This is a genomic window from Leisingera sp. ANG-M7, assembly GCF_000813965.1.
In the GTDB taxonomy this organism is placed as follows: domain Bacteria; phylum Pseudomonadota; class Alphaproteobacteria; order Rhodobacterales; family Rhodobacteraceae; genus Leisingera.
The window spans coordinates 280,426-334,761 of the sequence record NZ_JWLI01000005.1 but is presented as its reverse complement, the minus strand read 5'-3'; the positions used below and the strand labels follow the sequence as shown (position 1 = coordinate 334,761).

64 protein-coding genes (2 of these 64 cut by a window edge) are annotated in these 54,336 nt (G+C 63.2%); 29 read left to right on the top strand and 35 right to left on the bottom strand.

The features are described 5' to 3' along the window. From RA26_RS07135 to RA26_RS07060, 17 genes are all read right to left on the bottom strand, one after another. Window positions 1–424: the beginning of an urea carboxylase-associated family protein gene (locus tag RA26_RS07135; protein WP_039181858.1), read on the bottom strand. Its footprint begins 434 nt before the window's first position; 424 of the gene's 858 nt are visible here — the first part of the coding sequence; the start codon lies at window positions 422–424; its stop codon lies off the left edge, out of view. A 104-nt stretch (window positions 425–528) separates the two neighbouring features. After that, window positions 529–723 (bottom strand): hypothetical protein, encoded by a 195-nt coding sequence (locus RA26_RS22365; protein ID WP_082015777.1) that lies wholly within the window; start codon window positions 721–723, stop codon window positions 529–531. A 68-nt stretch (window positions 724–791) separates the two neighbouring features. Beyond that, window positions 792–953 (bottom strand): hypothetical protein, encoded by a 162-nt coding sequence (locus tag RA26_RS22935; RefSeq protein WP_193747596.1) that lies wholly within the window; start codon window positions 951–953, stop codon window positions 792–794. A gap of 129 nt (window positions 954–1,082) precedes the next feature. After that, window positions 1,083–1,793, bottom strand: a complete 711-nt coding sequence (locus tag RA26_RS07125; RefSeq protein WP_039181852.1) for a ZIP family metal transporter — start codon at window positions 1,791–1,793, stop codon at window positions 1,083–1,085. A gap of 45 nt (window positions 1,794–1,838) precedes the next feature. Next, window positions 1,839–2,108 (bottom strand): hypothetical protein, encoded by a 270-nt coding sequence (locus tag RA26_RS07120; RefSeq protein ID WP_039181849.1) that lies wholly within the window; start codon window positions 2,106–2,108, stop codon window positions 1,839–1,841. Between the two features lie 138 nt (window positions 2,109–2,246). Then, window positions 2,247–2,519 carry a hypothetical protein gene (locus tag RA26_RS07115; protein ID WP_039181846.1) on the bottom strand — a complete coding sequence of 91 codons (273 nt, stop codon included), beginning with the start codon at window positions 2,517–2,519 and terminating at the stop codon, window positions 2,247–2,249. Between the two features lie 80 nt (window positions 2,520–2,599). Continuing rightward, window positions 2,600–3,379, bottom strand: coding sequence for a succinate dehydrogenase iron-sulfur subunit (locus tag RA26_RS07110; protein ID WP_039181843.1), 780 nt, complete (start codon window positions 3,377–3,379; stop codon window positions 2,600–2,602). Between the two features lie 11 nt (window positions 3,380–3,390). After that, window positions 3,391–5,196 (bottom strand): succinate dehydrogenase flavoprotein subunit, encoded by a 1,806-nt coding sequence (gene sdhA, locus RA26_RS07105; protein WP_039181840.1) that lies wholly within the window; start codon window positions 5,194–5,196, stop codon window positions 3,391–3,393. Between the two features lie 19 nt (window positions 5,197–5,215). Next, complete coding sequence (sdhD, locus tag RA26_RS07100) at window positions 5,216–5,587, bottom strand: succinate dehydrogenase, hydrophobic membrane anchor protein (RefSeq protein WP_039181838.1); 372 nt, start codon at window positions 5,585–5,587, stop codon at window positions 5,216–5,218. Window positions 5,588–5,605: 18 nt separating this feature from the next. Next, window positions 5,606–5,989 carry a succinate dehydrogenase, cytochrome b556 subunit gene (sdhC, locus tag RA26_RS07095; RefSeq protein WP_039181835.1) on the bottom strand — a complete coding sequence of 128 codons (384 nt, stop codon included), beginning with the start codon at window positions 5,987–5,989 and terminating at the stop codon, window positions 5,606–5,608. A gap of 194 nt (window positions 5,990–6,183) precedes the next feature. Then, complete coding sequence (locus RA26_RS07090) at window positions 6,184–6,885, bottom strand: DUF1194 domain-containing protein (RefSeq protein WP_039181831.1); 702 nt, start codon at window positions 6,883–6,885, stop codon at window positions 6,184–6,186. 112 nt (window positions 6,886–6,997) lie between these two features. Next, window positions 6,998–7,228, bottom strand: coding sequence for a TM2 domain-containing protein (locus RA26_RS07085; RefSeq protein ID WP_039182104.1), 231 nt, complete (start codon window positions 7,226–7,228; stop codon window positions 6,998–7,000). Between the two features lie 22 nt (window positions 7,229–7,250). Beyond that, on the bottom strand, window positions 7,251–7,532 hold the full coding sequence (locus RA26_RS07080; RefSeq protein WP_039174846.1) for an NINE protein: 282 nt from the start codon (window positions 7,530–7,532) through the stop codon (window positions 7,251–7,253). Between the two features lie 142 nt (window positions 7,533–7,674). Then, complete coding sequence (locus RA26_RS07075) at window positions 7,675–8,706, bottom strand: MaoC family dehydratase (RefSeq protein ID WP_039181828.1); 1,032 nt, start codon at window positions 8,704–8,706, stop codon at window positions 7,675–7,677. Then, complete coding sequence (locus RA26_RS07070; protein ID WP_027244590.1) at window positions 8,706–8,909, bottom strand: DUF1737 domain-containing protein; 204 nt, start codon at window positions 8,907–8,909, stop codon at window positions 8,706–8,708. The genes RA26_RS07075 and RA26_RS07070 overlap by 1 nt, the downstream gene beginning before the upstream one ends. 23 nt (window positions 8,910–8,932) lie before the next feature. Then, complete coding sequence (locus RA26_RS07065) at window positions 8,933–9,481, bottom strand: NnrU family protein (RefSeq protein WP_039181823.1); 549 nt, start codon at window positions 9,479–9,481, stop codon at window positions 8,933–8,935. Window positions 9,482–9,515: 34 nt separating this feature from the next. After that, window positions 9,516–10,370, bottom strand: a complete 855-nt coding sequence (locus RA26_RS07060) for an HpcH/HpaI aldolase/citrate lyase family protein (RefSeq protein ID WP_039181822.1) — start codon at window positions 10,368–10,370, stop codon at window positions 9,516–9,518. 349 nt (window positions 10,371–10,719) lie between these two features. Between RA26_RS07060 and RA26_RS07055 the strand changes: the two genes are divergently transcribed. Further along, complete coding sequence (locus RA26_RS07055) at window positions 10,720–11,034, top strand: hypothetical protein (protein ID WP_039181820.1); 315 nt, start codon at window positions 10,720–10,722, stop codon at window positions 11,032–11,034. A 78-nt stretch (window positions 11,035–11,112) separates the two neighbouring features. Here RA26_RS07055 and RA26_RS07050 read toward each other — a convergent pair whose 3' ends face one another. Next, window positions 11,113–11,868: a sulfite exporter TauE/SafE family protein gene (locus RA26_RS07050; protein ID WP_039181817.1), complete on the bottom strand. Its 756-nt coding sequence runs from the start codon at window positions 11,866–11,868 to the stop codon at window positions 11,113–11,115. Between the two features lie 159 nt (window positions 11,869–12,027). On the opposite strand from RA26_RS07050, the gene mdh reads away from it, so the two are divergent. From mdh to RA26_RS06985, 13 genes are all read left to right on the top strand, one after another. After that, window positions 12,028–12,990 carry a malate dehydrogenase gene (gene mdh, locus RA26_RS07045; protein WP_039181814.1) on the top strand — a complete coding sequence of 321 codons (963 nt, stop codon included), beginning with the start codon at window positions 12,028–12,030 and terminating at the stop codon, window positions 12,988–12,990. 302 nt (window positions 12,991–13,292) lie between these two features. Continuing rightward, window positions 13,293–14,486 (top strand): ADP-forming succinate--CoA ligase subunit beta, encoded by a 1,194-nt coding sequence (gene sucC, locus RA26_RS07040; protein ID WP_039181812.1) that lies wholly within the window; start codon window positions 13,293–13,295, stop codon window positions 14,484–14,486. A gap of 12 nt (window positions 14,487–14,498) precedes the next feature. After that, window positions 14,499–15,326: a glycosyltransferase family 25 protein gene (locus RA26_RS07035; protein WP_082015776.1), complete on the top strand. Its 828-nt coding sequence runs from the start codon at window positions 14,499–14,501 to the stop codon at window positions 15,324–15,326. 12 nt (window positions 15,327–15,338) lie between these two features. Continuing rightward, window positions 15,339–16,223: a succinate--CoA ligase subunit alpha gene (sucD, locus tag RA26_RS07030; protein WP_039181809.1), complete on the top strand. Its 885-nt coding sequence runs from the start codon at window positions 15,339–15,341 to the stop codon at window positions 16,221–16,223. A 107-nt stretch (window positions 16,224–16,330) separates the two neighbouring features. Next, complete coding sequence (locus RA26_RS07025; protein WP_193747595.1) at window positions 16,331–16,789, top strand: DUF805 domain-containing protein; 459 nt, start codon at window positions 16,331–16,333, stop codon at window positions 16,787–16,789. Then, the gene (locus tag RA26_RS07020) at window positions 16,789–17,064 is read left to right on the top strand and encodes a hypothetical protein (protein ID WP_039181803.1); all 276 of its coding nucleotides are present in this window, start codon (window positions 16,789–16,791) and stop codon (window positions 17,062–17,064) included. Before RA26_RS07025 ends, RA26_RS07020 begins: the two co-directional genes overlap by 1 nt. Window positions 17,065–17,105: 41 nt before the next feature. Further along, complete coding sequence (locus RA26_RS07015) at window positions 17,106–20,057, top strand: 2-oxoglutarate dehydrogenase E1 component (RefSeq protein WP_039181800.1); 2,952 nt, start codon at window positions 17,106–17,108, stop codon at window positions 20,055–20,057. A 12-nt stretch (window positions 20,058–20,069) separates the two neighbouring features. Further along, complete coding sequence (gene odhB / locus RA26_RS07010) at window positions 20,070–21,584, top strand: 2-oxoglutarate dehydrogenase complex dihydrolipoyllysine-residue succinyltransferase (protein ID WP_039181797.1); 1,515 nt, start codon at window positions 20,070–20,072, stop codon at window positions 21,582–21,584. A gap of 5 nt (window positions 21,585–21,589) precedes the next feature. Further along, entirely contained in the window at window positions 21,590–22,426 is an 837-nt protein-coding gene (locus tag RA26_RS07005) for a sulfotransferase family 2 domain-containing protein (protein ID WP_039181794.1), read from the top strand. A 222-nt stretch (window positions 22,427–22,648) separates the two neighbouring features. Next, window positions 22,649–23,041 carry an MAPEG family protein gene (locus RA26_RS07000; protein WP_039181791.1) on the top strand — a complete coding sequence of 131 codons (393 nt, stop codon included), beginning with the start codon at window positions 22,649–22,651 and terminating at the stop codon, window positions 23,039–23,041. A gap of 226 nt (window positions 23,042–23,267) precedes the next feature. Continuing rightward, window positions 23,268–23,537, top strand: coding sequence for a hypothetical protein (locus tag RA26_RS06995; RefSeq protein ID WP_039181787.1), 270 nt, complete (start codon window positions 23,268–23,270; stop codon window positions 23,535–23,537). Between the two features lie 70 nt (window positions 23,538–23,607). Next, window positions 23,608–24,999: a dihydrolipoyl dehydrogenase gene (gene lpdA / locus RA26_RS06990; protein WP_039181784.1), complete on the top strand. Its 1,392-nt coding sequence runs from the start codon at window positions 23,608–23,610 to the stop codon at window positions 24,997–24,999. A gap of 114 nt (window positions 25,000–25,113) precedes the next feature. Then, a complete protein-coding gene (locus RA26_RS06985) occupies window positions 25,114–25,422 on the top strand; it encodes an EthD family reductase (protein WP_039181782.1) in 309 nt (102 codons plus the stop codon). Window positions 25,423–25,470: 48 nt separating this feature from the next. Here the strand turns inward: RA26_RS06985 and RA26_RS22060 are convergent, their stop codons facing one another. From RA26_RS22060 to RA26_RS06965, 4 genes are all read right to left on the bottom strand, one after another. Then, complete coding sequence (locus tag RA26_RS22060) at window positions 25,471–26,478, bottom strand: sterol desaturase family protein (RefSeq protein ID WP_052272333.1); 1,008 nt, start codon at window positions 26,476–26,478, stop codon at window positions 25,471–25,473. 137 nt (window positions 26,479–26,615) lie between these two features. Continuing rightward, window positions 26,616–27,365 carry a lysophospholipid acyltransferase family protein gene (locus RA26_RS06975; protein WP_039181779.1) on the bottom strand — a complete coding sequence of 250 codons (750 nt, stop codon included), beginning with the start codon at window positions 27,363–27,365 and terminating at the stop codon, window positions 26,616–26,618. Then, entirely contained in the window at window positions 27,362–28,261 is a 900-nt protein-coding gene (locus tag RA26_RS06970) for a cell division protein FtsX (protein ID WP_039181776.1), read from the bottom strand. Before RA26_RS06970 ends, RA26_RS06975 begins: the two co-directional genes overlap by 4 nt. After that, window positions 28,258–28,935 carry a cell division ATP-binding protein FtsE gene (locus tag RA26_RS06965; protein WP_039181773.1) on the bottom strand — a complete coding sequence of 226 codons (678 nt, stop codon included), beginning with the start codon at window positions 28,933–28,935 and terminating at the stop codon, window positions 28,258–28,260. The genes RA26_RS06970 and RA26_RS06965 overlap by 4 nt, the downstream gene beginning before the upstream one ends. A 207-nt stretch (window positions 28,936–29,142) precedes the next feature. On the opposite strand from RA26_RS06965, the gene RA26_RS06960 reads away from it, so the two are divergent. Beyond that, complete coding sequence (locus tag RA26_RS06960) at window positions 29,143–30,207, top strand: zinc-ribbon domain-containing protein (protein ID WP_039182095.1); 1,065 nt, start codon at window positions 29,143–29,145, stop codon at window positions 30,205–30,207. Window positions 30,208–30,268: 61 nt separating this feature from the next. Here RA26_RS06960 and RA26_RS06955 read toward each other — a convergent pair whose 3' ends face one another. The 5 genes from RA26_RS06955 to argH all read right to left on the bottom strand — a co-directional run bounded on the left by RA26_RS06955 (window position 30,269) and on the right by argH (window position 36,616). Then, complete coding sequence (locus RA26_RS06955; RefSeq protein ID WP_039181770.1) at window positions 30,269–32,884, bottom strand: TIGR02302 family protein; 2,616 nt, start codon at window positions 32,882–32,884, stop codon at window positions 30,269–30,271. Between the two features lie 48 nt (window positions 32,885–32,932). Beyond that, window positions 32,933–34,198: a diaminopimelate decarboxylase gene (lysA, locus tag RA26_RS06950; RefSeq protein WP_039181767.1), complete on the bottom strand. Its 1,266-nt coding sequence runs from the start codon at window positions 34,196–34,198 to the stop codon at window positions 32,933–32,935. A gap of 566 nt (window positions 34,199–34,764) precedes the next feature. Continuing rightward, a complete protein-coding gene (locus RA26_RS22360) occupies window positions 34,765–34,917 on the bottom strand; it encodes a hypothetical protein (RefSeq protein WP_241482599.1) in 153 nt (50 codons plus the stop codon). 92 nt (window positions 34,918–35,009) lie between these two features. Then, window positions 35,010–35,186, bottom strand: a complete 177-nt coding sequence (locus tag RA26_RS22925) for a hypothetical protein (RefSeq protein ID WP_193747593.1) — start codon at window positions 35,184–35,186, stop codon at window positions 35,010–35,012. Between the two features lie 35 nt (window positions 35,187–35,221). Beyond that, a complete protein-coding gene (gene argH, locus RA26_RS06945; protein WP_082015774.1) occupies window positions 35,222–36,616 on the bottom strand; it encodes an argininosuccinate lyase in 1,395 nt (464 codons plus the stop codon). On the opposite strand from argH, the gene RA26_RS06940 reads away from it, so the two are divergent. From RA26_RS06940 to phbB, 8 genes are all read left to right on the top strand, one after another. Then, on the top strand, window positions 36,615–37,208 hold the full coding sequence (locus RA26_RS06940; protein WP_039181764.1) for a TlpA disulfide reductase family protein: 594 nt from the start codon (window positions 36,615–36,617) through the stop codon (window positions 37,206–37,208). The genes argH and RA26_RS06940 overlap by 2 nt on opposite strands. A 166-nt stretch (window positions 37,209–37,374) precedes the next feature. After that, entirely contained in the window at window positions 37,375–37,665 is a 291-nt protein-coding gene (locus tag RA26_RS06935) for a hypothetical protein (protein WP_039181761.1), read from the top strand. 109 nt (window positions 37,666–37,774) lie between these two features. After that, window positions 37,775–38,116, top strand: a complete 342-nt coding sequence (locus tag RA26_RS06930) for a hypothetical protein (RefSeq protein WP_039181759.1) — start codon at window positions 37,775–37,777, stop codon at window positions 38,114–38,116. A gap of 76 nt (window positions 38,117–38,192) precedes the next feature. After that, window positions 38,193–38,591: a hypothetical protein gene (locus tag RA26_RS06925; protein WP_039181756.1), complete on the top strand. Its 399-nt coding sequence runs from the start codon at window positions 38,193–38,195 to the stop codon at window positions 38,589–38,591. Next, on the top strand, window positions 38,588–39,520 hold the full coding sequence (locus tag RA26_RS06920) for a sterol desaturase family protein (RefSeq protein WP_039181753.1): 933 nt from the start codon (window positions 38,588–38,590) through the stop codon (window positions 39,518–39,520). Before RA26_RS06925 ends, RA26_RS06920 begins: the two co-directional genes overlap by 4 nt. 126 nt (window positions 39,521–39,646) lie before the next feature. Beyond that, window positions 39,647–40,477 carry an EAL domain-containing protein gene (locus tag RA26_RS06915; protein WP_039181750.1) on the top strand — a complete coding sequence of 277 codons (831 nt, stop codon included), beginning with the start codon at window positions 39,647–39,649 and terminating at the stop codon, window positions 40,475–40,477. A gap of 360 nt (window positions 40,478–40,837) precedes the next feature. After that, window positions 40,838–42,013: an acetyl-CoA C-acetyltransferase gene (locus tag RA26_RS06910; protein WP_039181747.1), complete on the top strand. Its 1,176-nt coding sequence runs from the start codon at window positions 40,838–40,840 to the stop codon at window positions 42,011–42,013. A gap of 189 nt (window positions 42,014–42,202) precedes the next feature. Then, window positions 42,203–42,925 (top strand): acetoacetyl-CoA reductase, encoded by a 723-nt coding sequence (gene phbB, locus RA26_RS06905; RefSeq protein ID WP_039181744.1) that lies wholly within the window; start codon window positions 42,203–42,205, stop codon window positions 42,923–42,925. A gap of 93 nt (window positions 42,926–43,018) precedes the next feature. Here phbB and RA26_RS22920 read toward each other — a convergent pair whose 3' ends face one another. Further along, window positions 43,019–43,168, bottom strand: a complete 150-nt coding sequence (locus RA26_RS22920; protein WP_193747592.1) for a hypothetical protein — start codon at window positions 43,166–43,168, stop codon at window positions 43,019–43,021. Between the two features lie 113 nt (window positions 43,169–43,281). On the opposite strand from RA26_RS22920, the gene RA26_RS06900 reads away from it, so the two are divergent. After that, window positions 43,282–44,229: a transcriptional regulator GcvA gene (locus RA26_RS06900; protein WP_039181740.1), complete on the top strand. Its 948-nt coding sequence runs from the start codon at window positions 43,282–43,284 to the stop codon at window positions 44,227–44,229. Then, the gene (gene yddG, locus RA26_RS06895; RefSeq protein WP_039181737.1) at window positions 44,226–45,089 is read left to right on the top strand and encodes an aromatic amino acid exporter YddG; all 864 of its coding nucleotides are present in this window, start codon (window positions 44,226–44,228) and stop codon (window positions 45,087–45,089) included. Before RA26_RS06900 ends, yddG begins: the two co-directional genes overlap by 4 nt. A 90-nt stretch (window positions 45,090–45,179) precedes the next feature. On the opposite strand, the gene RA26_RS22355 is transcribed toward yddG, so the two are convergent. The 3 genes from RA26_RS22355 to RA26_RS06885 form a co-directional block, all read right to left on the bottom strand. Beyond that, window positions 45,180–45,353, bottom strand: coding sequence for a YdcH family protein (locus RA26_RS22355; protein ID WP_019297104.1), 174 nt, complete (start codon window positions 45,351–45,353; stop codon window positions 45,180–45,182). A gap of 234 nt (window positions 45,354–45,587) precedes the next feature. Then, window positions 45,588–46,355 carry a tRNA1(Val) (adenine(37)-N6)-methyltransferase gene (locus tag RA26_RS06890; RefSeq protein ID WP_039182089.1) on the bottom strand — a complete coding sequence of 256 codons (768 nt, stop codon included), beginning with the start codon at window positions 46,353–46,355 and terminating at the stop codon, window positions 45,588–45,590. A gap of 10 nt (window positions 46,356–46,365) precedes the next feature. Continuing rightward, window positions 46,366–46,581, bottom strand: a complete 216-nt coding sequence (locus tag RA26_RS06885) for a putative signal transducing protein (RefSeq protein WP_039181733.1) — start codon at window positions 46,579–46,581, stop codon at window positions 46,366–46,368. Between the two features lie 57 nt (window positions 46,582–46,638). Between RA26_RS06885 and RA26_RS06880 the strand changes: the two genes are divergently transcribed. Further along, complete coding sequence (locus RA26_RS06880) at window positions 46,639–47,637, top strand: polyprenyl synthetase family protein (RefSeq protein WP_039181730.1); 999 nt, start codon at window positions 46,639–46,641, stop codon at window positions 47,635–47,637. Between the two features lie 174 nt (window positions 47,638–47,811). Here the strand turns inward: RA26_RS06880 and RA26_RS06875 are convergent, their stop codons facing one another. The 4 genes from RA26_RS06875 to soxR all read right to left on the bottom strand — a co-directional run bounded on the left by RA26_RS06875 (window position 47,812) and on the right by soxR (window position 52,772). Continuing rightward, complete coding sequence (locus tag RA26_RS06875; protein ID WP_039181728.1) at window positions 47,812–48,633, bottom strand: 4-(cytidine 5'-diphospho)-2-C-methyl-D-erythritol kinase; 822 nt, start codon at window positions 48,631–48,633, stop codon at window positions 47,812–47,814. Beyond that, complete coding sequence (locus RA26_RS06870) at window positions 48,623–50,338, bottom strand: tetratricopeptide repeat protein (RefSeq protein ID WP_039181724.1); 1,716 nt, start codon at window positions 50,336–50,338, stop codon at window positions 48,623–48,625. Before RA26_RS06870 ends, RA26_RS06875 begins: the two co-directional genes overlap by 11 nt. A gap of 135 nt (window positions 50,339–50,473) precedes the next feature. Then, window positions 50,474–52,123: an electron transfer flavoprotein-ubiquinone oxidoreductase gene (locus RA26_RS06865; protein WP_039181721.1), complete on the bottom strand. Its 1,650-nt coding sequence runs from the start codon at window positions 52,121–52,123 to the stop codon at window positions 50,474–50,476. Between the two features lie 169 nt (window positions 52,124–52,292). Continuing rightward, window positions 52,293–52,772, bottom strand: a complete 480-nt coding sequence (gene soxR, locus RA26_RS06860) for a redox-sensitive transcriptional activator SoxR (RefSeq protein ID WP_039181718.1) — start codon at window positions 52,770–52,772, stop codon at window positions 52,293–52,295. A gap of 98 nt (window positions 52,773–52,870) precedes the next feature. Here soxR and RA26_RS06855 point away from each other — a divergent pair, with 98 nt between their 5' ends. The 3 genes from RA26_RS06855 to RA26_RS06845 form a co-directional block, all read left to right on the top strand. Beyond that, window positions 52,871–53,251, top strand: a complete 381-nt coding sequence (locus RA26_RS06855; protein ID WP_039181716.1) for a VOC family protein — start codon at window positions 52,871–52,873, stop codon at window positions 53,249–53,251. A gap of 245 nt (window positions 53,252–53,496) precedes the next feature. Continuing rightward, window positions 53,497–53,967, top strand: a complete 471-nt coding sequence (gene greA, locus RA26_RS06850) for a transcription elongation factor GreA (RefSeq protein ID WP_039173961.1) — start codon at window positions 53,497–53,499, stop codon at window positions 53,965–53,967. Between the two features lie 19 nt (window positions 53,968–53,986). After that, window positions 53,987–54,336 carry the 5' portion of a hypothetical protein gene (locus tag RA26_RS06845; protein ID WP_039181714.1) on the top strand. The gene runs 688 nt beyond the window's last position, so 350 of the gene's 1,038 nt are visible here — the first part of the coding sequence; it begins with the start codon at window positions 53,987–53,989; the stop codon falls past the right edge of the window.

Below are 54,336 nucleotides of genomic sequence, written 5' to 3'. Positions count from 1 at the left end.
GCACCGAGCCGCCATATTCATCCATGCCGTACCAGCCCAGTGTATCGGCGGTGATGGTCGCCATCGGGCGCAGATGCGGGAAGCTGGTCCACATCCGCTCTCCCGCGGTGATATGAGTGCCATGCAACGCGCGGGTCTTGCCGGAATAAAACCGCTCCGACAGATCATTCTTGTTCCAAAGGTTCAGGTCGCCCACCTGCGGCCCCTCGATTGAGGTGATGCGGAAAAAATGCCCGGCAGGCACTTCAAAGCAGGCCGCATCGCGGGGCGGTACCCGCACCTCGCCGGTCTTCACGGCGCCTTCCCGCGCCCGGTTGTAGAGCGCCAGATCCGGCATTGGCAGTGTCTCGTTCGGATAACATATCACCGGCTTGATAGCGCGGCGGGCTACTGCGTCTGCGGGGGCAGCGGGCGTGCTGGACATGGGGAAAACCTTCCTGTTCGTTTGCCCCATCAAGACCACTTCGCTCCCCCGGTGCAAGCCCATAGCACTGGCAGCCCGGTTAAGGACCAAACCAGCCGGCAGCCTCAGCCCTGACGCCGGGGATTGCGGCAAATGCGGGGGGCGGCTTCACCGGGTTCGACAGCCCCGCAAGAGATGCAGCGCCAATGCCCTTCGGACTTCATCTGCCGCCAGCGGCAGTTGCGCGTCAGATCCATCGCGCGGTGGCGCCACAGGAAGTAACAGAAGACTCCGGCAGCAAGGACGACAATAAGTACCATGCGGCCTGTCTAACCCTGTCCTGCCGGCCCTTCAAACGCAAAACCCGGCACTGCAGCGCCCCCTCGGATCAGGCCGCCTGGTAGTATTCGAACAGCTGATCCTGGCGCGGTTCCTGAGCCGCCGCAACAGGCGTTTCCGGGGTGTAATAGGCATAAGCCTGATCCAGCGCCTCCAGTGCGGCGCGGGCGGCCTTTGCTTGCTGCTCTTCCAGGGTTTCAACGGGTTTCATCGGGCGGTCTCCTTACTTGCGGCACCATCCTCCCTTGGTTTGCAAGCTACCCGATGGCGCCACCCGGCGCACCGGATGTTTTTGCAGGTTTGCCATGCAGTTACTGCAATCCGGCACGCAGGCTGCGGCTCAGCTGATCAGCAGATGACCGGCCAGCCCCAGCGCAAAACCCGCAACCGCCCCCAGCGCAGGTGCGCTGCTGCGGCTGCTGTGCGCCTTGGGGGCGATGTCCTGAAACAGCAGATAGAGGATGCCGCCCGCGGCAAAGATCATGATCCCGCCGAGCACAGCATGGGCTTCCGCCAGCCAGACCAGACCCGCCAGCGCGCAGGCAGGCCCAAGAGCGGCCAGCCCCAGAAACAGCAGCAGCACATGCCAGGCCCGGCTGTCACCGCTCCAGACCTCACGGAAGGCAGCAAACCCCTCTGGCACGTTTTGCAGGAAGATCATCAGCGCCAGCAGCTTGGCCGTGGCCGCATCTGCGACCAGCATCGCCCCCAGTGCCATGGCCTCTGGCAGGTAATCTAGCAGCATCGCCAGCAGCAAGGCACCGCTGCCGCCATGGCGCTGCAGCACCGTATCCACAAGATAGAAAACCAAACCGCCCGCGGCAAACAGGCCAACCGCCCAAGCGGCAGGCAGCGCCTCGGCCGCTTCGGGCACCAGAACAAGCGCCACGGCTGATGCCAGCGCGCCGCCGCCAAAGGCCGCGATTGCGTGCAGCACCCGATTGCGCAGCACCGGATTGCTGATGTGCTCGCACCAGGCCAGAAGCCCGCCCAGCGGCATCGAAAGCCCGGCAACACCGGCAAGCAGAATGGCATAGAAATGCGGTTGCATTCCGGCACCTTAGGGCGGCTGGCACCGCCGCTCAACCAATTAGCGTCAGGCGTTGATGCAGGCGGTCGCTTGTGCAGCCTGCGCCTCTGTCACGTTCGGCCCGGGCTGCACATTCCGTAGCACCGTGGCACCCGCACCATGGCCTAGAAACTCGGTGCTGACGCGGACTTCCCCGGTGATCCCAGCCTCCGCGATACAGCTCGGTATCCGTGCATCCGTCGCAGCCAATTGGCCGCCGATCCGGTCGTTATCCGCCGCTGTCATGCAACCCGAGAGAAGGGTCAGCGCACCCGCGGCGCATCCAAGAAGTCTCATGCCCGAAATCCATTGCCTGCCAAAAACATACCCCCGGTTTCGCAGGAAAACCGAGGGTTTTCAATTCTGCCACCGCGGAGAAGGCATAGCTTCGCCGACACTCCAGCGGTTAGCCTTGGGGGACATCCCAAGCGGCTATCAGGCCTTCATGCAAGCATTCGCTTTCGCCGCCTGCGCTCCGCTTACGCCTGGCCCCGGCTCAAACACCTGCACGACCGATCCCCCGTAGTACTCAGTGGTTGCCGAGTAGGGTCCGGTGATACCCGCAGCCTTTGCACATTGCGGCCGCTTGCTGTTCAACACTTTCCATTCAGAATTAACACTGCTGTTCTCGCCGGAGGACACGCAGGCCGTTAAGGTGCCTGTGACCAAAACCAAGGTAAAAGCCTTAAACGTCATAAATTCCTCCAATCGAAAAATTTTTCATTTAAAACAACACACCCCGCAAACCTTGCGGCTACGGGGTGTGCTCTGTTCATCCGATGTTCGGCTCAGACCCCGCGCTCGACCATCATCTTCTTGATATGCGCAATTGCCTTGGCCGGGTTCAGGCCTTTGGGGCAGGTCTTGGCGCAGTTCATGATGGTGTGGCAGCGGTAGAGCTTGAACGGATCCTCCAGCTGGTCCAGGCGCTCAGGCGTGGCCTCGTCCCGGCTGTCGATGATCCAGCGGTAAGCATGCAGCAGGGCTGCCGGGCCGAGGTAGCGGTCGCCGTTCCACCAGTAGCTCGGGCAGGAGGTCGAGCAGCTGGCGCACATCACGCACTCATAGAGGCCATCGAGCTTCTTGCGGTCCTCAATGGACTGCTTCCACTCTTTCGCCGGGCGGTTGGTCTTGGTCTCCAGCCACGGCATGATCGAGGCATGCTGGGCATAGAAATGCGTGAGATCCGGGATCAAGTCCTTAACCACCGGCATGTGCGGCAGCGGGTAGATCGCCACATCGCCCTTGATCTCGTCCATGCCGTAGATACAGGCCAGCGTGTTAATACCGTCGATGTTCATTGCGCAGGACCCGCAAATCCCCTCGCGGCAGGACCGGCGGAAGGTCAGGGTCGGGTCGATCTCATTCTTGATCTTGATCAGCGCGTCCAGGACCATCGGGCCGCAGCTGTCCATGTCGACGAAATAGGTATCGACCTGCGGGTTTTTCCCGTCATCCGGGTTCCAGCGGTAGATCTTGAACTTGCGCACATTGCTGGCGCCCTCCGGCTTGGGCCAGGTCTTGCCGGTGGTGATCTTAGAGTTCTTCGGGAGGCTGAATTGAACCATGGTCTGTCTCCTTAGAACGTCCGCGCCTTGGGCGCGATTTTGGCAAGGCTGATGCCGCCTTCGGCTTCGGTGGACAGCGGGTCAGTGATTACCGGGCGGTAGGTCAGATCAACCTTGTTGCCCTCCACGCGGGAGACGGTGTGGACACGCCAGTTCTCGTCGTCGCGGGTGGTGAAGTCCTCATGCGCGTGGGCGCCACGGCTTTCCTTGCGGGCTTCGGCGCCAACGATGGTCGCCAGCGCGTTTGGCATCAGGTTGGTCAGCTCCAGCGTCTCCATCAGGTCAGAGTTCCATACCAGCGAGCGGTCGGTCACCTTCAGGTCATCCAGCTTGGCCGCGATCTCGGTCATCTTCTCGACGCCTTCCGCCATGGTCTTGGAGGTGCGGAACACCGCCGCGTCTGCCTGCATGCACTTCTGCATTTCCAGGCGCAGATCCGCGGTCGGGATACCGCCATTGGCGTTACGCAGGGTGTCGAAGCGGTCGAAAGCCTTATCGACGGAGGCCTGATTCAGCACCGGGTTCGCCGCGTCTGCGTCCACTACCTTGCCCGCGCGGATGGCGGAGGCACGGCCAAAGACCACGAGGTCGATCAGCGAGTTGGATCCAAGCCGGTTGGCACCGTGCACCGAGGCGCAGCCCGCTTCGCCCACGGCCATCAGGCCCGGCACAACCGCGGTCGGGTCCTCGGACGTCGGGTTCAGCACCTCACCCCAATAGTTGGTGGGGATACCACCCATGTTGTAATGCACGGTAGGCAGAACAGGGATCGGCTCCTTGGTCACGTCGACGCCGGCAAAGATCTTGGCGCTTTCAGAGATGCCCGGCAGCCGTTCCGCCAGCGCCTCGGCCGGCAGGTGGCTCAGGTTCAGGTGGATATGGTCGCCCTCGGCGCCCACACCGCGGCCTTCGCGGATTTCCATGGTCATGGACCGGGAAACATAGTCGCGCGGCGCCAGATCCTTGTACTGGGGCGCATAGCGCTCCATGAAGCGTTCGCCCTCGGAGTTGGTCAGGTAACCGCCCTCGCCCCGCGCGCCTTCGGTAATCAGGCAGCCGGAGCCATAGATGCCGGTCGGGTGGAACTGCACGAACTCCATGTCCTGCAGCGCCAGGCCCGCACGCGCCACCATGCCGCCGCCGTCACCGGTGCAGGTATGCGCCGAAGTGGCAGAGAAGTAAGCGCGGCCGTACCCGCCGGTCGCCAGCACCACCATCTTGGCGTTGAAGACATGCATGGTGCCATCATCGAGCTTCCAGCAGACAACGCCCTGGCACTGCCCGTCTTCGGACATGATCAGGTCGATGGCGAAATACTCGATGTAGAACTCGGCGTTGTTCTTGAGGCTCTGGCCATAGAGCGTGTGCAGGATGGCGTGGCCGGTCCGGTCCGCCGCCGCACAGGTGCGCTGCACCGCGGGGCCTTCGCCAAATTCGGTGGTGTGGCCGCCGAAGGGGCGCTGGTAGATCTTGCCTTCCTCGGTGCGCGAGAACGGCACGCCGTAGTGCTCCAGCTCGTACACCGCCTTGGGGGCCTCGCGGGCTAGATATTCCATCGCGTCGGTGTCGCCCAGCCAGTCGGAACCCTTGACGGTGTCATACATATGCCACTGCCAGCTGTCAGGGCCCATGTTGCCCAGGGACGCGGCAATACCGCCCTGCGCCGCCACGGTGTGGGAGCGGGTCGGGAACACCTTCGTTACGCAAGCGGTGCGTAGCCCCTGCTCCGCCATGCCCAGCGTCGCGCGGAGACCGGCCCCGCCGGCGCCAACCACGACCACGTCATATTCATGTGTTTCGTATTCGTAAGCAGCCATTGAAAAAGACCTCGGGGAGTTACAGGGCCAGGCGGATCAGCGCGTAAACGCTGGTCGCGGCGACGGCATAGGACAGGCAATTGACCAGGATGATCGTCAGACGGCCTTTCAGCCCGTGGACGTAATCCTCGATCATGGTCTGGGCGCCGGATTTAAAGTGCATCATACCGACCCACATGGTCAGCGCCGCCACGATCGCCGGGAACGGGCGGGAGTAATAGGCGGTGATCTCTTCATAGGTGCCGCCCAGCGCAGAGCCGAAGGTGAAGACGAACAGCGGCACCAGGATCAGGAGAGCAATTGAGCTCACCTGCATCGACCAGTGATGTTCCGTTCCGGATTTTGCAGCGCCCATGCCAACGGCGCGCTTGCGGTCAGTCAGATATCGCATTGCGTGTGCCTCCCGGGCTTAGACGATGATAATGGTAAGGACAGTCAGAACGGCAGAGCCGATCACCACGAACCAGCCCAGCTTCTCGGCCTGCTCCAGGTCCAGCATCATGCCGTTGTCCCAGATCAGGTGCCGGATACCCGCCAGCGCGTGATACCACAGGCCCAGCGCCGACAGGGTCATCACCAGATCACCGAACCAGCTGGTCAGCAGCCCGTTGGCGATAGCGAAGTAGTCAGGTGAGGTTGCGGCAGCCAGGAACCACCAGGCGATCAGCAGCGCCGAGACGATCAGTGCGTTGCCGGTGATCCGTGTCAGGATCGAAGTCACGGAGGTCAGCTGCGGCCGGTAGACCTGCAAATGCGGCGAAAGCGGGCGGTTGCCCCGATTGACATCGGCCATGTTGGCTCCTTTTCAGGTTGGCTGACGACGTTTTAGCCGATTTTTACGGCGTGTCACCCGAAGGAACGGTTAAAAACGGCAGGTTTCTGGCCTGTTGGCGCTAAAACGCCACGGCTTGTGATCACAGCAAATAATTAGTGATCACAAATCTGCCGATTGAAAATTTTTTGCAGAATCAGGGCCCCTTCTGCAAATCACTGCAAAGACGCAACCGCCCTCTCTGTCCCTGCAGGCAGTGCCGCGGTCTGTCTTGCCACCTCTCTGACCAGCTTCTTACGGATGCGCGACGGGTAGTCGGCAAAGCTCGCGGCAGAGACCACAAAGGCCCCCTCTCCGCGGATGACATTTTCAAAGAAATAGGCCGTCAGGTCCGGCTCGCTCTGCTCGATGGCGATGGCATTCACAGTGACCCCTGCCGCGGTGAGCGCGCCATGCACTTCGCGCGGCTCGATCCCCTCGTTGGAGAATCCGTCACCTGAGACATCAATCACCCGTCGCTTGCAGTGCTCCACTGCCGGAAACTGCTCTAACGCCAGAAACAAAGCCTCCCCCACCGCGGTGGAGTAATTACGCCAGGGCCGCGGCGCCTGCTCAATTGCCTGCGCCAGCGCCTCGACATCGCCGAAGGTGCGGATCTCCGCCCAGGGCAGCGTCACTTCCTGACGCGACTCGCCCGACCATTGCAGCAGCAGCACCTGCGCACGCGCCTTGACCAGCGCCTCAGAGACGACGCCGTCGCGCAACCCCGCCGCCAGCCCGTCCATCTGAATCCGGTATTCCTCGGCATCAACTGAGCCGGAGACATCCACCGCCAGCACCAATGCCAGATCGCAGGCCGCTGCGCGCAGCGGCCAAAGGGAGAGCATGGAGAAAACCAGAAGCTGCAAAACCCGCATGCGTCCAGCTTAAGCTGATTGCAGCTTTCAGGGCTATCACTTTTGCGCGGGGAGTTTACCGGCACTCAGGCCGCAAAATCTGCTGCGGCTTGAGTGCCGCAGCAGACAAGTTTCAGCGGCGCAGCGGCAGACCGTCCCGGTCGCCCATGGAGCCGATAATCAGGCGGACAAAGTCAATAATTGTCCAGATCCCCAGGCCGCCAAGCGTGATCAGCATGAGGATGCCGGTGCCGATCTTGCCGAGATAGAAACGGTGCGCGCCCAGCGATCCCAGAAAGAAGCACAGCAGCACAGCGGGAACGAACCCCTTTTCGCTAACGTCGCCGGCAACTGCATGATCCATATTTGCCATGTTGTTCTTAACCCTATTTAAGTTTGACCAAACGGCCCGATCCGTCGCGGGCCTTTTCCGCAATCAACAGATAAAAAACGATTATTGAGTGCACGATATCAACGAGCAGCACCAGGTAACCCAGCAAGGGCTGGTTGCCGGCCAGAAGAACGACAAACAGAATGAACAACCCTAGGTCAATCATTCCATGCACGTAATTCCGCAAGTAGAAATGATGCACGCCAATCACACCGAACAGACCGCACAATATGACAGCTGTCCCGTAACTGGCCGATGACTTTTCTTCGTCAATCATAAATTTTCCACCCTGAGTAGCGCAGGCAGGTTTACCGGCGCGCCTCAGGATTGCAAGACGGGAATTTCTCCGGTCCGCGTTTCTGACAGGGAGAGCGTGGGGCGTAAGCAACGGTCCCGAAAAGACCGCCGCGCCAGCCCGGTCACTTCGGCATCAAAGCCCAGTAGTCCAGATCCAGCAGCACATCCGGCAGGTACTTGCCGTCCTCGCCCTTCAGCTGGAACGGGTCACCGCCCTTGGTCGCGACCAGCCGCAGCCGGATCGCGCCAACGCCGGGCGCCGCGGTGTCGGACTTGTCCAGCACTTCTGACCAGGCCCGCACAGTGAAACCAGAAAGGCAGGGGTTGGCATGCGCCCCGCCATTCAGGCCGGCGATCATCTGCGCGTTGGCCAGCCCGTTGAAGCTCAGCGTCCGCGCCAATGAGATCACATGTCCGCCATAGATCAGCCGGGTGCCATCAGGCCGCGCGGTATTGTCGAAATGCACCTTGGCGGTGTTCTGCCACAGGCGGGTCGCCATCATGTGCTCGGCTTCCTCGATGGTGACGCCATCCACATGGTCGATGGTCTCACCCACCTCATAGTCGCCCCAGCGGTGCGGCTCGCCCGCCAGGGTGAAATCGTAGTTGCTGAAATCCAGTCCCGAAGGGATCACCAGCTGACCCGCCGGGATCACATTGTTCAGCTCGGGGATCACGGTTTCCGGTGCAGGCGCATCCAGGTCGCGTTTGCGCACCATCACCCAGCGCACGTATTCCATCACGCATTCATCACGCTGGTTCAGCCCGCGGGTGCGCACATAGACCACGCCGGACTTGCCGTTGGAATTCTGCTTGAGGCCGATCACCTCGGACTCCGAGCGCAGCGTGTCGCCGGGATAAACCGGCAGCAGCCAGCGCCCCTCGGCATAGCCGAGGTTTGCCAGCGCATTGAGCGAGATGTCCGGCACCGTCTTGCCGAACACCACATGGAAGGCCGCCAGATCATCCAGCGGCGCCGAGGGCAGACCAGAGGCCCGGGCGAATTCATCCGAAGAATAGAGCGCATGGCGCGCCGGATAGAGCGCATGATAAAGCGCCCGCTCGCCGCCCGACACCGTGCGAGGCACCGCGTGGCGGATCACCTCGCCAACAGTGTAGTCTTCGAAAAACCGGCCCGGATTGGTCTTGGCCATCAGTGTTCTCCCAGTTTGGTCTCAGGGGTGTAGGTTCCGTCCACATCCTTCACCACCGCCTGGCCGCAGCGCATGATCCCCTTGACGGGATCAAAAGCCTGGGTCGGGCTGCCATGCAGCTCCCAGCCCTTGTTCAGCGCATCCGTTACTTTGTGGCAAAAGGCAGAGGTGTCGTCTTCGGACAAAAATCGGTACAGTTTCATGGTTTCCTACCCTGTGCTTGGGCCTAGCCGCCGAACGGCGACGGGCCGACCATGACGTGGACGTAGCCGATCACCCCCATCAGGACAATCGAAGCAGCAAGGAACATCCCGTCCTTGGCGATCGTCCCCTTCGGGCCAGGCTGCCAGTCAGGCTCCGCGCGGTTGATCACGATCTTCTCGGCGATGGACCAGGCCCACAGGCCGCCGAACAGCACAAACGACGCCGGATCCCAATTGACCAGCAGATGCGCCAGCGCCCACAGGCCAAACCCCGTCAGCATCGGGTGGCGCATCTTGTAGAACAGCGCCCCCTTATGCGGGCCGGGGCTCATGAAATAGATCGCAACCAGAACCAGCAGGTTGTTGATGTGTGTCAGGAACGGCGGAACCAGCGCCAGGTCGAAGCTCTCGGCGGAGCGGTAGCCCAGCACCATCAGCACCACACCGGCCACGAGCACCAGCGCCACCACGCCGCGCCCGCCATTGCCCATGGAGGCGCGCATATCCGGCGCCAGCCGTTTGAACAGATGGCCGCCCCACCACAGCAGAAGTCCCAGGATCAACAGTGCCATTTCAGCCCCTCTTTGATGTTAAGCTGATTAACACCTACGCGGAAACCGCAGCGATTGCATCCGCTTTTGCCAGGATCTCGCGCGCCGTTACGACATGCAGGTTCTCAACTATCTTGCCGTCAACCACCGCGACACCCTGCCCTGCGGCCTGCGCCTCATCAAATGCGGCAATCTGACGGCGGGAAGTATCGATCTCCCGCTCGGTCGGGGCAAAGGCCGCATTGGCCACTTCCACTTGCGCCGGGTGGATCAGGGTCTTGCCGTCAAAGCCCATGTCGCGGCCTTGCGCGCATTCCGCGGCCAGCCCCTCCACATCCTTGAAGGCGTTATAGACGCCATCCACAATCACCAGCCCCTCGGCCTTGGCCGCCAGCAGGCACAGGCCCAGCCCTGCCATCATCGGCATCCGGTCAGGGCGGTAGCGGGTCTGCAATTCCTTGGCCAGGTCATTGGTGCCCATCACCATGCCCTGCAGCTTGGGGTGCACGGCAATCGCAGCGGCATTCAGCATGCCCCGCGGGGTTTCCATCATCGCCCACAGCGGAATGTCACCGGTGATTTCCGCCAATGCATCCAGGTCCTCCGGCGCATTCACCTTGGGCAGCAGAATCGCATCCGGGGCCATCCGCGCTGCTGCTGCTGCGTCACCGCGGCCCCAGGGTGTATCCAGCCCGTTGATCCGCACGATCTTCATCCGCGAACCATAGCCGCCAACCTTCAGCGCCTGGGCCAAGGTCTCGCGCGCATTGGTTTTTTCATCGGCTGAGACCGCGTCCTCCAGATCAAAGATCACCGCGTCCACCGGCAAGGTCTTGGCCTTCTCCAGCGCACGCGCGTTGGAGCCGGGGATATACAAAACCGAACGGTAAGGGCGCGTGCGCGGATCCATGGAGCTTCTCCGAAAGTTATTTTGTTGCGTAAAGCGGTACAGATTCGATTGTATACTTTCAAGTACAATTCCGCCGCAGCGCAGCGTAACCTCTCGCGCCATCGCAGCAAGATATTGAAAAAATGTGTGAATTCCCGGCGCACGCCCGATTAACCACTTATCAGCACCTGATTGGCACACTGAAGGGTACCAAGGCACAGCACATTGCCGCCCAACCGGGCCGCATCTGATGCCCGCAGGCATGGGGCCTGCATTTCGAATTGCGTCACACACCGGCCCGCACAGGGACACCGGGGGCTGCCGTCAGGCACCCTGCTCTGTCCGGCCGTTCCGGAAAGGGTAAAACGAGATGAAACACTCATTCTTCGCACTGCCGCTGGCGCTGGCCGCGGTGACCATGGCCGCCGCCCCCGCCGCCGCCCAAAGCCGCAACTGCGCCCCGCGCGAGGCTGTGGTGAAACGGCTGGCGGAAAAATACGGCGAAAGCCGCCAGAGCATTGGCATGGGCCAGCAGGGCATGGTGATGGAAACCTTCGCCTCGGACGAAACCGGCAGCTGGACCATTACGGTAACCACACCCAACGGCATGACCTGCCTGGTGGCTTCCGGACAGTCTTATGAAGTGCTCGCAGAAGCACTGCCGAACACCGACAGCGACGCCTGAGCAGGTATTGAGGCAGGCTTCCAGGCTGCAGGTTAAGCGGCCGGGGACGCCGCGCGGGCTGGCTGATATGAGCAGTCTTCAGACCAGCCCGTCCCAGATCAGCTTGGCACCGGTCACCGTCAGCAGCACATAGGTGAGCGCAAAGAACCAGCGTTCCGGTATCGAATGGTGCAGCTTCACCCCCAGCCATGCCCCCAGCAGGGCAAAGGGCGCCAGCATCAGGTCCAGCACCAGGGTTTCACGTGTGAACATCCCCAGCCCGGCATAAGGCACCGCCTTGGCGATGTTGATGGCCCAGAAAATCAGCACCGTGCTGGCCTGGTACTCGGTCTTCCGCAACTTGAGGCTGAGAAGATAGACCGCGGCCGGCGGCCCGCCTGCATGGCTGACAAAACTGGTGAACCCCACCGCCAGCCCCGCCAGCGCCCCGGCGCCCGTGGACAGCGGCGCATCCGCCGCCTGCCGCAGCCCCAGCCGTGCCCGCAGCTGCCACAGCACAAAACCTACGGAGACCAGCCCGATCAGCACCCGCATCGCATCGGCATCCACCGCCGCATAGAGCCAGGCCCCCAATGCCACACCGGGCAATCCGCCGCCAATCAGCAGCAGCGACGCCCGCAGGTTCCAGCGCCCCCAGTATGGTTTCAGATTGGCCACGTCGATCAGCATCAGCAGGGGCAGCATCAGCGCCAGCGCGGTACCTGGCTCCAACACCAGCGCCAGAATCGACGCCGAGGCAAAAGCTGCGCCAGACCCGAAACCGCCCTTGGACACGCCCGCAAAAACGACCGCCGGGATGGCAAAAACGAAAAACATTGCATCAAACGCCGCCATCACCTGCCCTCCGAAATGCCCAGATTACAGACGGTTTAGCGGTATCAACACGGTATACACAAGCATACAGAGCCGATTGCCGCAGCGCAGTGCCCTTGCACGGCACGGGTTTACGCCGTAGGCATCAGGAAATTTCAACCGGACCGGAGACATTTTCCAATGGCACGACCCAAAATCGCCCTCATCGGCGCAGGTCAGATCGGCGGCACCCTCGCACATCTCGCAGCCCTCAAGGAACTGGGCGACGTCGTTCTCTTCGACATCGCCGAAGGCATCCCCGAAGGCAAGGCGCTGGACATCGCAGAATCCGGTCCCTCCGAGGGTTTCGACGCCTCGCTGAAGGGCACCCAGTCCTATGAGGACATTGCAGGCGCCGACGTCTGCATCGTGACCGCCGGCGTGCCGCGCAAGCCGGGCATGAGCCGCGACGACCTGCTAGGCATCAACCTCAAGGTGATGAAATCCGTCGGCGAAGGCATCCGCGACCACGCGCCAAACGCCTTCGTGATCTGCATCACAAACCCGCTGGACGCAATGGTTTGGGCGCTGCAGCAATTCTCGGGCCTGCCCGCGAACAAGGTCTGCGGCATGGCCGGCGTGCTGGACTCCGCCCGCTTCCGCCACTTCCTGGCAGAGGAATTCGGCGTCTCCATGAAAGACGTCACCGCCTTTGTGCTGGGCGGCCACGGCGACACCATGGTGCCGTCGGTGCGCTACTCAACCGTTGCCGGCATCCCGCTGCCCGACCTGGTCAAGATGGGCTGGACCACCCAGGAGCGCCTGGACGCCATCCTGCAGCGCACCCGTGACGGCGGCGCCGAAATCGTTGGCCTGCTGAAAACCGGCTCCGCTTTCTATGCGCCGGCCACGTCTGCCATCGAAATGGCCGAGGCCTTCCTGAAAGACCAGAAACGCGTGCTGCCCTGCGCCGCCTATTGCGATGGCGAGCTGGGCGTCAAGGACATGTATGTGGGCGTGCCCACCGTGATCGGCGCCGGCGGCATCGAGAAGGTGGTGAACATCCAGCTGAACGAAGAAGAACAGGCGATGTTCGACAACTCGGTCAACGCCGTGAAAGGCCTGGTCGAGGCCTGCAAAGGCATCGACGCATCGCTGGCCTAAGGCCCGCAGCCACCGGAATTCAGAGAGGCCCGCTTCCGGCGGGCCTTTTCTTTTGCGCCGGCGCTTCCGCTCCGGCCGCTGCCGCTTTTGATCTATGATGCGGCGCGCACCGCCCTTGGCTTCTGGCTCGAATCACCCGCTTCACGCCGTCGCCATTTTGTGATCACACCCCCAAAACCCGTGATCACAAAAACCGAAAATCTTCCGCATTTCCCTGCCCCCTGTCAAAAAAGCCTTTAACACTTGGCTTTAACACGGCCTATAAATCAGCAGACAATTGCAGCCAGACGGGACAGTTTCAAATGAACATCCACGAATATCAGGCCAAAGCCCTCCTTCGCAGCTACGGTGCTCCGGTGTCCGACGGACGCGTGGTGCTGCGGGCCGAAGAAGCCAAAACCGCCGCCGGTGAACTTGACGGCCCGCTGTGGGTGGTGAAGGCACAGATCCACGCAGGCGGCCGCGGCAAGGGCTCTTTCAAGGAGGCCGACGCCGGCGAGAAGGGCGGCGTGCGCCTGACCAAATCGGTGGAAGAAGCGGCCGAAGAAGCCAAGAAGATGCTGGGCCGCACCCTGGTCACCCATCAGACCGGCCCGGCCGGCAAGCAGGTGAACCGCATCTACATCGAAGCAGGCTCCGGCATCCAGACCGAGCTGTACCTGGCGCTGCTGGTCGACCGCCAGACCTCGCGCATCTCCTTTGTCTGCTCCACCGAGGGCGGCATGGACATCGAAGAAGTGGCCGCGGCCACCCCGGAAAAGATCCTGTCCTTCTCGGTAGACCCGGCCACCGGCTATCAGGCGTACCACGGCCGCCGCATCGCCTTCTCGCTGGGCCTGGAGGGCGCGCAGATCAAGCAGTGCGTCAAGCTGATGGGCCAGCTCTACAAAGCCTTCGTCGAGAAGGACATGGAAATGCTGGAGATCAACCCGCTGATCGTCGGCGACGACGGCAGCCTCAAGGTGCTGGACGCCAAGGTCGGGTTCGACGGCAACGCGGTCTACCGCCACGCCGACGTGGCTGAGCTGCGCGACACCACCGAGGAAGACCCGAAAGAGCTGGAAGCTTCCAAGTACGACCTGAACTACATCGCGCTGGACGGTGAGATCGGCTGCATGGTGAACGGCGCCGGCCTGGCGATGGCCACCATGGACATCATCAAGCTTTACGGTGCTGAGCCCGCCAACTTCCTCGACGTCGGCGGCGGCGCCACCAAGGAGAAGGTGACCGAGGCGTTCAAGATCATCACCTCCGACCCGAACGTCAAAGGCATCCTGGTCAACATCTTCGGCGGCATCATGCGCTGCGACGTGATCGCCGAGGGCGTGGTCGCCGCGGTCAAGGAAGTCGGCCTAAAGGTGCCGCTGGTTGTCCGCCTTGAGGGCACCAACGTCGAAAAAGGCAAGGAGATCATCAACACCTCCGGCCTCGACGTGATCGCCGCCGACAACCTCAAGGACGGCGCCGAGAAAATCGTGAAGGCGGTCAAGGGCTAAGGGCCAGATCCGGTGAAGGCGGCTGTCTACCTCATAGGCTTGCGGCAGGCCACGGGCCGGGCGGAGCTGATGCAGCGGGAGCTGGATCAGGCCGGGCTCGAGGCTGTGCGCATTGATGCGGTGGACAGTACCCAGGTCAGCCGCGAGGAGATGCTCAAACAGTGCAGCTCCGAGGGCAACTGGGGCTACTTCCAGACCAAGGACATGGCCTGCACCCTCAGCCATGCCAAGGCCTGGAGGACTTTCCTGGCCTCGGATGCCGATGTCGCGCTGATCTTGGAGGATGATGTCTTCCTGTCGCCCGACACCGGCGCCTGGCTGGCGGATCTGTCCTGGTGGCCTGCGGATGCCGACATTGTCAAGTTTGAGCGCTGGCGGGCCAACAGGCTGCAGGTGGCGCTTGGCAAGGAAAGCTTCACCCATCTGGGCCGCGAGGTGCGCCAGATGCTGTCCCGTCACGCCGGCGGCGCGGCATATGTGATCAGCCGGAAAGCTGCACAGCATCTGCTGGACAGCCGCCCGTTCTGCATCACGCTGGACAACCTGCTGTTCAACTTCGATGCCTCGCTACCTGCACGCGGCATCAAGGTCTATCAGGTTCAGCCCGCACTTGCCGAACAGGGCAATGAGGCACCGGGTGAAGTGGGCGTCGGCCCGCCGCGCTACCGGCCCAAGGGCTGGCCGCTGATCCGCCAGAAACTCCGGCGCGGGATATACGAATTCCGCGGCGGCTTCCGAATACTTCCCAGCGTGGTCCTGGGGCGGGCCACCCTCGAAAAAATCCGCTTCGACGGCCGTTCCCTGGCCACCCCGCAGACCCAACACACACATACCGCTTGAAGGAACCGAAACATGGCAGTCCTCATCGACGAAAACACCAAGGTCATCTGTCAGGGCTTTACCGGCTCGCAGGGCACTTTCCACTCTGAACAGGCTATTGCCTACGGCACCAAGATGGTCGGTGGCGTGACCCCCGGCAAAGGCGGCCAGACCCACCTGAATCTGCCGGTCTTCAACTCCGTGCATGAAGCCAAGCATGTGACCGAGGCCAACGCCTCCGTGATCTACGTGCCGCCGCCGTTTGCCGCGGACTCGATCCTCGAGGCGATCGACGCCGAGATGGAAGTGATCGTCGCGATCACCGAGGGCATCCCGGTTCTCGACATGATGAAGGTAAAGCGCGCGCTGGAGAACTCCTCCTCCATCCTGATCGGTCCCAACTGCCCCGGCGTGATCACCCCTGACGCCTGCAAGATCGGCATCATGCCCGGCCACATCCACCGCCGCGGCTCCGTCGGCGTGGTGTCCCGCTCCGGCACCCTGACTTATGAAGCGGTCAAGCAGACCACCGACGTGGGCCTGGGCCAGTCGACCTGCGTCGGCATCGGCGGCGACCCGATCAAGGGCACCGAGCATATCGACGTGCTGGAATGGTTCCTTGCCGACGACGAGACCGAAAGCATCATCATGATCGGCGAAATCGGCGGCTCCGCCGAGGAAGAGGCGGCGCAGTTCCTGGCCGATGAGGCCAAGAAGGGCCGCAAGAAGCCGGTTGCAGGTTTCATCGCAGGCCGCACCGCCCCTCCGGGCCGCCGCATGGGCCACGCGGGCGCCATTGTCGCCGGCGGCAAGGGCGGCGCCGAGGACAAGATCGAAGCGATGAAATCCGCAGGCATCGTGGTCGCCGAAAGCCCGGCCGGCCTGGGTGAAGCGGTGCTGAAAGCGATCGGCAAGTAAGTTAAAACACGATTTGCCGCGCTTGCTTTATTCTGAGCGGGTGCGGCAAAAGCGCAATATTAAATATGGTGCAAAAAATGGGCTTTTGGGCCTCAGTCAAAAATTGCATGAGTAACTACGCGCAGTTCGGCGGACGCGCGGCCCGAAGCGAATTCTGGTTTTTTGTTTTGTTTCTGGCACTCGTCCAGTTTGTCGGATTGAACCTGACTGCTGAACAACCCGAAGGCAGCTTCAAAATCCACTTTGGCGTCTATTTCTATCTTGGGCCTCAATACCCTTGGTTCTTCAATCTTTATACTGGATTGTTTGCCATACCGTTTTTTGCCGCGCTGTCACGGCGTCTGCACGATGTTGGTGTGGCAGCCAGTACAATATTTGTTGTGCCCTTTGCACTCTTTGCAATCGTGATGTTCGCATTGAAAGCCCTACCCAATCTGCAGCAGCTCCAGAATGGTATAGGTTTCGCAGCAGCAATGATCCCGCTCGTTTTGTTCCTGTTCTTTACCTCAAAGAAATCTCAGCCGGGTGAGAACAAATACGGTCCCAACCCGCACGAGGCGCACTAATGACCAAGAATAGTTGCTCTCTCCGTTTTCTCAGCCTGTTGCCAGTCTGTGCGACAGGACTAAGCCTCACCCTCCTCACCGCCACCTCCGCCGCGGCCATCACCCAGCCGATGCAGGGCGTGCTGAACTTCGAGCCCGGCACCAGCATTGAGGATGTTCAGGACCGTATCGAAAACGAAATCTGCAAGGGCGCCAGTTCCGTGACCATTACGTCCGGCCCGGAACAATCGCTCGACCCGACCAAGGAACAGGTCACGTTCCAGTGTGAACCCTGACCTGCCCCAACAACCGCATACCGACTCTTCGGGAGCTTAAGATGACCGACCAATCGCCCAACGACCTCTTCCACGCCTCCTCCTTCATGCAGGGGCACAATGCGGAGTATCTGGAGCAGCTTTATGCCCGTTACGCCAATGACCCCAACGCGGTGGATGCCGCCTGGGCCGAGTTTTTCCGCCAGATGGGCGACGCCGAACTGGACGTGAAGGCAGAGGCCAAGGGCCCCTCCTGGGCGCGCGGCGACTGGCCGCCGGCCCCCAATGACGATCTGACCGGCGCGCTGACCGGCGAATGGCCGGCCCCTGCGGAGGCCAAGGGCGCGGGCAAGAAAATCAAGGACAAGGCCGCCGCCAAGGGCGTCGAGGTCACCGATGATCAGATCCAGCGCGCGGTGCTGGACTCGATCCGCGCGCTGATGCTGATCCGCGCCTACCGGATCCGAGGCCATCTGGCGGCCGACCTTGATCCGCTGGGCATGCGCGCAAGCGCCAGCCACCCGGAACTGGATCCGAAATCTTACGGCTTCACCGATGCCGACATGGACCGGCCGATTTTCCTCGACAACGTGCTGGGCCTGCAGGTCGCAACCATGCGCCAGATCGTGGAGATCGTGAAACGCACCTATTGCGGCACCTTCGCGCTGCAGTACATGCACATCTCCAATCCCGAAGAGGCCAGCTGGCTGAAGGAACGGATTGAGGGCTACGACAAGGAAATCACCTTCACCCGCGAGGGGCGCAAGGCGATCCTCAACAAGATGGTCGAGGCCGAGGGCTTTGAGAAGTTCCTGCACGTCAAATACACCGGCACCAAGCGCTTTGGCCTGGACGGCGGCGAGAGCCTCATCCCGGCGATGGAGCAGATCATCAAGCGTGGCGGCGCCTTGGGTGTGCGGGACATCGTGATCGGCATGCCGCACCGCGGCCGCCTCAATATCCTCGCCAATGTGATGCAGAAGCCCTACCGGGCGATCTTCAACGAGTTTCAGGGCGGCAGCTTCAAGCCCGAGGATGTGGACGGCTCCGGCGACGTGAAATACCACCTCGGCGCGTCGTCCGACCGCGAGTTCGACGGCAACAACGTGCACCTCAGCCTTACCGCCAACCCCTCCCACCTGGAGGCGGTGAACCCGGTGGTTCTGGGCAAGGTCCGCGCCAAGCAGGACCAGCTGGGCGACACCGACCGCAGCCAGGTGCTGCCGATCCTGCTGCACGGCGATGCGGCCTTTGCGGGCCAGGGCGTGGTGGCGGAATGCTTTGCCCTGTCGGGCCTCAGGGGCCATAAGGCCGGCGGCACCATGCATATCGTGGTGAACAACCAGATCGGCTTCACCACTGCACCGCATTTCTCGCGCTCCTCCCCCTACCCCACCGACAATGCGCTGGTGGTTGAGGCGCCGATCTTCCACGTGAACGGCGACGACCCGGAGGCGGTGGTGCATGCGGCCAAGGTTGCCACCGAGTTCCGCCAGAAATTCCACAAGGATGTCGTGCTGGACATCTTCTGCTACCGCCGCTTCGGTCACAACGAAGGCGATGAGCCGATGTTCACCAACCCCTTGATGTACAAGAAAATCAAGGGCCACAAGACCACGCTCACCCTCTATACCGACCGGCTGGTCAAGGACGGCCTAATCCCCGAGGGCGAGATCGAGGACATGAAGGCGGCCTTCCAGGCGCATCTGAATGAAGAGTTCGAGACCGGCAAGAACTACAAGCCCAACAAGGCCGACTGGCTGGACGGGCGCTGGTCGCATCTGGACAAGAAGGACGCCGACTACCAGCGCGGCCGCACCGCGATCAAACCGGAGACGCTGGCCGAGATCGGCAACGCGCTCAGCCGGGTGCCCGAAGGGTTCCCGCTGCACCGCACCGTCGGCCGGGTTCTGGATGCGCGCGGCAAGATGTTCGAAACCGGTGAAGGCTTTGACTGGGCCACCGGCGAGGCGCTGGCCTTTGGCTCGCTGATGACCGAAGGCTATCCGGTCCGCCTTGCGGGCCAGGACGCCACCCGCGGCACCTTCTCCCAGCGCCATTCCGGCATCGTCAACCAGGAGACCGAGGAGCGCTACTACCCGCTCAACAACATCCGTGCGGGCCAGGCCCAGTACGAGGTGATCGACTCGGCCCTGTCCGAATATGCGGTGCTGGGTTTTGAATACGGCTACTCGCTGGCGGAACCCAACGCCCTGACCCTGTGGGAGGCCCAGTTCGGCGATTTCGCCAACGGCGCCCAGATCATGTTCGACCAGTTCATCTCGTCGGGCGAAAGCAAATGGCTCAGGATGTCAGGCCTCGTCTGCCTGCTGCCGCACGGGTTCGAGGGCCAGGGGCCGGAGCACTCCTCCGCCCGTCTGGAGCGCTTCCTGCAGATGTGCGGCCAGGACAACTGGATCGTTGCCAACTGCACAACGCCTGCGAACTACTTCCACATCCTGCGCCGCCAGCTGCACCGCACCTTCCGCAAGCCTCTGATCCTGGTGACCCCGAAGTCCCTGCTGCGCCACAAACTGGCGGTCAGCAAGGCAGAGGAATTCACCACTGGCTCCAGCTTCCACCGGGTGCTGTGGGATGACGCGCAGCACGGCAACTCCGATACCCAGCTGGTGGCGGACGACAAGATCAAGCGCGTGGTGATGTGCTCGGGCAAGGTCTACTACGACCTGCTGGAAGAACGCGACGCCCGCGGCATCACCGACGTCTACCTGATGCGGATCGAGCAGTTCTACCCGTTCCCTGCCATCTCGATGGTGAAGGAGCTGGAACGCTTCAAACAGGCGGAAATGGTCTGGTGCCAGGAAGAGCCCAAGAATCAGGGCGCCTGGACCTTCATCGAGCCCAACATCGAATGGGTGCTGACCCGCATCGGCGCCAAGCACACCCGGCCCGTCTATGCAGGCCGCGCCACCTCGGCTTCGCCCGCAACCGGCCTGGCCAGCGAACACAAAGCCCAACAAGCAGCCCTCGTGAACGAAGCGCTGAGCATCTGAGGATAAAGAGACATGACAACCGAAGTCCGCGTACCCACCCTGGGCGAATCCGTGACCGAGGCCACCGTGGCCACCTGGTTCAAGAAGCCCGGCGACAGCGTCAGTGCCGATGAAATGCTCTGCGAGCTGGAAACCGACAAGGTGACGGTCGAGGTGCCCTCGCCTGCAGCCGGCACCTTGGGCGAGATCGTCGCAGCCGAAGGCGACACCGTTGGCGTCGACGCGCTGCTGGCCACTCTGACCGAGGCCAATGGCGCCGCCGCAGCCCCTGCCGCCAAGGCGGCAGCACCGGCCCCCGCTGCTGCGCCCTCCGGCGGCGACGGCGCCCCGGTGCCGGTCATGGTCCCCGCACTTGGCGAGTCGGTCTCCGAGGCGACCGTTTCGTCCTGGTTCAAGAAGGTGGGCGACACCGTCGCGCAGGATGAAATGCTGTGCGAACTGGAAACCGACAAGGTCTCCGTCGAGGTGCCCGCACCCGCGGCCGGCGTGCTGACTGAGATCATGGCCGCTGAAGGCGCCACCGTTCAGGCCTCCTCGCAGCTGGGCGTGATTGCCTCCGGCGCCGCCGGGGCCGCCGCAGCGCCTGCCTCAGTCGCCGCCCCTGTTGCCGCTGCCACCGGCTCCAAGGATGTCGCCAACGCTCCCTCCGCGGAGAAAGCCATGGCCGAGGCCGGCATCAGCGCCGATCAGGTCACCGGCTCGGGCCGGGACGGCCGCATCATGAAGGAAGATGTCGCTGCCGCCGTGGCCGCCGCCAAGGCAGCCCCTGCCGCCGCGCCTGCGCAGGCACCGGCCCAGGTCCGCGGTCCCGTCACCGCCGACGACGCTGCGCGCGAAGAGCGGGTGAAAATGACCCGCCTGCGCCAGACCATCGCCAAGCGCCTGAAGGACAGCCAGAACACCGCTGCTATGCTGACCACCTACAACGAGGTCGACATGACCGAGGTGATGGCGCTGCGCAACGAGTACAAGGACCTGTTCCTGAAGAAACACGGTGTGAAACTGGGCTTCATGTCCTTCTTCACCAAGGCCTGCTGCCACGCGCTGAAGGAAGTGCCGGAAGTCAACGCCGAGATCGACGGCACCGACATCGTCTACAAGAACTACGTCCACATGGGCATCGCCGCAGGCACGCCCACGGGCCTGGTGGTGCCGGTGATCCGCGACGCCGACGCGATGTCCTTTGCCACCATCGAGAAGGCGATTGCCGAAAAGGGCGCCCGCGCCCGCGACGGCAAACTGTCGATGGCGGAAATGCAGGGCGGCACCTTCACCATCTCCAACGGCGGCGTCTACGGCTCGCTGATGTCCTCGCCGATCCTGAACCCGCCGCAGTCCGGCATCCTGGGCATGCACAAGATCCAGGACCGCCCGATGGCGATCAATGGCAAGGTGGAAATCCGCCCGATGATGTACCTGGCGCTGAGCTATGACCACCGCATCGTCGACGGCAAAGGCGCCGTGACCTTCCTGGTCCGCGTCAAGGAAGCACTGGAGGACCCGCGCCGTCTGCTGATGGATCTGTAACTTTTATGGCGGAGATCTTTTTCAACACAGCGCCGAGACCGAAGCAGCGTCAAGCCATCCTTGACGCTGCCCTTCAGGCATTCCCTGATGAGTTTTCAGATCTCCCTGCTGTGCGTGACTATTTCCTGAGGATCTTCGTCCCTCAAAGCCGCACATGGTCATACAAAGCAAACGGAAAAACTGGCACAAGTTCGACTAAACGGTTTCTCTTCGAACTTGAGTTCGGGATCCCGCTGACGGCAAGGTTTGCATCAGCCACCGACATCAATCCGGATGCCACGTCTCACCGCCTGACTGAAGCAGGTCTCTTTCAGCCGCTGATCGCGTTCCCTCGCGGGCACCGGCTGCTTCCGGATACGTTGCAGCTGACCACTGTTCGGAACCCTGAACGGCGGGCGCTGTCGGCTTTCTTGTATCTTTGCGTATCACATGACCGCAATCACCCCTGGTTTGTGGACGAACGCTTGCGGATGAATGCTATGGTTCGGTTCGACTGGAACAATGACATCAGAACGGCTGCAGGTTTCGAGAAGTTTCTCGACTATGTCGCTCAGACGATTGAACAGGCCGGCCCTGACAGCGTTGATCCGCATTGGAGACCGCTGGTTCCTTCCATCAAGCCAAATGTGTTCCAGGCCGACCTGATCGGGCGGACCGAAGATCTTGGAACTTTCTACAAGTCGGTGGCAGAGAGACTTGACCGCAAGCTCCCTGACAATTGGTCTGTTCCTCACGCCAACAAGAACAGTGGAGAGTTTGAAGGTGAGACCTTGCTGACGAGTTCCGTCAAATCCCGCATTGAACAAATCTACCGGGCAGATTTCGAAGCATTTGGATATTAGGCGTTCTTCGCTTGATCCGACGAATATGAACGAACAGGGGGCTTCGCTCCGCATGATCCATGAGCCGCATCCAGTTCAATCCGAATTGTTAAGAGGGCGTCCCTTGTCACTGAAACGCCAGCGTTGGAGCGCACTTTGCAATTGTCCGGCAATTTCCGGCTGTATCCCATGTCCTCAAAGCACTGCCATCGCGAACTCCGGCCCGTTTGAGAGACACACCCTATGACCCTCCCGCTCTGGGGCCTTGTCTGCCTCTCGATCCTCGCCCTGATCCACGTGAGCTGTGACAGCTTCCTGCTGAAGCTGTCCGTTGGCAACGCTTGGACCGCGGGCCCGCGTGACACATCCGTCTCCCGCAGCGCACTGGCAGGCCGGGCACGCCGCGCCTTCACCAATTTCCTGGAAACCGCCCCGGTCTTCATCGCCCTTGCGCTGGTTTCAGAACTGGCAGGCCTGCAGAGCGCGCTGATCACCAGCGGCATCTACACCTATCTCACAGGCCGCGCTCTCTACCTGCCTGCCTACCTCAGCGGCGTGCCCTATCTGCGCACCGCCATCTGGCTCATCGCCACCAGCGGCCTAGCCGCGATGCTCGCGGGGGTGCTCCTCGCATGAGCTTTCACCTTTGTAAAAATACTCCGGGGGGTGAGGCCCGTCTTGGAAACCGCCTGGGGGGCGGTTTCAGGGCCGAACGGGGCAGAGCCCCACTGCGCATGGGCCAGGGGCAGCGCACCCTTTCTGCAAACCTGAATACAGAACCCGCCTTATTTGAGTGGAATCAAAGCGCTCCTTACCCTTACCAGGGCATCCTGCCTTCAAAACGGATAAAGGAGTAACCCCGATGGCAACCCATGTTCTCTGGCAGGCCGATGTGGCCGATTTCAACGCCTGGCTGACCGTGTTCCGGCAGGACAAGCGCAACCGGCAGGCCGCGGGCATCACCGATTTGAACGTCTGGAGCGATCCTGACCAGAAAAACCACGCCGTGGCGCTGTTTGCGATCACCGATCTGGAGAAAGCCCGCGCCTTCTTCGGCTCGGAAGAACTCGCCATGCACCTTGAACGCGACGGGGTCACCAATATCTCGATCAAGATGTTGACCCCCGTCTGATCATCAGACCACTATCCCCTAATGCGTGTTCCGCTGAACGGAACCGGGGAGAAACGAGGAAAACCGACCCATGTCCCAATATGACGTCATCGTAATCGGCGCCGGCCCCGGCGGCTATGTCTGTGCCATCCGCTGCGCCCAGCTGGGACTGAAGACAGCTGTTGTCGAGGGCCGCGAGACCCTCGGCGGCACCTGCCTGAACGTGGGCTGCATCCCGTCCAAGGCCCTGCTGCATTCGACCCATCTGCTGCATGAGGCAGAGCACAACTTTGCCCATATGGGCCTCAAGGGCAAAAGCCCCTCGGTCGACTGGGACCAGATGAAGGCCTACAAGGACGAGGTGATCGGCCAGAACACCGGCGGCATCGAGTTCCTGTTCAAGAAGAACAAGATCGACTGGATCAAGGGCTGGGCGTCCATTCCGGCGGCCGGCAAGGTGCAGGTCGGCGACGAGGTGCATGAAGCCAAGAACATCGTGATCGCCTCCGGCTCGGTGCCTGCCTCCATCCCGGGCGTGGAGATCGACGAAAAGATCGTGGTCTCCTCCACCGGCGCGCTGGAGCTGCCGAAGATCCCGAAAAAGCTGGCAGTGATCGGCGCCGGCGTCATCGGTCTGGAACTGGGCTCGGTCTATGCCCGCCTCGGGTCGGAAGTGACCGTGGTCGAATACATGGACGCAGTCTGCCCCGGCATGGACAAGGACGTTCAGCGCTCCTTCAAAAGGATCCTGGAAAAGCAGGGCCTCAACATCATCCTGGGCGCCGCAGTGCAGGGGGTGGAGACCACCAAGACCAAAGCCAAAGTCAAATACCAGCCCAAGAAGGGCGGCGACGAGGTCACGCTGGACGCCGATGTGGTGCTGGTGGCCACGGGCCGCAAACCCTACAGCGAAGGGCTGGGGCTGGATGCGCTTGGCATCAAGATGACCGAGCGCGGCCAGATCGCCACCGACAACCACTGGCGCACCAACCTGCCCGGCATCTATGCCATCGGCGATGTGATCGAAGGCCCGATGCTGGCCCACAAGGCCGAGGATGAGGGCATGGCGGTAGCCGAAGTGATCGCCGGTAAGCATGGCCACGTGAACTACGGCGTCATTCCGGGTGTCGTCTACACCACCCCCGAGGTTGCGACCGTCGGTGCGACCGAGGACGCGCTGAAAGCCGAAGGCAAGAAGGTCAAGGTTGGCAAGTTCATGTTCATGGGCAACGCCCGCGCCAAGGCCGTGAACCAGGCCGAGGGCGGTTTCGTGAAGATCATCACCGATGCGGAAACCGACCGCATCCTGGGCGCCGCCATCATCGGTCCGGCAGCGGGCGACATGATCCACGAGCTGTGCGTGGCAATGGAATTCGGCGCCTCGGCCGAAGACGTGGCACTGACCTGCCACGCCCACCCGACGTACTCCGAAGCCGTGCGCGAGGCCGCCCTGGCCTGCGGCGACGGGCCGATCCACAGCTGACCCGGCCCACTCGGGACACAAGGCAGGGCAGTCTCCGCGGCTGCCCTTTCCTTGGAAGTTTACGCGTCCGAATCCTTAATAGCTCTGCATTTTATTGCCAAGGGAGACATCGCCATGCCTGTCACATTGCAAGTCATCTACCCAGCCGCCGAAGGCAAGACCTTCGACCACGCCTATTATGCGGACACCCACATGCAGATCGTGGACCAGCACATGGGGCCGCACATCCAGTCGGCTGTGGTGACCAAGGGGCTGGCAGGCGGGCCGGACATCGCGCCGCCGTTCTTTGCCATCGCTACATTGGTCTTTGCCGATCAGGCGGCGATGGATGCGGCAATGAAGGCTGCAGGGCCTGCGCTGGACGACATTCCGAATTTCACCGATGTGCAGCCGCAAGTCCTGATCGGCGACGTGATCCGCTGACCGCCTGCAACCGGGGCGCAGGCCTCTCCCCGCGGTCCGGGCGGGCGGTTATCCGGCGTCTGTCCGGCTGCTGCTTCCTGCTGTCTTGCCGCTCCGCTTCAGGCGGCGCGCGGCCTTGACGAAGGGGATGGAATAGAGCTTCCAGCAGGTGTCCATCTCCATCGATTTCATGCCTGCGACACCAAATTTCACATCGCGGTTGTCCTCCGGCATTTCATAGGTGCCGAAAATCACGTCCCAGACCGGAAACATGAAGGCAAAGTTCTTGTCGAAATGATCCGGATGGCAGCTGTGGTGCACATGGTGATGAGCGGGCGACGGGAAGACCTTGGACCAGATGCCGGGCCAGCGCAGCCAGACGTGGGAATGGCGCAGATTGTAGGCCAGGATGTTAAAGACAAACATCAGGATGGGCACGCCCAGAATGCTGGGAACACTCGGCACCACCGCGGCATACTGGTAGACACCGCCCGCAACCGCCCCGTAGCCCGCGCCGATCAGCAGCAGATAGAAGAAATTGTCCACCGGGTGCTCGCGGTAGTTGGACAGCGGATGCATCACCTCGGCGCTGTGGTGCACCTTGTGAAATTCCCACAGGATCGGCACCTTGTGCTGCAGATAGTGCACGGTATAGCCGATCAGATCGAGCACGATTGTGCTGACGAGCATGTAGCCGATCACGATCCCCCAGCCCGCGGCGCCCTCGGCGGTGACGGGCAGAGAGGTGATCGCATGGCCGGTGATCCAGCGGAACACCAAGGCTGCGGTACCGGCAAAGAGACCCAGTAGCAGGAAATGCGCCAGCAGTTTGTGAAAGAAGAAATAGCGCACATCAAGCCAGGCCGAAGGATGCGACCACACCGACTTGGGAAACAGGAACGCCAGAAAGGACCCTTCAGCGGCATTACCGCTCTGCTTGCGCTGGAACAAGTAGACCCCGTAGGCCGCCAGAACGGAGGTCGCGATATAGAGGTAGAAAACACGCTGCCCCGGATCGAGAAAATACAGGAGGACATCGCTGGCATAAGCCAGATAGGAAGCCAGGAATTCGCTCATTCTTTTACTGCCCGCTCTTTTACTGCCTGCTGCGCATTCTTGCGGCAAGGCTAGCCTGTTTCAGGCAAACCGTCACCCCGGCAAATTGGCGCCTTAGCCTACGGCGCACAGCCGGAACAGCCGGTCAGACCGGCGGATCAGGCCTGGACGGCTGCCTGATCCGGATCGAACCCTGCTTCGCGCATCAGCGCGTCTGAGCGGCTCTCGACCCGCTCTTCCAGTTGCGCCATGAATTCGTCGCGGGCGATCCCCGGCTGCATCGGTTCCAGGAACTCCACCACTGCCAGGCCCGGCTTGCGGTAGATGCCGGTACGGGGCCAGAACACGCCGACATTGGTTGCAGCCGGCACGCAAGGCTGGTTCAGCCCGTCATAGAGAACCGCGGTCCCGATCTTGTAGGGTTTCCTGGCGCCGGGCGCCACGCGGGTGCCTTGCGAATAAATGATCAGCTGGCCCGGCTCGGTGCTTTCCTTGGCGACATCCTTAACCATCTTGGCTATCGCCGCGCCGCGCTTGCCGCGGTTCACCGGCACGCAGCCCAGCCGCTTGGCGTAGACGCCGATGACCGGCGTCCACATCAGCTCCCGCTTCATGATAAACCGGGCCGAGGGCACCGCGTTGAAGATGATCAGAATATCCAGGAAACTCTGATGCTTGGCGGCGACGATCACCTCGCCCTCGGGCACCTGCCCGCGCACCTCAGAGCGGATGCCGACCATCCAGCGGGCGGTCCACAGCGACCAGCGTGCATAGGTCTTGCAGGCCGTGCGCGCGCCTTTGGGCGATACCATTGCCCAGGGCGCAAACACGATGCCCAGCACCAGCATCGCCAGATACATCTGCGTGATGAAGACCAGCGAGCGCAGCCATTGGATCGGGTTTTTCACGACAGTTCCCCCAGACGTTTGGTGGCCGCCCGGGTGGTAGCGGCAAAGGCCACCAGCGCGCCCAGCGGCGGAATCAGCAAGGGCGCCAGCCAGCCCCAGCCCTGAAAGCCAAGCCCGGTCAGGAAACCGCCCTCAGCAGAGGCTTCCGGCATCAGAAAGACCCCGATCATGCCCGCTGCCATACCAGCGGCGGTGCCGGTCAGCGCCCGCAGGGTGAAGCGGCGGATGAAGGCCTGGGCAATATAGCTGTCGAGCGCACCGACCAGCCGCAGCACCTCGATCACCTGGGCGTTGGCAGCCAGGGCGGCATTTGCGGCCAGGGTGATCATCGCGGCGGTGGCGCCGCCGATCAGCAGGATCGACACCCAGGCGAGACGGCGCAGCGCCTGGGCCGCATCCACCAGCGGCGCCCGCCAGCGGGTGTGGTCATCCAGCACCGCGCCCGGAACCTCGGCCTGCAGCCGCAACCGCAAGCCCTGAGCGTCATAGCCGCCTTCATCGCCCGTCACTTCGATCAGCTGCGGCAGCGGCAGATCCCCCACCGGCACCCCGGCCCCGAACCAGGGTGCCAGCAAGGCCGCCTGCTCCTCACCGGTCAGCGCCCGCGCAGTGGCCACACCGGGCGTCTGGCGCAGGATTTCCAGCGCTGCCTCGGTCTGTGCCGCGCGCTGCTCTGCCGGTGCGTTGATACGCAGGGTGGCGGCGCGGGCCAGTTCCTCGGCCCATTGGTCGGCCAGCCGGCCGGAGGCCATCGACAGCGCCAGCGCAAAGACCGTGAGGAACGCCATGGCGCCGGAGACAAACAGGGTCAGCTGGGCGGTAAAACCGCTCGGCGGCACCACCCGGTCGGCCTGGGCATCGCCCAGGATCAGCTTGCGCAGCCTGCCTTCGGTCATAGGTCCGCCCCCGCCAGTTGCAGCTGACGGTTGGAAATCCGCAGCACCCGCGCCTGCACCTGGTTCTTGGCCGCGCGGATCAGCGACAGGTCATGGGTGGCGACCAGGATGGTCTTGCCCATCCTGTTCAGCTCCACCAGAAGCTGCAGCAGCCGCTGCGACATTTCCCAGTCGACGTTACCTGTCGGCTCATCAGCGATGATCACATCCGGCGACAGGATCACGGAACGGGCCAGCGCCGCCCGCTGGCGCTCGCCGCCGGACAGTTCCGGCGGCAGTGCATGGGCGCGCTCGCTGAGGCCGACCCAGTTCAGCAGTTCCTGCAGGTTGGCCTCTTCGTGGCTCAGCTCCCGGCCGGACACCAGAAGCGGCAGCGCGATGTTTTCGATCACCGGCAGGTGGTCCAGGAATCGGCAGTCCTGATGCACCACGCCCACCCGACGGCGCAGATAGGCCATCTGGTCGCGGTCCAGCCCGTGCACATCCATGTTGAAGGCGCGCACCCGGCCTGCGGTCGGCATCAGCGCCCCGTAGCACAGCTTCAGCAGCGTGGTCTTACCCGCGCCGGACGGGCCGGTCAGGAAATGGAACGACCCCGGCGCCAGCTGCACCGACACCGCGTTCAGCAGCTCGCCGCCGCCGTAATTGTAGCCCACATTTTCCAGCTCGATCACTGCTGCCCCCTGAACGCGCCTGCTGTTTGCGCCCGGCTGTTTTGCCCCAAGGGGCGGACAGTTTCAATGGGGGCTCTGTTGCAGGGAAACACGGGCCTTTACCGTTGCCGCAATTGCCACTTTCACCACCTGTGGCGGATGCCTATAATCCCTTGAAAAACAACCTGCCGCCGGCCAGTGCGGCGGGAAGGTGCCGAGGAGAGCATGATGCGCCTGACCTGCCCGAATTGCGCAGCCCAATATGAAGTTCCCGAGGACGTGATCCCGCCTGAGGGGCGCGATGTGCAGTGCTCCAACTGCGGCCAGACCTGGTTCCAGGCGGCAGCAGGCACCGCTGAAGCCGGGGCAGAGGACGCGCTGGAAAACATCGGCATCGAAGAAGCCTTTGCCCGCGCGGCAGAAGCCGAGGCACGGGAGAAAGCAGAGCGGGAGCTGGCGGCAAAGGCCGAACAGGAAGCCGCAGCGAAAGCGAAGGAAGAGCGGGAAATAGCAGCGCTAGCCGAGCGGAACGCAGGGCAGCAGCTGGAAGCTGAGCCTGAGCCTGGGCCTGAGCCGGAAGAGAGCACGCCGGAGGACACCGCGCAAGAAGACGGCCCGGAGCCGGCGGATGAGGCGGAAACTGCCGCAGCCGCGCCGCAGGAGGTCTCTGACGAAGACGCCGATGACCGGTCCGGTAGCCATGACGAGGACGAAGGTGAAGACCTTCACGCCGAAGAAGCACATCAGCCGCAGCGCGGACGCACGCTGGATCCGGAAATGTCCGATATCCTGCGCGAGGAAGCTGCACGCGAGACCGAACTGCGCAAGGCAGAGGCCCAAAGCCTGGAAACCCAACCCGATCTGGGGCTGGAGGGCGCTGCACCTGCGGAGGATGACGAAGCCGCCCGCCGCAGCCGCCAGGCGCGCGACCGGATGGCGCGGATGCGCGGCGAGGACCCGCGCCAGCTGGCCGCCGCCGAAAGCGGCTCACGCAAGGAATTGCTGCCGGACATCGAGGAAATCAACTCCACCCTGCGCTCCGCCGGCAGCCCGGCCCCCGCACCGCTGGCAGACCCGGAAGAACTGCCGGTGCGGCGCAAGAGTGGCTTTGCCCGCGGTTTTGCGGTGTCGGTGATTGCGGCGCTGATCCTGGTGATGATCTATGACAAGGCGCCGCTGATTGCCGAGAAGCTGCCGCTGGCGGACCCGGCACTCAGCAGCTATGTGGACTGGGTTGATCAGGCGCGGCTGTGGCTGGACAACCAGGTGAAGTCCGTCACCGCCACTCAGTAACAACAGTTTCCCTGAAGATCCCGGTCAGCGGCTCTGCCGGCAGCACCCTGTGCTGCCGGGGTCAGAACCGGTCCAGCAGCCGCTGCAGATAGCTGCGCTCGCGGTCGCTGCGCTCGCGCTCTCCGGCCCGGCGGCGGATGTCTTCCAGCAGATCCCAGGCGCGGCGGTAGGCCGTGCCTTTACCCACCTTGCCACCATCATCAATACTGCCGTTGTTGCGGCCCAGCGGGTCCAGCCGGTCCCCCTGCGCCGTGGCAGAGGGCTGCTGCCCGTTCTGCGGCCCCGGTTGCTGCTGCTGCGCCAGCGCCTCGCCCAGGCTGCGCATGCCTTCGCGCAGCGCCTCCATGGCGTCGGACTGGCGGTCGATGGCCTCAGCATTGTCACCGCCGCGCAGCGCGTCCTCGGCGCCTTCCATGGCGCGGCCTGCGCGGTCCAGCGCCTCGCGCGCTGCATCACCGGCCTCACCGCCCATATAAGGCAACCCGTCGCGCTGCTGCTGCAACTGCTGGCGCAGCGCCTGCTGCCGGTCGGCCAGAGAGCCGCCCTGCCCCGGCTGTTCGCGATTGCTGCCGCCCTGTCCGCCCTGGCCGTCAGGGTTGCGGCTCTCGGCGCCCTCGCCGCCCTGGCCGTCGCCTTGGCCGCCGCCCTGATGGCTCTGGCCGCGGCCAAGTCCGCCGTCGCGGCCCTCATTACCCTGGCTTTCGCCGCTGCGGGCACCGGGGTTGAACTGCTCCTGCAGATCGCGGAAAGCCTGATCCGACAGCCCCTGCTGCTCGCGCAAGGTCTCCGCCAGCCCCTCCATTGCCTCGCGGCCCTCGTTGCCCTGGCCCTGCCCCTGCTGCGAGCGGGTCATGCGCATGTTCTCCATCATCTCCTGGAACTCGCGCAGCGCCTGTTCAGCCTCAGCCATGCGGCCCTGCTCCATCAGCTCCTGGATGCGGTCCATCATCGCCTGCAGGTCGTCCTGGCTGAGCGTCATCATGTCCTCGGGCATATCACCCGGATCCATCACCTCGCCATTGGCCTCCGCCTGACGGCTGAGCTGGCGCATGTAGTCCTGGGTGGCCTCGCGCAGTTCCTGCATCAGCCGCGCGATCTCCTGCTCGCTGGCACCGTCGCGCATCGCCTGGCTCAGCCGCTCCTGCGCCCGCTGCATCCGCTCCAGCGCGTCGCCCACGTCGCCTTCTTCCAGCTGGATTGCCAGATCCCACAGCGCGGCCGCGATCTCCTCCTGCTGCGGTTCAGGGATAGAGCCGGCAACAGTGTAACTTTCCAGCCGCCGCAGAATGGTGCGCAGCCGCAGGTAATCGCCATAATCGCGGAACAGCCCTTCGGGACGATGCGTCAAGGTGCGGATCACCTGCGCCACCCGCACTGCATTGGCGCGTGTCCACAACAGATCGCGGCGCTGTTCGATCACCGCTGCGGCCAGCGGATCAAAGAAGCGGCGGGTCAGAAGTTCAGCGCCAAAGCCCGCGGCGGCAGACGACTGGCCTGCCTCATCCAATGCCGAGAAGGTGAAGACCACCGGCAAGTTGGCCCAGGGGTTCTGGGCAAAATCCTCGATCAGCTTCTCGGTGAATTCCTGGCGCGAGCCGCTGAGGGGCAGCGGCAAGTCCAGCACCAGCGCCTCGCGCGGATCGGGAGCCGCGGCCAGCCCGTGGCTCCGCTCCACCGCCGCTAGATCCAGCATGATCCGCACTTGCCCGGCGGCCACACCGTAATCATCCTGCGCCGCAAACTCCAGCGTGGTATAGCCGTCGTTTTCCAGCTCCGGCTCGCCCGCGACAGCCACCATGGGAGGGTTGTCCGGGATCACCGCCACCTGCCAGCTGCGCCCGCCGTGCCCCTCGATCGAAAAGGTGCCGCTGCGGGTGACGTCAAACTCCATCGCGGTCTGCGGTGTTTCAGGTTCCTCACCACCTTTGCCGGAAACCGTCTCGGCTAGTTCCAGCGCGCCCACCTCGCCATAGAACCGCAAGGTGACACGGCTGCCCTCAGGCAGTTTCAGCACACCTTCGTCCTGGTCATTCAAATAGAGCACCGGCAGGCGGGTATAGGCAGGCGGCTCCGCCCAGCCTTCCCAGGCCGGCCCGTTCAGCGCGGCACTGCCGCCTGCGCCCAGATCCCTGACCGTGGCCAGCTGCCAGATCGAGCCGAACAGCACCGCCACCGCCAGCATCAGCCCCGCCATATAGCGCAGGCCATAGGGGTCGGAAGATGCAATGTTGAGATCAGGTGCCGGCGCCTTGGCCTTGGCCGCCGCCGCGGCCATCCGGCGCTGGTGGGCTTGCCACAGCACGGCAGAGGCGGCGTCTTCCGCACCAATCGCCTGGGTATCCAAGAGAGCCGAGACCGGACGGCCCGGCAAGGTCTGGTCGAGACGGTCCAGCGCCGCGGCCCGGCTGGGCCAGCGGAAGCGCCAGAGCCCCCAGCCCAGTGCCGCAGCGGCAGCAATCAGCACCGCCATCGCGCCGGTCCAGATCAGCCGTTCCGGCAGCATCTGGTGCAGCCCCAGCATCAGCGCCGCCAGCACCGCCATCAGCAGCGAGGCCAGCGGCCAGAAGCTGCGCAAGAGCCGCTCTGCCACCAGCCCGGCCTGCGTCAAGGCCAGCGGCCAGCGCAGGGGTTTCAGGACCGGATCGGCCTGCCGGTTTCTTTGGCGGTCAAAGGGCATACGGGCCTCATCCTCATGTGGCCCGCGCCGGTTCGCGCCTGGATCGCTTCAGAGCCACTCCGGGATGGTATCGCGGTTTATCATCTCTTCATAGTCCGGGCGGCGGCGAATAACCGCGAATTGATCGCCGTGCACAAGCACTTCGGGGATCAGCGGGCGCGAATTGTACTCGCTCGCCATCACCGCGCCATAAGCACCGGCGCTGCGGAAGGACACCAGATCGCCCGCAGCCAGCGGCGGCAGGTCGCGCTGCTTGGCGAAGGTATCGCCGGTCTCGCAGACCGGGCCGACGATGTCATAGGGCTGGCTTTCCACACCCGCTGCGGCTTCCTCGACCGGGATGATGTCGTGATGCGCTTCATACATCGCCGGGCGGATCAGGTCGTTCATCGCGGCGTCAAGAATCAGAAAATCGCGCCCCTCGCCCGACTTCACATAGATCACCTTGCTGACCAGCTGGCCCGCGTTGCCCGCGATCAGGCGGCCCGGTTCGATCTCGATCTCGCAGCCGAGATGGCCCAGGGTCTCCTTGACCATCTGCCCGTATTCCACCGGCAGCGGCGGCGCGGAGTTGGAGCGCTCATAAGGGATGCCAAGCCCGCCGCCCAGATCCAGACGGCGGATGTTGTGGCCGTCGGCGCGCAGGGTTTCCGTAAGCTCCGCCACCTTCTGATAGGCCTGCCGGAACGGCTCCAGGTCGGTCAACTGAGAGCCGATGTGGACGTCGATCCCCACCACTTCCAGCCCCGGCAGCGCGGCGGCGCGGGCATAGACTTCCTTGGCCCGTGCAATCGGGATGCCGAACTTGTTCTCGGATTTGCCGGTGGCGATCTTGGCGTGGGTCTTGGCATCCACGTCCGGATTGACCCGGATGGTGATCGGGGCCTTGGTGCCCAGCTCCGCGGCCACGGCGCTGATCACTTCCATCTCCGGTTCGGACTCGACGTTGAACTGGCGGATGCCGCCGGTCAGGGCCACGCGGATTTCCTCTGCCGTTTTGCCGACGCCGGAAAACACGATCCTGTCCCCCGGCACACCTGCTGCCTTGGCGCGCAGATATTCGCCCTGGCTGACCACATCCATGCCCGCGCCGGCCTGCGCCAGGGTCTTCAGGATCGCCTGGTTGGAGGCCGCCTTCATCGCAAAGCAGACCAGGTGGTCGGTGCCTTCCAGCGCCTCGTCGAACAGGCGGAAGTGGCGCAGCAGCGTGGCCGTGGAATAGACATAGAACGGGGTGCCCACCGCCGCGGCGATCTCGGAGATGGGAACGTCTTCGGCGAAAAGCGCGCCGTCGCGGTAGAGAAAATGGTCCATGCCCCCGCGTTTAGGGCAAAAGGGGCGGATGGATCAAATGATTCCGCCCCGCGCGCCCTGGGGGATACAAAGGCGTTCTCCCGCCCGCCGCAAACGCATCAAAGATGCGCCCGCGCCCGTTGGGCCGTGCGCCGCGCCAGCCCCGCCGGCGTGTCGTTGCGGGCGGTGGAGTTTGAGTATTTCGGGAAAGATGAAAACACCCGGCCTGCGCCTTCATCGTTTCCCCAAATACTCACTGCAAAACAGCGGCGGCAACCGCAATGCCCGGGGTGTTGCGCAACCGGCGCACGCATGGCTCACGCGATTTTAAGCGGCAGATGGCATAGTCCCGTTTGATCGCGGTCACCGCCGGGCCTGACACCCCCGGCACTCAGGAACAGGGCCCTTTGGCAGGGGCACGCACAGACGACGTTTCGCGTGCGGGAGAAACCCTCCCGTCCCGCCTCCGCCCCTTGGCGGTGCCGCCACCCTAAACCGCTGAAGCTCAGCATATCAGATGCGGAACACACAGCAGCAGGCGTCAACCGGACGGGACAGGAACCCGGACCGGGTATTGCCCGTGTGTGCTAGAAGCTGGTGGACACCCCAACCCGGCCATAACCGGAGACTTTCACACCGGTTGCCGCTGGTTCTTGCTTTTGCGGCGGGCTGGAAGCCGGAGCGCCGGTGTCGCAGGCGGCGAGGCCCAGCAAGGCCAGAACTACAAGTGCTGCTTTCATTGCAATATCCTCAACGCAATACCGCCCCGGCAGTTTGGCGGGGCGGTTCCGAAATGGCTGTTTTGTTGCGCCGCATCAAGGGCGCTTGGCTGCTAGAAGCCGAGAAAGACGCTGAGCGGCCCCTTGTGCAGCCCAACGCCGCCGCCGACGTGGACACCGCCGCTGCCGACGCCGACACCGGCGTTCAGGGTCGGCTGCACCGGTTCGCCGTCGGCGCCGCAGGCCGACAGCACGGCCAGTCCCAGCAAAGCAAAGATCATGTTGCGCATCGTCTGCCTCCTTGCCGCAGCCGCCCCTGACGGGATCAGCCTGCCAGCACTTCTTTCCAGCGGGCGACCTGCGCACGCACCTGGGCGGGCGCGGTGCCGCCATAAGACATGCGCGAGTTTACCGAATTCTCAACACCAAGCACAGAGAAGATGTCCTCCGTGATGCCTGCGTGCACACCCTGCATATCTTCCAGCGTCAGGTCCGGCAGGTCGCAGCCGCGCTTTTCGGCCATGGCGACCAGAGTGCCGGTGATGTGGTGGGCATCGCGGAACGGCACCTTCAGCACCCGCACCAGCCAGTCGGCCAGGTCGGTTGCAGTGGAGAAGCCGGAGCCCGCCGCCGCAGCCAGGCTCTCACGGTTGGCGCTCATATCCTTGACCATGCCTTCCATCGCCGCCAGCGCCAGCATCCAGTTGTCGGCGGCGTCAAAGACCTGTTCCTTGTCTTCCTGCATGTCCTTGGAATAGGCCAGCGGCAGCCCCTTCATCACCATCATCAGCGCGGTGTTGGCGCCGAAGATCCGGCCCACCTTGGCGCGGATCAGCTCGGCGGCGTCCGGGTTCTTTTTCTGCGGCATGATCGACGAGCCAGTGGAGAAGCGGTCGCTGAGCGTCACGAAGCGGAACTGGGCAGAGGACCAGATCACCAGCTCCTCGGCAAAGCGCGACAGATGCACGGCACTGATCGACGCCGTGCTGAGGAACTCCAGCGCGAAGTCGCGGTCGGAAACCGCATCCAGCGAGTTGGCGGCCGGGCGGTCAAAGCCCAGCGCCTTTGCGGTCATCTCCCGGTCGATCGGGAAGGAGGTGCCGGCCAGCGCCGCGGCACCCAGCGGCGATTCGTTCATCCGGGCGCGGGCGTCGCGCACGCGGGACAGATCGCGGCCGAACATCTCCACATAGGCCATCATGTGGTGGCCCCAGGTCACCGGCTGCGCGGTCTGCAGGTGGGTGAAGCCCGGCATCACCCAATCGGCGCCGGCCTCAGCCTGCGACAGAAGCGCGCGGATCAGCGCCAATAGGCCGCTTTCGGCCGCGTCCAGCTGGTCGCGCACCCAGAGTTTGAAGTCGGTCGCCACCTGGTCATTACGGCTGCGGCCCGTGTGCAGGCGGCCCGCAGGCTCACCGATGATCTCTTTCAGGCGCGCCTCCACGTTCATGTGGATGTCTTCCAGCGTGGTGGAAAACTGGAAGGTTCCGCCCTCGATCTCTGACAAAACGGTGAGCAGCCCTTCCCGAATGGCCTCAGCATCATTATCCGTAATGACGCCTGTGGCGGCGAGCATCGCCGCATGGGCCCTGGAGCCGGCAATGTCCTGCGCTGCCATCCGCTTGTCGAACCCGATCGAGGCATTGATTGCCTCCATGATCGCGTCCGGGCCAGCGGCAAAGCGGCCGCCCCACATCTGGTTCGAGGATTGATCTGTCATGGTGTGGAACCCCGGAGATAATATGCGTCTGTTTCGTCAGCTTTCCCTTTATATGGCCCTGACCTTGGGTGCAAATGCCGCCTTTGCAGCGGACCCCGCGCAGCTGGAAGGCTTGCGCGACGGCTCGATGAAAAAGCTGGTTGTGCATGCCAAGCCGCGCGACGTGTCCGCCGCCGCCTTTGATCTGGCCGACGGCGCCGGCACGGCATCCCTGGGGGACTACCAGGGCAAGATCGTGCTCTTGAACTTCTGGGCCACCTGGTGCGCCCCCTGCCGCAAAGAAATGCCGCAACTGGCGGAGCTGCAAGAGGAGTTCGGCGGTGAGGACTTCGAAGTGCTGACCATCGCCACCGGGCGCAACTCGCCCGCGGGCATCCAGAAGTTCTTTGACGAGAACGGCATCAGCAATCTGCCCCGCCACCAGGACCCGAAACAGGCGCTGGCCCGCGAGATGGCAGTGATCGGGCTGCCGATCACGGTGCTGCTGGACCGCGACGGCAAGGAGGTGGCGCGGCTTCTGGGCGATGCCGAGTGGAACTCCGAGAGTGCCAAGGCGATTATCAGTGTGATGATTGGCGAGGCTGAGGGGTGAAGGAGCGGAGATCTACGCTCCCTTTTCACAATCTATTGCGCAGAAGTTCCACGTATAGGCGATTGCTGGGTGAAGTTGGCCGCAATATGGAAGCTCAAACAATTTTCCCCACAGCCGCAAACATAGGCTTCTTATCGGAAGGCCTAAGGTGATTGGGAATAACAGTATGGCTGATGAGATCTACGAACCGTTTACAATCATTAAAAAATCTCCTGAAAGACTGACTGTGTACTTCGGCTTGGAAAATTCCGGAGGGCGATTCTCTGTCTTGTGCGCTCATTTCTTGACTGAAAAGGATTTGAACTTGCAGTCTGAAGCATTGCAGAAGGTGCTTTTGAATATGACATTTTATACTCTGGAGTCTGCATTCGGAGACTTGCATGAACGGCAATGGCATTCGACTAAATCCGCTGCACTCAAGAATTTTTTGACACTTCCTACAAAACAAGGGGTCTGAGCCTGCGCGCACCCCACGCTGCTCCGCCTGACCCGGCAGACATTCGCACTACCCTTTAAAAGTGGGACGCCCGCGCTGGGTGCCCCCAGTGTGTTGGGTGGAGAGTGAAATGAAACCTGTTGTGTTACTGATCGGGAAGCTGCCGCATGTGATCGGCAATGTGGCTGAAGAGCTGGACCACCTGCCGATCCACTGGCTGGGCGCGCATGACCAGCCCGAGGTGGTGCGCCAGCTGGAGACAGAGCCGCGCATCGAATGCGTGATCATGGGCGCGGGCCTGGATGACCAGATCCGCGGCGACCTCATTGGCATCATCGCGGCGCTCAGGCCCGATGTCTGCATCCATCTGAAAGACCGGGCCTCCGGGCCGGAGGGGCTGGTGCCCTTTGTTGAACGGGTGGTGCAGATGCAGGTGCTGGCCCGCCCGCGCAGCGCCGCCATGGCAGGATAACGGCGGCCGGGCTTGACCCCACGCCACCTTTGACAGGCTTCCGCCCGCCCGCCAGTCTGCCCGCGGGAGGTCGCAGATGGCGCTGGAATTGCTCTTGGCCCTTGTGCTGGGCGGGATATCTGGAATTGCGGTGCTGCTGCATCTGACCGGGCGCTCCCGGCAGGCTGTGCTGGGCATTGAAACCGCGCGCTCCGGCTGGCTGCGCCATTTCCCTGGGGACCGTGTCCTCAAGGTGCTGCCTGCCGCCAGCGGGCAGGCCGCGCTGGTGCTGACCAGCGGCGGGCCCGGGCTGCTCTGGGCCTTTGGCGCCGATACCGTGGGCCGCCATCTGGACGGCAGCAATACCTGCGAAACTGCCACCGGGCTGCGCTTTGAGTTCAACGACTTCGCCGCCCCTGGCCTCTCCCTGACCCTATCCGAAAGCGAACGCCGGCAGTGGCTGGCGCTGATCAGCCCCCCGGCGGAGACCGCATGACCGGACAGATATCCTATCCCGACGTGACCCAGCTGGCGGTGCCGTTCTTCATTGCCGCCATTCTGGCGGAATTCCTGTGGATTGCGGTCAAGCACCGCGGCGGGAGGTATGAAACCCGTGATGCGGTGACCTCCCTCATCATGGGCGCAGGCAGCGTCGCTGAGGGGCTCTTGCTGGGGTTCATTGCCTGGGCGCTGTTCATGTTCCTGTGGGAGCTGACGCCGCTGAATATGGGCACCTCTGTGTGGGCGGTGCTGGCCTGCTTTGTGCTGGATGATCTGCGCTATTACTGGGTTCACCGGTTCGGCCACCGGGTGCGCTGGGTCTGGGCGTCGCATGTCAATCATCACTCCAGCCAGCATTACAACCTGACCACAGCACTGCGGCAGACCTGGACCGGCACATTCACCTTCATGATGATCGTGAAGGCACCCATGGTGCTGTTGGGTTTTCACCCGGCGCTGGTTCTGTTTTGCGGCGGGCTGAACCTGATTTACCAGTTCTGGATCCACACCGAGGCGGTCACCCGCCTGCCGCGCTGGTTCGAGCTGGTGATGAACACACCCAGCCATCACCGCGCCCACCATGGCCGCAATCCGCGCTACCTGGACTGCAACTATGCCGGCGTCTTCATCATCTGGGACAAAATGTTCGGCACCTTCGTGCCGGAACAGGACCACGATCGCCCCGATTACGGGCTGGTCCATAACATCGCCACCTTCAACCCGCTGCGGGTCGCCTTTCATGAATGGGCGGGCATTTTCAAGGACATGTCCCAGCCCGGCCTGACCCTGAAGCAGCGGCTGCTTTATGCCTTTGCGCCGCCCGGCTACAGCCATGACGGCAGCCGCGACACCTCTGCCGGGATCAAGGCCGCGCACCTGGCCCGCCACCCGGAAGACGCAGGCACCCCCGGCTTCGGCGGATGACCGCCTGCTGCGCCCCCGGCAGATCATTCAAATTTGAACTTTAATCCTGCCTCAACCCTTTTGCAGCAGTCTGCGCAGAGCATGATACTCACCCCAGTTTCAGCACAAAGAGGGGCCTCGCAGCAGATGAGCAGACGTAACACAGATATTCCGGAAGGCGCTGAAAATCCGCTGAACGCAGCGGTAGCCGGACGCGACCGCTCAACGCTTGAAATGGTGGCAGAAGCCGTGCGGCATAATCAGACTGTGCTGGCCTATCAGCCCATCATGCAGGCGATGGCGCCGCATGGCGTTGCCTTCTACGAGGGCTACATCCGGGTGCTGGACCCAACCGGCCGGGTGATCCCGGCGCGCGAATTCATGCATGTGGTCGAGGACAAGGAAATCGGCCGCGAAATGGATTGCCTGGCGCTGCAGCACGGGCTCAAGGCGCTGGAGAAATACCCCCAGGTGCGCCTGTCGGTAAACATGTCTGCGCGCTCCATCGGATACCAGCGCTGGACGCAGGTGCTGGAACGGTTCCTGAAACGTGACAACACGCTTGGCGAACGGCTGGTGCTGGAAATCACCGAGGCGTCTGCCATGGCCGCACCGGAACTGGTGACCGACTTCATGGGCCGGATGCAGCCGCACGGGATCGCCTTTGCGCTCGACAATTTCGGCGCCAGCACGACCTCGATTGGAAACTTCCGCCAGTTCTTCTTTGACGCGGTCAAGATCGACGGCCAGTTTGTCCGCGGCATTCACACCAGCCACGACAACCAGGCCGTGGTCCGCGCCCTGATCGGTATTGCCAAGCAATTCGATATGCTGACCGTCGCGGAATCAGTAGAAAGCCAGGCGGACGCGGAATTCCTCGTGGACAACGGCGTCGACTGCCTGCAGGGCTACCTGTTCGGCGCCCCGTCCGTCACGCCGCCCTGGATCGAGGAAATGAAACGGCAGGAAGCCGGCTGACTGAAACCCCCTCGGGCCTTTGTTCGGGCGCAGGCCGGCGCAATTGCATCCTGACCCGGGACACCCGATTTGTTCCGGTCTTTTCAAATGCTTTGCCATCCCGCTTGGCCCGGGCCCGCGCCGGGCTTCATTGCTGCCCTGCAGCATCTCGGCATCCTGCTGACGGAAATCCTGCTGTTCCGGACGTATCCTGCGGTTGACTTTGCCGCCCCCCCTGAGACACGCTGTCAATTGCTGCACGTGCAGCAATAGATTATGTCGGTACCCGGAGTGATCGGGAAAGATTCTTGCGCGCCCGCCTGATCTGCAGGCGCCAGGCTCTCCCGGAAGACCTGAATTGATGGCAGAGGACCAGAATCAATGACCAATGTTGTAATCGCATCCGCCGCGCGCACCGCCGTCGGCTCCTTTGGCGGCTCGTTCGCCAACACCCCCGCCCATGACCTGGGTGCCGCGGTGCTGGAAGCCGTGGTTGAACGCGCCGGTGTGGACAAATCCGAAGTGTCCGAGACCATCCTGGGCCAGGTGCTGACCGCGGCGCAGGGCCAGAACCCGGCCCGCCAGGCGCACATCAATGCAGGCCTGCCCAAGGAAAGCGCTGCCTGGGGCATCAACCAGGTCTGCGGCTCCGGCCTGCGCGCCGTGGCGCTGGGCGCGCAGCACATCCAGCTGGGCGACGCCTCCATCGTGGCAGCCGGCGGCCAGGAAAACATGACCCTGTCCCCCCATGCCGCGCATCTGCGCGCCGGCCAGAAGATGGGCGACATGAGCTATATTGACACTATGATCCGCGACGGGTTGTGGGACGCCTTCAACGGCTACCACATGGGCCAGACTGCCGAGAACGTGGCCGAGCAGTGGCAAATCTCACGCGATATGCAGGATGAGTTCGCTGTTGCCTCGCAGAACAAGGCGGAAGCGGCGCAGAAGGCCGGCAAGTTCGCTGATGAAATCGCAGCTTTCACTGTGAAAACCCGCAAGGGCGACATCGTGGTGGATCAGGACGAATACATCCGCCACGGTGCCACCATCGAAGCGATGCAGAAACTGCGCCCGGCCTTCGCCAAGGACGGTTCCGTCACTGCCGCCAACGCTTCCGGCCTGAATGACGGCGCCGCCGCCACCCTATTGATGAGCGCCGATGAAGCCGAGCGCCGCGGCATCGAGCCGCTGGCCCGCATTGCGTCTTACGCCACTGCCGGGCTGGACCCGTCGATTATGGGCGTCGGCCCGGTCTATGCCTCCCGCAAGGCGCTGGAGAAGGCCGGCTGGTCGGTCAACGACCTGGACTTGGTCGAAGCCAACGAAGCCTTTGCCGCCCAGGCCTGCGCGGTGAACAAGGACATGGGCTGGGATCCGTCGATCGTGAACGTGAACGGCGGCGCGATTGCCATCGGCCACCCGATCGGCGCCTCCGGCTGCCGGGTGCTGAACACCCTGTTGTTCGAGATGAAGCGCCGCGGTGCCAAGAAAGGCCTCGCCACCCTGTGCATCGGTGGCGGCATGGGCGTCGCCATGTGTGTCGAGCGCCCGTAATACCGGCAACAAACCGTAAAATGAGAAGGACGCCCCCGTGGCGTCCTTTTTCTTTTACACGGCAGGCCTATACTGCAGGTGCGACAATTTTTTCGCGGCAATGCAGAATTTTGCTGCGCAATATTGTTGCGCTCACTTACCGTAATCTGTAGCAAGATTACCAAGAGACTATGACTGGAGGATTCTTTAATGGCACGTACTGCACTCGTCACCGGCGGCTCCCGCGGCATCGGCGCAGCAATTTCCCAGGCGCTGAAGGCGCAGGGCTGCAATGTGGCCGCAACCTATGCCGGCAATGACGAAGCCGCGGCGAAATTCACCGAGGAAACCGGCATCAAGACCTACAAGTGGAACGTCGGCAGCTATGAGGACAGCGCCGCGGGCATCGCCAAGGTCGAAGAGGAAGTGGGCCCGATCGACATCGTGGTCGCCAACGCCGGCATCACCCGCGACGCGCCGTTCCACAAGATGACGCCGCAGCAGTGGCAGGAGGTGATCGACACCAACCTGACCGGCGTGTTCAACACTGTGCACCCCATCTGGCCCGGCATGCGTGAGCGCAAGTTCGGCCGCGTCATCGTGATCTCCTCGATCAACGGCCAGAAGGGCCAGTTCGCGCAGGTGAACTATGCCGCGACCAAGGCAGGCGATCTGGGCATCGTGAAATCGCTGGCCCAGGAAGGTGCGCGCGCCGGCATCACCGCCAACGCGGTCTGCCCCGGCTATATTGCCACCGAAATGGTGATGGCGGTTCCGGAAAAGGTGCGCGAGTCGATCATCGGCCAGATCCCGGCCGGCCGTCTGGGCGAACCGGAAGAGATCGCCCGCTGCGTGGCCTTCCTGGCCTCTGACGAGTCAGGCTTCATCAACGGCTCGACCATCTCCGCCAACGGCGCGCAGTTCTTCGTCTGATCACTGGCATCAGCAGAAACGGCAAGGGCCGGTCCATCTGGACCGGCCCTTTTCCTATCCCGTAAGTGCCTCTTTCTCGAAATCAGAGCGCGCTCAGGCCCAGCGGGAAACCTTGGGGCGGAGGACGGGTGCCGCCCGTTTGCCGAACAGCCGGATCCAGGCCTGTTTCAGCACCTTCCCCCGCTCGGCGCGGGCACGGGCCATCGCGGATTTGACGGTGGCATCAGCAGTGTATTCCAGCATCTTCGGCCTCCTTCTCAGATCAGTATACTTTACCTGCGTCCAATATGAGGACGTTCCGTCAAACGCACAAACGAGACTTTGCAGGGCTTCAGTTAAGGTATATTTACGCGAACATGACTGACCGCCTACCGCCCCTCACCGCTTTGCGCGCCTTTGACGCTGCTGCCCGCCACATGTCCTTTGCCAAGGCAGCGGATGAGCTGAACGTGACCCCGGCGGCGCTGTCGTTTCAGATCAAGTCGCTGGAGGAGCACCTGGGCCAGCCGCTGTTCCGCCGCCTGAACCGGGCGGTGGAGCTGACTGAGGCAGGCGAAACGCTGGCCCCCGGCGCGGCGGAGGGCTTCCGCACATTGGGCCAGGCCTGGCAGAGCACCCGGCGTCTGCTGGACGAGACCACGCTGACAGTGACGGCAGGGCCTGCGCTGACGGCGAAATGGCTGGCACCGCGGCTGTTCGAGTTTGCCCGCAGCCACCCGGAGATCGAGCTGCGCTTGTCAGCCTCTCTCAAGGTGGTGGACCTGCGCCGCGGCGATGTGGATGTGGCAATCCGCTTTGGCGTGTCAGACGACGTGGGGCTTGCCTCTTATGGCACCCGGCCCGATTGGCTGACGCCGGTGATGACGCCTGAGATGCATGAGCAATTCCCCACCCCGGAATCGCTGATGAACGCGCCCCTGATTTTTGACGATTCCATCAGCAAGGTGGCACCGGGGTGCGACTGGCCAACCTGGTTCCAGGCGGCGGGGGTTGGCTTCACCCCCACCAGCGGAACCCATTTTTCAGCCCCCGATCATGCCATCGATGCCGCTTGTGCGGGCCTTGGCGTGGCGCTGGGGCGGAGGCCGCTGATCATCAAGGACGTGCGCGAGGGGCGGCTGGAGGCACCCTTCAAGATCGCCATCCAATCCGACGCGCGGTTCCGTTTCCTGTGTCTGCCGGAAGCCAAGGACAGGCCGCAGATTGCAGCCTTCCGCGACTGGTACTTTGCGGAGATCGAGAAAACCGCGCATATGTGGGGCGACATCAAGATTATTCCGATTCAGGATCTGCAATCCCAATGACCAAGACCCGCGCGACCGCCATTGGCTTCATCGCTGTTTTGCTGTGGGCGCTGCTGGCGCTGCTGACTGTCGGCTCGGAACCCACCCCGCCGCTGCTGCTGAATGCACTGTGTTTCACCATTGGCGGCACGCTGGGGATCATCTGGACCGCAGCGTCGGGCAAGCTGAAACAGCTGCGCCATGTGCCGGTGCGGGTCTACATCTTCGGCACGATTGGCCTGTTTGGCTATCACGCGCTCTACTTCTCCGCGCTGCGGCTGGCCCCGGCGGCAGAGGCAGGGCTGATCGCCTACCTGTGGCCGCTGCTGATCGTACTGTTTTCCGGTCTGCTGCCCGGAGAAAGGCTGAAAGCAGGGCATCTGATCGGCGCAGGCCTGGGCTTTGCCGGGGCAGCCACCATCATTTCCGGCGGCGGCGGCAGGTTTGAGGCGCAGTATCTGCCGGGCTACGGGCTGGCGCTGCTGTGCGCGCTGACATGGTCCGGCTATTCGGTGCTGTCGCGGCTGGTGGGCAGCGCGCCGACCAGTTCCGTTGCGGTGTTCTGCCTGGCGACCTCGGTGGCCTCCTGGGGGCTGCATTTCGCGCTGGAGGAAACGGTCTGGCCCGCGGGCATGCTGGGCTGGGCCTCCACCCTGCTGCTGGGTCTCGGCCCCGTCGGGCTGGCCTTCTATGTCTGGGACATTGGGGTCAAGCAGGGGGATATTCAGATGCTCGGTACCAGCTCTTATGCGGCGCCATTGCTGTCGACGCTGATCCTGGTGCTGGCGGGGATTGCCGCGGCCTCCTGGGGACTGGCGCTGGCGGCGGCGCTGATCACTGGCGGGGCGCTGATTGCGGCTCGGGCCAGTGCCGGCAAGTGACCGGACACCTCCCCCGGAAACGAAAGGAGGGCCGCCGCTCTGGCAGGCCCTCCCGTTGACTGTGCCGGTCTATGACCCGGCGGGAACTCTTCAGACGGCTTCAGCTGTCAGGCGTGTGATTTCTTCCTTCAGCTTCAGCTTTTGCTTTTTCATTGCTGCGATTTCCAGATCGTCGGTACTGGGCGATCGTTGGGCCTGTTCCACTTCCATGCTCAGATGCTCATGCTTCTTCTTAAGTTCGGTCAGATGCGAGCTGAGGCTCATGGTAACCCTCCTTCTTTGAGCTAGATGTGTTTGACCTAGAGAGTGGAGCATATGTTTCCGCGTCTGTCACGCTGCAGCCGCACTATTTTTGTCATGAAATTTTCATATCGGCTATGCGCCGCGCATTTTGCCGCAGGACCTAGCGCGTTTTTGCAGAAAACCGGATGAACGGATTCGCCAGAGGTTGAAACACTTAGGTGGCATTCCTACATTGGCGCGGCGTCTGAAGGCCCCTCAGCCTGGCCAAGGCAAGGCGGAGCCATCGCGCAGGATGGCGCGGATTTCGGGGCGGTAGCTCTCTCCATCACGCTCATGCCGGCTGCCTTCGTGCAGAATCAGCGGCGCATGAAGACGGAAATCCGCCCGCCCGCCCTTGCGTGCGCGCAGGATCACCAGCTCTGCCGCGCGGGCCTGGCGCGGCGCCAGCGGCAGCACCTCAACCGATCCCAGGACACTGGCGCAGCCCGCCAGGATGTCCGGCAGCCGGTCGGCGCGCTGGATCATATGCAAATACCCCTTGGGTACGAGGCGGCGGGCCGCAGCGGCGATCCAGTCCGCCAGCGGCGTGCCCTCTCCCAGCGCCACCTTGCGGCCATCGTCGCGGGCCTGGCTGTGGGCACCCGCCTTGTAGTAAGGCGGATTGGCAATGACGTGGTGGAACTGGCGCTGTTTCAGCGGCTCCGGAAGGGCGGAAAGGTCGGCCTCGAAAACCTCGGCATCCTGGCTGTTGGCCTGGGCGTTGCGGCGGGCCAGATCCGCATAAGCGGCCTGAAGCTCCACCCCGGCCAGCGACAGCCCCGGCACCCGGCAGCCCAGGCACAGCAGCGCCTGGCCGGCACCGCAGCCCAGCTCCAGCACCGCTTCCCCGGCCCGCGCGGGAACGGCGGCTGCCAGCAGCACCGGATCCACCCCGGCCCGGTAGCCCTTGCTGGGCTGCCACAGCTGCACCCTGCCGCCGAGGAAACCATTGCGGGTCAGCTCATCATCGGAAAAGGCTGTCATCGTATGGGCCTCACCGGCCAAGCGGGATTTCATTGTCACGCATCACGATCACGGCAGCATCGTAGTCATCCTCGTGAACCATCAGGCGGCGCGGGAAAATTCCGATCCCGCCTTCCAGGATGCTCATATTTACGTCCATTTGAAAGCAGTCTATATCCTCACCCTCAAGGAGGGCTGAGGCAAAGGCCATGATCGTCGGATCGGTGCTACGCAGAAGCTCTTTCATGGGGATGGATCTAAGGGCAAGGCGTCCCCCTTGTCGAGACTTGCGAGCGGGAAAGTGATGGACCAAGTGATGACCAGGAAACCGCATGAGATGCTGGCCGCAACGCTGAGCCAGGAACTGGACGCGGTGAACACGCTGATCCGCACCCGGATGGCCTCCAAGCACGCGCCGCGCATTCCCGAAGTGACAGCGCATCTGGTTGAGGCTGGCGGTAAGCGGCTGCGGCCGATGCTGACGCTGGCGGCGGCGCGGCTCTGCGGCTACGAGGGCGACCATCACCTGAAACTGGCGGCGACGGTGGAGTTTATCCACACCGCCACCCTGCTGCATGACGATGTGGTGGATGAAAGCGGCCAGCGGCGCGGGCGGCCGACAGCGAACCTTTTGTGGGACAACAAGAGTTCCGTGCTGGTCGGTGACTACCTGTTTGCCCGCAGTTTCCAGCTGATGGTCGAAACGGAAAGCCTGCGGGTGCTGGACATTCTGGCGAACGCCTCTGCCACCATTGCCGAGGGCGAGGTGCTGCAGATGACCGCGGCGTCGAACCTGAAAACCGATGAAGACGTCTATCTGCAGGTGGTGCGCGGCAAGACCGCGGCGCTGTTCTCGGCCGCAACAGAGGTGGGCGGGGTGATTGCCGGCGCACCGGAGGAACAGGTGAAGGCGCTGTTCGACTATGGCGACGCGCTGGGGATTGCCTTCCAGATTGCTGACGACCTGCTGGATTATCAGGGCGACAGCAAAGCCACTGGCAAGAACGTCGGCGACGATTTCCGCGAGCGCAAGCTGACCCTGCCGGTCATCAAGGCGGTGGCGCAGGCGACGGATGAGGAGCGTGCGTTCTGGACCCGCACCATCGAGAAGGGCAAGCAGGAAGACGGCGACCTGGAGCAGGCGCTGGCGCTGATGGCCAAGTACAAGACGCTGGAGGCCACCCGCGCGGATGCCTACGGCTGGGCCGCCAAGGCGCGGGCTGCGCTGGAGGTGCTGCCCGACCACGAGATCCGCACCATGCTGAGCGATCTGGCTGATTACGTGGTGTCGCGGCTGAATTGACACCGGGCCAGGGGGCGCTGCCCCCTCGGCCTCTCGGCCTCACCTCCGGAGTATTTCCGCAAAGATGAACGGGCATGGCAGCGCCGCGCCGTGCGCCATCGCGGCCCAACGGAGGGCGCGCATTTGTGATGCACTGAGCCGCGAGCAGGAGATCCCTGTGCGCAAAGGGGCCGATCAGGTTAGAGTGACTGCGCTGCACCACCACTCGGGATGCTCTGCGCCGATTTCATAGGCGGCCATATGGGCCGCCTTTTTCGCAGGATAGAGGGCAAAGCAGGTGGCGCCCGAGCCGGACATGCGAGCGAGCAGAGACTGGCGGGAGTTGCGCAGATCCGACAGAACCCGCTCGATCTCAGGTGCAACTGTGATGGCCGGGGCCTCCAGGTCGTTGCGCTGCTCTGCCAGCCAGATGGCACACTCATCAGCCGAGCTGAAGGACGGGATGACGTCTGGCATTGGCGGGTTCTGTCGTGAGGCGAGTGCCGAAAAAACCGGGCCGGTGGGCACATGCGCGCCGGGATTGACCAGAAGCGCGTGCAGTTCAGGCAACTCTACCGGCGTGACCTGCCCGCCGATGCCCTGCATCCGGGAGGCGCGCGCCGCCATGCAGACCGGGACGTCAGCGCCAAGTGTCAGCGGCAAGTCTGCAGGGATGCTGGCGCCCTGCCCGGCCAGCGTGCGCAACACTGCAGCGGCATCCGATGACCCGCCGCCGATGCCCGCCCCGTGCGGCAGCTGCTTGTCCAGGCTGATATGTCCGGTCCAGCCCGCACCCTCGGCGGCTTTCCAAACCAGGTTACGCTGATCGGAAGGCACGCCCTCTGCAAACAGGCCGGAGACCTCGAGCGACAGCTCCGGTCCCGGCTCCAGTTTCAGACGGTCGCCGGTATCGGCAAAGACCACCAGCGAATCCAGCAGGTGATAGCCGTCCTCGCGGCGGCCGGTCACATGCAGGGTCAGGTTGATCTTGGCGGGTGCTGCGACCTCAGCCGCCATTGGCCACCTTCAGGGGCTGGGCGCCTTCCTCGGCCAGAACCGCGTCGAGGCCCACGTCCAGCTTGCGGCGGATGCGCTCGGGGTCGGCTTCGCCATCTGTGTCCTCCGGGTCGATGAAGGAGAGCGCCCGTTTCCACTGGAATTCCGCCTCCCGCTCGCGGCCCACGGCCCAGTAGACATCACCCAGGTGGTCATTGACCACCGGATCCACCGGCATCAGCTCCACCGCGCGCTCCATATGGGCGACGGCCTCCTCAAACTTGCCCATGCGGTAGAGCACCCAGCCGAGGGAGTCGACGATGAAGCCTGAATCCGGCCGGGCCGCGACGGCGCGTTCGATCATGTCCAGCGCCTCGTCCAGCTTGCTGCTTTTCTCGACCAGCGAATAGCCGAGGTAGTTCAGCACCTGCGGCCGGTTCGGGTCCAGGTCCAGCGAGGCGCGGAAGTCGGCCTCAGCCTGCGGCCATTGGTCCAGCCGTTCGTGGCAGATGCCGCGGGCATAGAACAAGAACCAGCGGCTGGCGGAATCCTCAGGCGTCTTGTCCAGCGCTTTGTCATAGGCGCGGGCGGCGGCGGCATAGTCTTCCTGCTGGCGCAGGAGGTCGCCAAGGCTGATGTATACGCTGGGCTGATCCGGAAAGTCGCGGGCGAGTTTCTCCAGCACTTCAATGGCGGCGTCCGGCTTGGCGGCGCGGCGCAGTGCTTCGGCGCGGCCCATTTCGGCAGCGTGATAGTCCGGATGGCTGCTCGGCACCTGCTTGTAGGTGGCGACCGACAATTCATACCGGCCCAGCTGGTCAAGCAGACCTGCACTGAGCAGGATGGCATCCACATGATCCGGGCGCAGCGAGGACGCCATGCGGGCATACATCAGAACATAGTCATTGGCGGTATCGCCGTTCAGTGCCGCACCAAGGGTGAAGAACACCTCGGCGATGCCGTCCTGCGGGCTGGGGGCAATGGTGTAGGCGAGGGTTTCGCCGTTGGCGAGCTGCGCGTCCAGCGCCTCAAGGCCCGGATCAAGGCTGCTGCCGAATGCTGCGGCCAGCGCCTCCCGGGCGTCATCGTTGCGGTTCAGCTGCGACAGGATCTGCACCCGCGCCACCGCGGCGCGGCGGCTGAGGGTGGCAAGGCGGCCATCCTCGGCGGCAAACAGCGCCTCTGCCCCGCCGTAGTCGCCGGCCGAGGCCAGCGCAAGGGCGCGGTGATAGAGCACGAAGGGTTTCAGGCTGCCGTCCTTGGCAAGCCGGTCAAAGGTTTCCAGCGCGCTGGAGACGGAGCCCGCGCCGACATGGGACCAGCCTTGCAGAAGGCCGTCCACGAGCGGATGGATCGCTTCCCGCTCCAGATCACGGTCCAGGATCGCCTGATAGTCGCCTTTGGCGGCAAGACCGCCCGCCAGAACGATATTGGCAACCTGGCTGCGGGCACCGGTCTGGCGCAGCCGTTCGGCAACCGGCACCGCAAGCTCCGCCTTGCCCATCGCCAGCTGGGCGAACACCACATTTTCCATCAGGAGCGGGTTCTGCGGGTCACGTGCCAGCGCCTGGGTGTAGTAGAGCGCCGCGGCGGCAAAGTCGCTACCGTAGGTCGCGGCCCGTCCGGCCAGATAGGATCCTGCCAGTCCTTCGGCCTGCACGGCAGGTGCGGCGGCAGCGGCCATGAGGGCCGCACAGGACAGGGTGCGAAGAATGGATACGGGCACTGGGGATCCCCTCACGGTTTACTGCTCTTGCTCTTCTAAGAAAGCGTAGTGCGGCGCCCGTCAACACGCAATGGGGCGGTCCAAGGACCGCCCCACAAAATCCGGCGAAACCACGCCGAAATGCTAACGTTCCCGTTACATGTTCGGGTAGTTCGGGCCGTCGCCGCCCTGCGGCGTGGTCCAGGTGATGTTCTGGGACGGGTCCTTGATGTCGCAGGTCTTGCAGTGGACGCAGTTCTGGAAGTTCACCACAAACTCCGGCTTGCCGTCCTTTTCGACCACCTCGTAGACGCCAGCCGGGCAGTAGCGCTGCGCCGGTTCCGCGAATTTCGGCAGGTTGACCGAGATCGGGGTGTCCTCATTGCCCAGGCGCAGGTGGCAGGGCTGGCTTTCCTCGTGGTTGGTCATCGAGAAGCTGACGTTGGTCAGACGGTCAAACGACAGCACGCCATCGGGCTTGGGGTAGTCGATCGGCTTGTGCTTGGAGGCTTCCTCTGTCGACTGGGCATCGTTCTTGCCGTGGCCCAGGGTGCCAAACAGGGAGAAACCAAAGAGGTTGTTGGTCCACATGTCCAGGCCGCCCAGCGCCAGCGAGGCGGTGAGGCCCCATTTGGACCACATCGGCTTGACGTTGCGGACCATCTTGAGGTCCTTGCCGATGGCGCCTTCACGCACGTCGGCCTCATAGGCGGTCAGCTCGTCACCCGAACGCTCGGCCTTGATCGCGTCAAAGGCGGCTTCGGCTGCAGCCTTGCCCGACAGCATCGCGTTGTGGTTGCCCTTGATGCGCGGCACGTTGACCATACCCGCGGAACAGCCCAGCAGCGCCACGCCCGGCGCCACCAGTTTCGGCATCGACTGCCAGCCGCCTTCGGTGATGGCACGGGCACCATAGGCCACGCGCTTGCCGCCCTTCAGCAGGTCGGCGACCACCGGATGGTGCTTGAAGCGCTGGAATTCCATGTAGGGGAACAGGTGCGGGTTCTTGTAGTTCAGGTGCACCACGAAGCCCACGTAAACCTGGTTGTTGTCCAGGTGGTAGATGAACGACCCGCCGCCGGCGTTGGAGCCCAGCGGCCAGCCCATGGTGTGGGTGACGGTGCCTTCCTTGTGCTTGGCCGGGTCGATCTCCCAGATCTCTTTCATGCCGACGCCGTATTTCTGCGGCTCCTTGCCGTCAGAGAGGCCGTATTTGGCAATCACTTCCTTGGAGAGCGAGCCGCGCACGCCTTCGCCCAGGAAGACATATTTGCCGTGCAGCTCCATGCCGGGCTCGTAAGACGGGCCGGGGGTGCCGTCGGCGTTCTTGCCGAACTCGCCCGCAACCACGCCCTTCACTTCGCCGTTTTCACCATAGACCAGCTCAGAGCACGCCATGCCCGGGAAGATCTCGACACCCATTTCCTCAGCCTGCTCCGCCATCCAGCGGCAGACGTTGCCCATGGAGACGATGTAGTTGCCGTGGTTGTTCATCAGCGGCGGCATCGGGAAGTTGGGGATACGGACCTGGCCGGCCTCGCCCAGCATCAGGAAATTGTCTTCCTTGACCTCAACGTTAAGCGGCGCGCCCTTTTCCTTCCAGTCGGGGATCAAGGCGTTCAGGCCGCAAGGGTCCAGCACCGCGCCGGACAGGATGTGCGCGCCCACCTCGGAGCCTTTTTCCAGAACCACGACCTGCAGGTCGGCGTCCAGCTGCTTCAGTCGGATGGCCGCAGACAGACCAGCAGGGCCGGCCCCGACGATCACTACGTCGTATTCCATCGCTTCGCGTTCAATCTCGGCCATTTGCGGCGCTCCTTGGCTTTCTATTCGCTACCGGCCCCACAGGGTCATGCGGGCGCAATTTTCTTTCGCGGCTGCTTAGCGTTTGGCGCCCCCTTGGGTCAATCCAAACTCCGCGTCAAACACCTGTAAAACAGGCAACTGAGACAAAAAGTGCGTCCATTTTCGTCACTCAAGGAGCATTTTCCGCCTCAGCCTCTGTCTCAGGCCGGTCTCCCATAAGATACCGGGGTCCCTGCCCCTTCTGTGCCGCCCGGTCTTCGGGGTTGTAAAGTTTGCAATTCGGAAGCGAAAGACAGCCGCAGCCTATGCAGCCGTCCAGATTGTCGCGCAGTTTGACCAGGGTTTCGATTCGCTGATCCAGGTGGCTGCGGAAGTCTTCCGAAATGCGGGCCCAGTCGTCTTTGGTCGGGGTGCGGCCGCCCGGCAGGCTGCGCAGGAAGCCCCGGATTTCCGGCAGCGAAAAGCCGAACTGCTGCGCAATCATGATGAAGCTCATCCGCCGGATGTCGGCCCGGTGAAACCGCCGCTGGCCTCCTGCATTGCGCCAGGGCTCCACCAGGCCTTGCGCCTCGTAGTAGCGGATGGCGGACACGGCGAGGCCAGTGCGTTCGGCCAGATAGCCGATGGAAATGCCGGCGGACTGGGGCATGGCAAACTCCCTGAAAAAATTGCTTGAGCTAAAGTTAGGTTTAGGAATTACGGTGAGTCGCATCAACAGGTTTGCTCAAGATGAGAAGGAGATTTTAAATGAGCGCAGTTTTGGAACACGCGAATATCACTGTGGCAGATCCAAATGGCACGGCTGCCTGGATGGAGAAGATCTTTGGCTGGCATGTGCGCTGGGAGGGCGAGGCCAAGAACGGCGGCTATACCGTGCATGTGGGCGGGGAAAACAGCTATCTGGCACTCTACACCCCGCGAACTGCGGCCGGCAAAGCGCCCGAAAGCTATGGCATCATCGGCGGGCTGAACCACCTGGCGGTGATCGTTGACGATCTGGACGCCACCGAGGCCGCAGTGAAGGCCGCCGGCTTCACCCCGATGAACCATGGCGATTACGAACCGGGCCGCCGGTTCTACTTCCATGATGAGAACGGCATCGAATATGAGGCGGTGCAATATGATTGATCTGCTGTGGCTGGCGGCAGGGCCCACGCCCCCTGCCCGCGGCATTTTTTTGCGCAAACCTGTGGAAAAGCCGCACAATCTGCCGCGTTAGGCGGAATTGCGTGCGGCAAAGCCCTGCGGCCACTTGAATTCGGACGCAGGATTGGGTCAGGTAAATGCCAACCGGACCGGAGGCCCCGCGGCACATGCTGCGGGGCTGCGGTTTTCATACTGACAAGAACAATAGAGCGACCTGGACCAATCACATGGAAAAGATCCCGATGACCCCTACGGGTCACGCCGCGCTGGAAAGCGAACTGAAGAACCTGAAATCCGTCGAACGCCCGGCCATCATCCAGGCGATTGCCGAAGCGCGCGAGCTGGGCGACCTGTCGGAAAACGCCGAATACCACTCTGCCCGCGAAAAACAGTCCTTCATCGAGGGCCGCATCAAGGAGCTGGAAGGCATCCTGTCTCTGGCCGATGTGATCAACCCGGCCAAACTGTCCGGCGCCATTAAGTTCGGCGCCAAGGTGACCGTGGTGGACGAGGACACCGACGAAGAGAAGACCTGGCAGATCGTGGGCGAGCATGAGGCCAATATCGAAGCGGGCCTTCTGAACATCAAATCCCCGATCGCACGCGCCTTGATCGGCAAGGACGAAGGCGACAGTGTGGAAGTGCGCACGCCCGGCGGCGAGCGCGCCTACGAGATTCTCAAGATCGTATATTCCTGATCCGGGAGGCCGCGAGGTCATGACAGGCTCCAGCAGCAGTCCGGGCTCCGGCCAGAAACCCGGCGGCAGCCAGCCGCTCCGGCGGCTTGACGGCCCCGCGGCGGCCAACGGCTTGGGCGGTGCAGAACTGGCAGCCATCGGGCTGGGGGCGCTGTGGCTGCTGGTGGTGACCGGGGCATTTGTCCTGGCGCCGGAAGGCACCGGCCTTTCGCAATGGGCGGATCTGATCATCAGCGTGCTGGCCGTGGTGCTGCCCTTGGCAATGCTGTGGGTTGCAGCCTCTGCCGCGCGCTCGGCCCGGCTGATGCGGGAGGAGAGCGAGCAGCTGCAGGCCGCGATCGACGGGCTGCGCCAAAGCTATCTGGCGCA

Bases quoted from the DNA above. Each gene is read 5' to 3' on its own strand.
- RA26_RS22365 (WP_082015777.1), bottom strand. From the start codon at position 723: ATGGTACTTATTGTCGTCCTTGCTGCCGGAGTCTTCTGTTACTTCCTG.
- RA26_RS22935 (WP_193747596.1), bottom strand. From the start codon at position 953: ATGAAACCCGTTGAAACCCTGGAAGAGCAGCAAGCAAAGGCCGCCCGC.
- RA26_RS07125 (WP_039181852.1), bottom strand. From the start codon at position 1,793: ATGCAACCGCATTTCTATGCCATTCTGCTTGCCGGTGTTGCCGGGCTT.
- RA26_RS07120 (WP_039181849.1), bottom strand. From the start codon at position 2,108: ATGAGACTTCTTGGATGCGCCGCGGGTGCGCTGACCCTTCTCTCGGGT.
- RA26_RS07110 (WP_039181843.1), bottom strand. From the start codon at position 3,379: ATGGTTCAATTCAGCCTCCCGAAGAACTCTAAGATCACCACCGGCAAG.
- sdhA (WP_039181840.1), bottom strand. From the start codon at position 5,196: ATGGCTGCTTACGAATACGAAACACATGAATATGACGTGGTCGTGGTT.
- sdhD (WP_039181838.1), bottom strand. From the start codon at position 5,587: ATGCGATATCTGACTGACCGCAAGCGCGCCGTTGGCATGGGCGCTGCA.
- sdhC (WP_039181835.1), bottom strand. From the start codon at position 5,989: ATGGCCGATGTCAATCGGGGCAACCGCCCGCTTTCGCCGCATTTGCAG.
- RA26_RS07090 (WP_039181831.1), bottom strand. From the start codon at position 6,885: ATGCGGGTTTTGCAGCTTCTGGTTTTCTCCATGCTCTCCCTTTGGCCG.
- RA26_RS07085 (WP_039182104.1), bottom strand. From the start codon at position 7,228: ATGGATCATGCAGTTGCCGGCGACGTTAGCGAAAAGGGGTTCGTTCCC.
- RA26_RS07080 (WP_039174846.1), bottom strand. From the start codon at position 7,532: ATGATTGACGAAGAAAAGTCATCGGCCAGTTACGGGACAGCTGTCATA.
- RA26_RS07075 (WP_039181828.1), bottom strand. From the start codon at position 8,706: ATGGCCAAGACCAATCCGGGCCGGTTTTTCGAAGACTACACTGTTGGC.
- RA26_RS07070 (WP_027244590.1), bottom strand. From the start codon at position 8,909: ATGAAACTGTACCGATTTTTGTCCGAAGACGACACCTCTGCCTTTTGC.
- RA26_RS07065 (WP_039181823.1), bottom strand. From the start codon at position 9,481: ATGGCACTGTTGATCCTGGGACTTCTGCTGTGGTGGGGCGGCCATCTG.
- RA26_RS07060 (WP_039181822.1), bottom strand. From the start codon at position 10,370: ATGGATCCGCGCACGCGCCCTTACCGTTCGGTTTTGTATATCCCCGGC.
- RA26_RS07055 (WP_039181820.1), top strand. From the start codon at position 10,720: ATGAAACACTCATTCTTCGCACTGCCGCTGGCGCTGGCCGCGGTGACC.
- RA26_RS07050 (WP_039181817.1), bottom strand. From the start codon at position 11,868: ATGGCGGCGTTTGATGCAATGTTTTTCGTTTTTGCCATCCCGGCGGTC.
- mdh (WP_039181814.1), top strand. From the start codon at position 12,028: ATGGCACGACCCAAAATCGCCCTCATCGGCGCAGGTCAGATCGGCGGC.
- sucC (WP_039181812.1), top strand. From the start codon at position 13,293: ATGAACATCCACGAATATCAGGCCAAAGCCCTCCTTCGCAGCTACGGT.
- sucD (WP_039181809.1), top strand. From the start codon at position 15,339: ATGGCAGTCCTCATCGACGAAAACACCAAGGTCATCTGTCAGGGCTTT.
- RA26_RS07025 (WP_193747595.1), top strand. From the start codon at position 16,331: ATGAGTAACTACGCGCAGTTCGGCGGACGCGCGGCCCGAAGCGAATTC.
- RA26_RS07020 (WP_039181803.1), top strand. From the start codon at position 16,789: ATGACCAAGAATAGTTGCTCTCTCCGTTTTCTCAGCCTGTTGCCAGTC.
- RA26_RS07015 (WP_039181800.1), top strand. From the start codon at position 17,106: ATGACCGACCAATCGCCCAACGACCTCTTCCACGCCTCCTCCTTCATG.
- odhB (WP_039181797.1), top strand. From the start codon at position 20,070: ATGACAACCGAAGTCCGCGTACCCACCCTGGGCGAATCCGTGACCGAG.
- RA26_RS07005 (WP_039181794.1), top strand. From the start codon at position 21,590: ATGGCGGAGATCTTTTTCAACACAGCGCCGAGACCGAAGCAGCGTCAA.
- RA26_RS07000 (WP_039181791.1), top strand. From the start codon at position 22,649: ATGACCCTCCCGCTCTGGGGCCTTGTCTGCCTCTCGATCCTCGCCCTG.
- RA26_RS06995 (WP_039181787.1), top strand. From the start codon at position 23,268: ATGGCAACCCATGTTCTCTGGCAGGCCGATGTGGCCGATTTCAACGCC.
- lpdA (WP_039181784.1), top strand. From the start codon at position 23,608: ATGTCCCAATATGACGTCATCGTAATCGGCGCCGGCCCCGGCGGCTAT.
- RA26_RS06985 (WP_039181782.1), top strand. From the start codon at position 25,114: ATGCCTGTCACATTGCAAGTCATCTACCCAGCCGCCGAAGGCAAGACC.
- RA26_RS22060 (WP_052272333.1), bottom strand. From the start codon at position 26,478: ATGAGCGAATTCCTGGCTTCCTATCTGGCTTATGCCAGCGATGTCCTC.
- RA26_RS06970 (WP_039181776.1), bottom strand. From the start codon at position 28,261: ATGACCGAAGGCAGGCTGCGCAAGCTGATCCTGGGCGATGCCCAGGCC.
- RA26_RS06960 (WP_039182095.1), top strand. From the start codon at position 29,143: ATGCGCCTGACCTGCCCGAATTGCGCAGCCCAATATGAAGTTCCCGAG.
- RA26_RS06955 (WP_039181770.1), bottom strand. From the start codon at position 32,884: ATGCCCTTTGACCGCCAAAGAAACCGGCAGGCCGATCCGGTCCTGAAA.
- lysA (WP_039181767.1), bottom strand. From the start codon at position 34,198: ATGGACCATTTTCTCTACCGCGACGGCGCGCTTTTCGCCGAAGACGTT.
- RA26_RS22360 (WP_241482599.1), bottom strand. From the start codon at position 34,917: ATGAAAGCAGCACTTGTAGTTCTGGCCTTGCTGGGCCTCGCCGCCTGC.
- RA26_RS22925 (WP_193747593.1), bottom strand. From the start codon at position 35,186: ATGCGCAACATGATCTTTGCTTTGCTGGGACTGGCCGTGCTGTCGGCC.
- RA26_RS06940 (WP_039181764.1), top strand. From the start codon at position 36,615: ATGGTGTGGAACCCCGGAGATAATATGCGTCTGTTTCGTCAGCTTTCC.
- argH (WP_082015774.1), bottom strand. From the start codon at position 36,616: ATGACAGATCAATCCTCGAACCAGATGTGGGGCGGCCGCTTTGCCGCT.
- RA26_RS06935 (WP_039181761.1), top strand. From the start codon at position 37,375: ATGGCTGATGAGATCTACGAACCGTTTACAATCATTAAAAAATCTCCT.
- RA26_RS06930 (WP_039181759.1), top strand. From the start codon at position 37,775: ATGAAACCTGTTGTGTTACTGATCGGGAAGCTGCCGCATGTGATCGGC.
- RA26_RS06925 (WP_039181756.1), top strand. From the start codon at position 38,193: ATGGCGCTGGAATTGCTCTTGGCCCTTGTGCTGGGCGGGATATCTGGA.
- RA26_RS06920 (WP_039181753.1), top strand. From the start codon at position 38,588: ATGACCGGACAGATATCCTATCCCGACGTGACCCAGCTGGCGGTGCCG.
- RA26_RS06915 (WP_039181750.1), top strand. From the start codon at position 39,647: ATGAGCAGACGTAACACAGATATTCCGGAAGGCGCTGAAAATCCGCTG.
- RA26_RS06910 (WP_039181747.1), top strand. From the start codon at position 40,838: ATGACCAATGTTGTAATCGCATCCGCCGCGCGCACCGCCGTCGGCTCC.
- phbB (WP_039181744.1), top strand. From the start codon at position 42,203: ATGGCACGTACTGCACTCGTCACCGGCGGCTCCCGCGGCATCGGCGCA.
- RA26_RS22920 (WP_193747592.1), bottom strand. From the start codon at position 43,168: ATGCTGGAATACACTGCTGATGCCACCGTCAAATCCGCGATGGCCCGT.
- RA26_RS06900 (WP_039181740.1), top strand. From the start codon at position 43,282: ATGACTGACCGCCTACCGCCCCTCACCGCTTTGCGCGCCTTTGACGCT.
- yddG (WP_039181737.1), top strand. From the start codon at position 44,226: ATGACCAAGACCCGCGCGACCGCCATTGGCTTCATCGCTGTTTTGCTG.
- RA26_RS22355 (WP_019297104.1), bottom strand. From the start codon at position 45,353: ATGAGCCTCAGCTCGCATCTGACCGAACTTAAGAAGAAGCATGAGCAT.
- RA26_RS06890 (WP_039182089.1), bottom strand. From the start codon at position 46,355: ATGACAGCCTTTTCCGATGATGAGCTGACCCGCAATGGTTTCCTCGGC.
- RA26_RS06885 (WP_039181733.1), bottom strand. From the start codon at position 46,581: ATGAAAGAGCTTCTGCGTAGCACCGATCCGACGATCATGGCCTTTGCC.
- RA26_RS06880 (WP_039181730.1), top strand. From the start codon at position 46,639: ATGGACCAAGTGATGACCAGGAAACCGCATGAGATGCTGGCCGCAACG.
- RA26_RS06875 (WP_039181728.1), bottom strand. From the start codon at position 48,633: ATGGCGGCTGAGGTCGCAGCACCCGCCAAGATCAACCTGACCCTGCAT.
- RA26_RS06865 (WP_039181721.1), bottom strand. From the start codon at position 52,123: ATGGCCGAGATTGAACGCGAAGCGATGGAATACGACGTAGTGATCGTC.
- soxR (WP_039181718.1), bottom strand. From the start codon at position 52,772: ATGCCCCAGTCCGCCGGCATTTCCATCGGCTATCTGGCCGAACGCACT.
- RA26_RS06855 (WP_039181716.1), top strand. From the start codon at position 52,871: ATGAGCGCAGTTTTGGAACACGCGAATATCACTGTGGCAGATCCAAAT.
- greA (WP_039173961.1), top strand. From the start codon at position 53,497: ATGGAAAAGATCCCGATGACCCCTACGGGTCACGCCGCGCTGGAAAGC.